Raw genomic sequence first — 57380 nt, 5'->3', positions numbered from 1 at the left:
TTTCTACCGCCTGTTTTTGGGCTGCTAGAAAGGAATCCAAATCGCGTTCATCAATGCTCTCGAGGAACAGCCAGGGATTGGCGCGCATTGTTTCCGGCTCCAGACCCCATATGTCCGCAGAATTGCCGCTGACGTAATCGAATGCCAGATCGTCTGCGCCTTCTTTGCGCGCTTGAAATACCACCGCGGGCAGATGTCGCGTGACGGCATTGAGCTTTGCCTCTGCCTCGCGCCTTTGCAAGGCCTCTCGGCGATACTTCACAAAGGCGAAAAAGAGCGCGCTGAGAATTAATGCAGCGGCCAGCCCCGCAGGCAGCAAGGTCTCCGCAACACGGCGCCAGTTGACCTTTGACGGGTCGTAGACGACTGCCGTCCAGGAATTCAGAATTTGCCGCCTTGTGGTGTCGGGAATGGCATCCAGCGTGCGATCCACCAACGGCATGAGCCACGCGTAGCGTTCCGAGACAGCGACGCTCAATGGCAAGACGGTGCCCGCTTGGCCGGCGATCTGGAGCGAAAACTGATAACGCCCTCGAATCAGCGCATCAACGACCGCCACGTTGCCTACGTAAGCATCTGCGTGGCCGTCTCGGACCAGATCCAAGCCCTCGATGGCGTTTGCGACGCCATATATGCTGGCCCCGGGAACCAAGTTGCGAAGTTTCTGCTGGGTGAGCTCCGGCGCGGCAGTCAAAATGACTTTGCCAGCCAATGCGCTGGCCATGTCCGGGCCATTAGGATGCGACCGGGTGACAAACACTTCGGGCAACATCAAATACGGTTCACTGAAGAGGAATCGACGTCCGGCCGAGTGATACGGGCTCATGAGCGGAATCAGATCGACCTCGTTTTTGAGCATGAGCGACTGCAGGTCCATCATGCTGTCCGCCTTAACGAGCTCGACCCGCATGCCCAGCGTTTCGGTCAGTATTCTTAAGTACTCTCCCGCGATTCCGCTTACTTCGTCACCGTCTAGAAACGAAAGCGGTCGCCAATCTGGTACATAGCCGACACGAATAACCGGCATGTCGCGCAGCCGGTTACGATCGGCCGCCGACAGGTGGATCGTACTATTCAGTGTCTCCAGACCATGGCTGGTGGGCTCCCTGTCCGGCTGGGAAACCCGTACCAGCACCACCGCGGCGACGGCGCAAATACTTATTATTATTGACCATAGCAGTGAACGATTCATCTACGTGGTGCAGCCGAAAAGGGGCGTGCGTGGAATACGGGTCGGATACTGCTAATGGGCTGTCACCGCCGCGTTCTAAAGTAAAGCCGTACAAATTACAAACAAAAATACCGGGGTCAAGATCGACAGCCAGCCAATCAGCTCAAGCGTGTAGCGCAGATGCGATAGCTTTCTCCTGGTCCGGTGCCGGACTGTGAAAAAATATAGCGCGGCACCGACCGCCAATATCAACAGTACGCAAAAAGCGATCGACATGATGCGGCGCTCCAGGCCTTATACCACTCATCACTGGTCATGAGAAGTCTGGCGTCCATGGGCCTTGCCCAAGGATCCATACCAAGCGACAAGGGTTTAGCCCAGCTGCTCCGCGCTCAAGCCTAAAAGCGAAGCGATGAAGATTTTTATTTCCTTGCTGACGCTGGCGAAGTTCGATTCCAAAGCGTGATAGGTGTCGACATTGATTTTTGCGCGTTTGGCCACTTCTGCTTTCGATAACCACAGATATTCTCGCCACGCTCGGGGCAGGGACCATCCATGGCGCACGGCTAAATAATGAACTTCCTTCGGAATTACTCCACCACGCGGAATGTCGCCGGGGCGAGCTCCGCGTACCAGCCTGCCAAGTTGAATTTGCGCCTTTTGTGTCAGCAAACCTTCTAGCGGTATAGGGCGTTCGGAATGGACCGACTTGGGCAAGGCGAAGTCCCCTGCTCGCAACGACGGGTATTTGCCATGGACACTACCGGGCCCAGAATGAAGGGGCGGATTCATTACTCTCATTTAGTCACCTCCGTTCGTTGAGTTCAATGGCTGAGGAAGCCACCTCTCAACGATATCCACCGCCTAGTACCCCATAGAATAGGATTTGTCTGAAAACGAACGCCCGATCGCGCGTGGAGAACGTGGCGGTGGCACTAAAAATGTTGTTGTCGCCCATACGGACGACAGACGACCACGGCGCATAACGCCGCGGGTGGGCCAGAACCCGGCTAAGCATTGCCTTTTGAGGACTGCTGTTGCATACGCAGCTGCTGATAGCGCGCGAACTTGTCGCGATATTCGCGGCTTTCGATGTCGGGCGTCTGTTCGCCGTGCCATTCGTCCGCCAAGCCAGCGGAGCGCCATGCAGCGAGATCGGCTAGCACTTCCGATCGCGTCATCGTGGACTGCGTGGGAGGCACATAAGTCTGCTCTTCGGCGTGCGCCGCAGTGCCGATAGTGAGGGTGGATAGGGTCATCGCGACGATAGCGAGTTTCTTCTTCATGGGCAATCTTGATAAAAATAGGTCTATCTTGGGTTGTTCTGCAACTAATCGCCCAGGCGCCTGTTGGTACGAACGTCTGGGCGAGGTGCCTTCGAGGATTATTTCTTCATTCCGTCTTGAGACATTGCTCCTTCTTTCTTCATCGAATCTTTGGACATTTCGCCCTTGGACATGCCGTCCTTACCCATGGTGCCCTTGGACATACCGCTTTTCGACATGCGGTCTTTGGACATGCTGGCTTTATTCATCTCGCCCTTTTTCATGCCGTCCTTTGACATGCCTGCGTGTTGAGACATGCCTTCTTTGGACATCCCGTCCTTATGCATTCCGTCGGCGGCAAACGCGCTGCCGGCGGCCATGGCCATGCACAACGAGACTGCATAAATTGCGCTTTTTTTCATGGTGAAAACTCCAGTGTGTTGCGGCGCTGCCGCGGGTTGAAAACTTGTCAGCTGCCGCCGAACCAGTTGTAGCCTTGGTCTTCCCAATACCCGCCCGGATACGTGTTGGTCACGTAAATAGCGTGGATATGCTTGGGGTTCTTGTAGCCAAGCTTGGTTGGCATGCGCAGCTTCATGGGGAATCCATATTCGCGCGGCAGAGGCTGCCCGTCATAGGTCAGGGCGAGCAAAGTCTGCGGGTGCAGGGCGGTAGGCATATCGATGCTGGTGTAATAGTCATCAGCGCACTTGAAGCCCACGTATTTGGCTTGCAGATCGGCGCCCACGGTGCGCAGAAAATCCGAGAAACGCACGCCGCCCCATTTTCCGATAGCGCTCCAGCCCTCTACGCAAATATGGCGCGTGACCTGATCTACTTGGGCCATGGCGCGCAGTTGTGCCAGTCGCCAGGGCCGTTTGTCGGCAATCAGGCCGGAAAGCTCCAGGCGATAGTCGGCCTCGTTTACCTGCGGCGCGTCCTCGATTCCGTAGTAGGCGTTAAAGGGAAACGGCCGCGTGATCATCGAGTCGGGATAGGTGGGAGCCAAGCGATTGGGATCGAAGATCCAGCCCTGCACCCGGTCATTAAAGCGGGACACGGTCACCAGAGCCTGCTCGACACTGTTTTCATCGCTCAGGCTGCAACCCGATAAGAGAGCCAGCCCACCCATGCTCAGCGTGCGTTGCAAGAAGGCGCGGCGCGTGGGTTGCTCGATGCGTCGGGACAGCAGCTTGCGCGCCTCTTTCAAGATCGCTGGGGCGTCCAGGCCGGGTGAGGTGGAGCGTTTTCGTATGCTCATTCTATGGTTCTCCTACTTACCACGGATCATGGCCGCCAGGGTGCGCGGCACCAGTGCTACCATCAGGACGTGGACCAGGATGAACGCGCTTAAAAACGCCATGGCAATGAAGTGAATGTGTCGCGCGGTCTCATAGCCACCCAGCAGCGCGCGCAGTGTGTCGAACTGCACTGATTTCCAAAGCACCAGACCAGACAGCACCAGCACGGCGATATTGAGCATGGCGAATAAATAGGCCACGCGCTGTACGGCGTTGTAATGGCGAAGGTCGACATGTGACAGTCGGCCGCGCAGCGCAGCGGTAAGGTCTATCGCGAAGGCACGAAGCGAGAGGGGGAAGAAACGGCGGACAAGACGACCGCTGCCTACATTCATGGTCAAGTAAAACAGCCCGTTGGCGGCGAGCAACCACATGCCAGCAAAATGCCACTGCAAGGCACCTCCCAACCAACCTCCCAGGGTCATGCCCCCAGCAAAGCGAAACTCGTATAACGGTGACGCGTTATAGATACGCCATCCGCTGGTGATCATGATCGATACCGCCAGCGCGTTTAGCCAGTGTGTGATGCGTAGCCAGACCGGATGAATGTTCCGCGTGCTCGCGGCCATGCCCGTCTGTGAGTAAGGATGCAGTGGAGTTGCCATGGGGGCATTTTTGCCCGCGGTTGATAGCGAAGTCCTCACGTAAATTTAAATTAAATGTGATAACTCCTCGGCCGTAATTGGCGACAATAATAGGCATCCCATTCGTGTGAATTGCCACCATAATGTCCAAGCGCATACTGATAGTCGAAGACGATGCTCACATCGCGGACCTGCTCCAACTGCACCTGCGCGACGAAGGTTATGCGGTCACGCACGCAGCCGATGGCGACGCTGGCCTGCGCCAGCTGGGATCGGGGCACTGGGATGCGCTGGTCCTGGATCTGATGTTGCCCGGTATTGATGGGCTCGAGATATGCAAGCGCGCTCGAGCCGCGGCGCGCTATACGCCCATCATTATCGCCAGTGCACGCTCCAGCGAGGTGCATCGTATTCTTGGCCTGGAACTCGGCGCTGACGACTACCTTGCCAAGCCGTTCTCGATGCTGGAGCTGGTGGCCCGCATCAAGGCGCTGCTGCGCCGGGCGAACGCGTTGGAGCGTAATGCCCGCCTGGATGCCGGTCGTCTGGAAGTGGCGGACTTATCGATCGATCCTATCGCGCGTGATGCGGTCGTCGGTGGACGACTACTTGATCTGACGCCGCGTGAATTCGATCTGCTGTATTTGTTTGCGCGGCATCCGGGCAAGGTTTTCTCGCGAATGGACCTGCTCAACCAAGTATGGGGCTATCAGCACGAAGGCTACGAGCACACCGTGAACACCCACATCAACCGGCTGCGCGCCAAGATTGAAGCATATCCATCAACGCCCAGCCGCATCCTGACAGTTTGGGGTCGCGGCTATAAATTTGCTGTACCGGACGATGGAGAATCCTGATGAAACAACTGACGTTGACTCAGCGGCTCTCGGTTGTATTCGCGCTGTTGTTGTTGGCATGCTGCGGCGCTACGGCATGGCTGTACGTGGCTGCTAATGACCGGTATCAGCAAGAGGTCGTACAACAGTTGTCGAGCGATCTGGCTCGGCACATTGCGGACAGTCGCGCGCTTATGGACGCCGAGGGATGGAAGCCGGAGTCCGTGCGCACGTTGTTCGCCCAACTAATGGCCGTCAATCCCTCTGTCGAAGTCTATCTGCTGGGCAGCGACGGCCACATTGAGGCCGAGGCAGCGCCTCTCGGGCGCATTAAACAGAGCAAAGTCGATCTGGAACCGGTGCGACGATTTCTAGACGGCGACCCCTTGCCCATCCTTGGGGTGGATCCGCGGCACTCAACGCTGCGCAAAGTGTTCAGCGCCGCGCCGATCCGTGTCGACGGACAAGATCGCGGTTATGTCTATGTCGTGCTGCAAGGAGAAGCCCATGACGCCCTGGCCGCGAAGCTGTCGGGCAGCGCCGTTCTACGCACGACGCTGCTGTCGATTTTGCTGGTTGGACTGCTGGGGTTGGCCGCCGGCTTGGTGGCGTTTGCGTTGATCACGCGGCCCTTGCGTGCACTGACGCACACGGTGCGCAATTTTGATGGCGATGGTGCCGCCGCTGCCGCGCTGTACCGGGCCGGCGATACCGAAGGGCGCGCCGATGAAATTGCAGTGCTGCGACGCGCCTTCTCACAAATGGGGCAGCGTATTGCCGAGCAGTGGCGTGAACTGACACGCCAGGACCAGCAACGGCGCGACCTGATCGCCAACATTTCGCACGATCTCCGTACGCCGCTGACGTCGCTGCACGGCTACCTGGAGACCTTGCGATTTAAAGACGATGCACTGCGCCGTGACGAGCGTCGTCGTTACCTGGATATCGCCTTGGGGCAAAGCCGCAAGGTCAGCCGCCTGGCGCAGGAACTGTTCGAACTGGCGCGTCTCGAGTCCGGCTTGGTGCAGCCGGATCTCGAGACCTTTGCGCTGCAGGAGTTGGTGCAGGATGTCATCCAGAAGTTTGAACTGGCAGCCGAAGCGCGCCGCCAGCGCTTGATTACGGAGTTTCCGCGCGATCTGCAGCCCGTGCGCGCGGATCTGGGGATGATTGAGCGGGTGCTGACCAATCTGCTCGACAATGCGATCCGGCACAGTCCTCCGGGCACCTGTATCCAGGTACGGCTGGGCAGTGCGGGCCAGGCAGTGGAAGTGCGCGTCAGTGACAATGGCCCGGGTATCCCGACGGCGCTGCGCGAGGGCTTGTTCACGCGTGCGTCGGCGCTGGGTCAGCAACAACGCGAGAGCGGTGGGCTCGGGCTGGTGATCGTGCAGCGCATCTTGCAGCTGCATCGCAGTGAGATCCGGCTGCTCGATGAACCGGGTCAGGGAGCGGTGTTCTGGTTCGCGCTACCGACGACACACTCACCGTCTTCGGCTTAGAAAGACCATCTCCCGAATGCAAAGAGGACATTGCCAGCACCCGCACCGCCAGGAATATATGTCGCGTACAACGCCGCATCTCGGTAGCCGACGGATACCAGCGGCAATACGCCGGGAAAGGGGATATAGCTGAAGATATCCTTTCGGGCCGTGAGGAACACCGTGTATCCAGCGCCCAGGCGCCAGTTATGTGGCAAGTGGGCCACCTTTAGGAAGCCGTACCCGGCAATGGGCTGCACGTTGCGATGCGAATCGAGAAACGCCATCGCGTACAGCCCCTGCCAATCACCGTCCTGATCGTAAATGCTTCGTCCGTATCCGCCGCCCCAAGCGGTTTCATTGAAGCTGCGTATCTTTTTGGCGCTATAGGCGGACCGGTTATGCCAGGCCCATCCGCTCAGGTACAGATCGTTTGAGCCTGTGGTCCAGATATGTTGGAGATGGTCCCCGGTGCGTTGTAACCAGTTAGTCGACGCGTCTTGCGCTTGGCTGGAAACTGGCATCACGGCACATGCCCAGATTAGAAATCCAATCAGTGCTTTTCTCACGAAAGGGTTCCTCAGAAAATCGATGTAAACGCGAGCTGGGCCGCCCGGTGGGCGCTCAAGCAGCCGCGCAAATGAATGGTTAGTTGCAATAGGGAATCAACCCGCCCCTCGCTGTTCAGAAGGGGATCGTTTTGACCGGGCATCATGCTCGCAGAGCATGCAGGCCAGAGGATGAGATCAGTCTCATTGGTGCCGGTGACCTGCATCTGTACCGAAGAGGCGGCGCATGCGCTGAATGGGACCAAGATGGCGCACGATAGGACGAGAGGAAAAAGTTCGATGCATGGTTTGGCCACACCGAAGCGATATCACGCCGTGAGCGTCATACCGACATCAATGCACAGTTGGGTTCGTTCAGACTTAAGAATGGCTTCAGGCGACATGGTCGCAGCGCACACTGTTCAAGTCGATGAGACTAGTCTCATTACGAAAAGGGATTCCTGTTTAGTAGGGCGCTGTTGGTCTGGGCGCCTCGATTGATCGGCCACGCTTTCGCATGCGTTGTTTATCTATATGGCTCAAAGCGAGACGAGTCTTATTGAGCACCGGCCTTGATCTGGAGAGCATGACGTCATGCTCGGGCACATTGCCCGGACATAAATTTATCTCCGTAAGGAACTGCTCATGAAACGTACGTTGTTATCTCTGGTCTTTGCCACTGCCCTTGCGGCGCCCATGTTCGCCTCGGCTGCTTCGGCGGTCCAGATGGGTGTGAAGGGAACAATTTTCCCTGGCGCTTGCGATATCTCCATGCCAGCGGGCTCGACGGTGAACATCGGGCGCTACGCGGTAGGGGCTCTAAATAAAGATAAGGCGAGGATTTATTTCGGGGGTTGGCCGCTGAACTTTCAGGTTACCTGCCAGGTGCCGACAATAATCGGTATCAAGACCATTGATGAGCGTAGTGGAACGGCCGTTACCGATGCGACTCCAGACGCGCCAGCAACTGGCTTTGGGTTGGGTAAAGCCGGTAACACCAACATAGGGATGTATCAATTTTTATTCTCTCAGGTGACGGCTGACGGAGAGAAACTACGAGCAAGAACCTTTGCCCCGGGGAAAAGCGTTCCGGAGCGCTCAACTTATGCGGTTCCTGGCGGGACAATGAAATTTTTAACAGAAGAGAGCCAAGAGCAGACCCCGCACAGGGTCTACGAAGGCCAAGTGGGAATGGCTGTGTATTTAGAAAAAGGCAGCGCATTTCATATCACCGAAGAGACGCCGATTGACGGTTTGGTCACGTTCGAGCTTGTCTACGAGTAGACGGTCCCTTGTTGTTCGTCAGCAGGGCACCACAAAGCGAGACAAATCTTATTGAGAACCCGGTTCTTTCCGCAGAGCATAACGCCATGCTCGAGGCACTGTGCCCGGACAGAAATCATCTCTCTAAGGATTGCTCCATGAATCGTACGTTGTTGACTCTACTTTGCGCTGCCGCTTCCGCGGCGCCGCTGCTCGCCTCGGCGGCTTCCTCCGTTCAGATGGACGTGAGAGGCACGATTTTCACTGGCGCCTGCGACATCTCCATGTCAAAAGGCTCGGTGATTGACGTGGGGCGTATTCCCGTAAGCCAACTGAACGCAGACAAGTCTACGAGTGTCGGTCCGGGTGGATTGCTGGGTAGAGTCGAGATTACCTGCCCGGCACCCACGATCGTTAGTATTAAGACAATCGATGAACGAAGCGGCACGGCAGCTGTGGACGACGTGTCGGTGCCTCAGATCTACTTTGGTTTGGGAAAAGCTGGTGCCGTCAACATAGGTCGGTACCACATCATGTTCTTAAACTCGCACGTCGATGGGATCGATGCCGATGTATCGCGCATTGATCCGGGCAAGGGAGTGTCGAAAAATGATCCCTACTCCGAGCCCGGCTCGAGATTTGTATATCAGACACGATCGGAGACGGCCCCAGCACCGCACAAAACGTACGACTCGACGCTCGGGGTGCATGTTTCCGTACAAAAAGCAAGCGCGCTGCATATCACCGAAGAGACACCAATTGATGGCCTGACTACGTTCGAGCTTGTCTACGAGTAGGCTTGCTTCCATTGGCGCATCGCGTGCTTGTCACGGTTGCTGTGCGTAGACCTTAAAGGCAGTTGCGTGGATCTCGGGCATAGCGATCTGCCGACGGGATGCCTCGAGAATAGGACGAGTCGGTGTCTGCGATGTGCGTCTGCAGGGCTCAAAACGAGACACGTCTTATTCGAAACGAGATCCTGTCTAGAGAAAATACTTGCATGCCGAAGTCGTTATACCGACAGGCATATTCACAAACCCTCTAGGAATTCACATGAAACGTACTTTGTTATCTCTCGCACTTGCCGCTACAGCGCTTTCGCCCATGTTGGCCACGGCGGCGTCATCGGTTCAGATGAAGGTAACTGGCACCATCTTTCCTGCCTCTTGCGAGATTACTATGCCTGGTGGCACGACGGTGGACTATGGGAAGATCGCCTCCGGCTCGTTGAGTCAGGATAAGGCGACGCTGCTTGGCGACGATGTTCGCGCGAACATTCAAGTCTCGTGCGATGCGCCGACAATGTTTGCGATAAAGCCCACTGACGCGCGCTCAGGGACTGCGATCGCGAGCACCGGAAAAGATAGCACCTACTTGTACGGATTGGGCCAGGCCGGCGGCGTCAATGTAGGCGCCTATACCGTCAGCTTTGTCAACGCGAAAGGCGATGGCAAGACGGTCAATGTCATTCGCATGGATGAATCCGGGAAAAACCCTGCCAAATTCGCGGAAGTTTTACCCAACAAATTGTCCGGGTTTGGGGACGGCAGCGGCAGCGAAGTGGTGCCACATAAGCTCGTCACTACCGACGTGAAAATGGCCACCTATGTCGAAAAAGCCAGTGCATTGCCTCTGACGGGCGATATCAAGCTTGATGGTCTGACGACCTTCGAACTTGTCTATCTGTAAGCGGGTCCCAAGGCCTTCGCGCCGCGAGGTTGCTACGGTCAACGCTCATTGAATCCGGGCAACCTCTTTCCCCTATTTCGTATCTCGATGGCCTTTATCAAGGCCGGCGGGGCCGTGCGCGCGCCAATTTCGGCTCGTTGAAAATTGTGCAACGGGCCTCCGCGAGATCGCTCTTGCAATCTGTCCCGGTTGGTCCGGGATTCGGAGACTAAAAAAATGAATACATCACGCAAATCGATACTACCACTGGCAGTACTGCAAGCGTCGATGGCCATGCTCGCCATGACGTTCGGCGCGCCGCAAGCGCAGGCCGCAGGCATGCGCCCCGAAACCTCTGTGGTCATTGTCAGCGAAGGCGCTGGCGAGGCCAGCATGACTGTTCAAAATACGGATGCTACCCCCGCGCTGCTTTACACCTCTATTCAGGGAATCCCGGAAGATGATGAAGACTTGTTGATCGTCACACCCCCCGTTGCACGGGTTGAAGGCGGGCAATCCCAACTGGTGCGCTTCATCGTGAACTCTCCAGAGCCGTTGAAAACCGAACGTCTGCGACGCGTGATCTTTGACGGCATTCCGCCTAAAGACAATAAAGCCGGCGTACGGATCAATATGAACTTTCGGCAGAACCTGCCCTTGATCGTACGACCCGCCGGCCTGGCAGTGGACCCAGAGCCGTGGAAGCGCCTGCAATGGACTTCAGACGGCAAATCGCTGACCGTAAAAAATCCGAGCTCGTACGTCGTGAGGCTAAGTCCCGGCGCTTCGTTGGAACCCTCGGGCGCGAAGTTGAATTTAGGTCGTACCTATATCCTGCCAAATCAGTCATTCAGCTATCCCTTGCCAAGCGCGCAGGGCGGACAGCCGGCGAGCGTGCGATTTACCCCCGCCACGACTTACGGTTTTTCGGGCGGCACCTATGACGCCAAGCTGACTACGTCAGCGTCCCACTGACGATAACTGACATGGGACATCTGATCGATCTGCACCCTCGAGTGCGCGCCATCAAGCCGAACGTTGGCCGTTGCAAGCAAGGCCAAACTTGGCGACGCGCGCGCGGATGTACGCTGGCGTCGTTGTCCGCGAGTCTACTGGTGTTGAGTTTCACCGCCGGCCTCGTGCACGCAACTCCCGCTACGGTGGAATTCGACTCGGACGCGCTCAAGAGCCGCGGGCTGAGCACCGAGGTAGGCGAGTACTTTAAACACGGGGCCCGATTTCGAGAGGGTGTTTCCAGTGTGACCGTGTTCGTCAACGATCGGCGCATCGGTACAGTGAAGGCGCGCTTCGATGAGCACGGAGACGTTTGCCTCGATCAGGAATTCCTGGATAGAGCAGGCCTACGCTTGCGCTCCCCCTCGTCAGCCGATAAGAACGGCACGTGTACGGAGTTTTTGAATCAGTATCCGACGACGATCATCAAGCCCAATCCTGGGCGCGATGAAGTTCGGCTGATCGTACCGACCGAGTCCATTCGATCAGAGGTTGAGCCACACCGCAGCTACGCGACAGGCGGTACGGCTGCGATGTTGAACTACGACGCCCTGGTGACTCATAGTCAATATCGGGGCGGATCTCAACAGTTTCGATACTTGCAATCCGAGGTGGGCTTGAACGCGGGCGATTGGGTGTTGCGCAGTCGCCAAAGTTATGTCGAGAGCTCGGGCCGCACGCGTTTCGACCATTTGTATGCATATGGGCAAAAGACCTTTACCGATCTGGGCCAGATTTTTCAGGCAGGCCAGATCTCCATCGCGAACTCCTTGTTTTCGAGTGACAGTATCACCGGCGTACAGTTCATGCCCGAGCAGGCGTTGCAGGAAAGCCGGCGTGCGCGGCCTTCGCTAGTCAACGGAATTGCCAATTCGCCGGCGCGCATCGAGGTGCGGCAGAACGATACGCTGATCTATTCCACCGTGGTTCCCCAGGGACCTTTTTCGCTGACGGATATCCCCGTCTTGAACCGATCGAGCGATCTGCACGTCTCCGTCATTGAAAACATTGGTGCTAGAAGAACCTTTGTCGTTCCCGCGGCCGAACTGACCTCGGGAAACCTGGGGGGTGTGCCCGGCTATTCGGTCGCACTGGGGCAGTATCGGCCCTACGGCTCAGGTTCGAACACGCGCAAGCCCTTGCTGGCTACCGGAACGGGTACATGGTCGCTGGATAACAAAACCGATATCACCGCCGGCGTCATGGCCGCGTCGGATTATTACGCTGCCGGCTTTGCAGCGAATCGCAGTCTGACGCCTGGGACGAACATCAGCGCGCGGCAGGTGGCGTCCTACGCGACAGACAAGCATGTGGGTGGCGCGCAGACGAGCGTGTCGCTCAGCACGCAAATCACGCAGAGCATCTCGGCCGGGCTGGGCGGCACCATTCAAACGTCCGGCTACCGTGATTTATCGGACGTGGTCACGGATCAGGGCCCGGGCAAATGGTATCTGTCCCGCAATCGCACGCAATTTACCGGCTCGTTGGGCTGGTCCGACGAAACTTTCGGCAGTGTGACGGGCTCGTATTCGAGATCGACGACCTTCGACGGCCGCCAAACGCAATTCATCACGGGATCTTGGACCAAAGCTTTCAAAGCCGCAACGGTATCGCTCAATCTTCAGCATAGTACGGGCGGGAGATTCGCGAGCGGCAATACCGCGTTGCTCTCTGTGAGCATTCCATTCGGTGGACGCTCGGTGCGTACGTATGTGGACCATACTGATGGACGGATCCGTACTGGCGCCGACGTTAGCGAGCAGGTCAACGACTATGTCGGCTACTCACTCGCGGTTGAACGCGACCAATCGGATAGATCCACTAATGTATCGGGCAATCTGAATCTGCTGCCGCGCTACTTCCAAGCCAACCTCGGTGTGGCCAGAAACGGCAACACCAGCACGATGTATAGCGGCCAAGTGCGTGGCGGGGTTGCGGTGCATTCTTCAGGTGTGACGCTATCGCCATATCCTATCTATGACACATTCGAGATTGCGAAAGTCGGCGACCTGTCGGGCGTGAAGATCGCCACTTCGCAAGGCCCTGTCTGGACCGATATGAAAGGGCAAGCGGTCGTTCCCAATCTGGCGCCTTTCCAAACCAGCCGCCTGCAAGTGTCGACCACGTCCCTGCCGCGAAACGTCGATTTGAACAATGGCTTTCGCGAGCTTGAGGCGGCGAGAGGAACGGTGCAGCATGTCGACTTCGATGTGATCAGCACCCGGCGCGTACTCCTGAATACGAGCATGTCCAACGGAGGCGTGCTGGCGAAAGGAACCTCGATCGTGGACGCCAAAGGGAACTTTGTGACGGCCGTACTTAACAACGGCAAGATTTTTCTTTCCGATGCCAATGCGTCGACCGCTTTGCACGCAGAGCTGTCGAACGCGAAACAGTGCGAGCTCGTATTTGATCTCGGCGCAAAGCCGAATATGGACAAGTACTTCGAAACCGCGGATGCGGTCTGCCGCTTACCCGCGCAAGGATAATGACATGAGAATCTTTCACCTTCTGACACGCGGCACGTCTCACGTAAAAGCCCGCGTACTGAAGTTCACGTTGCTGACGGTACTATGTACGACCAGCGTTGCAAGCCTGGCTCAGTCGTCGGCATGCTCGTTGGAGATCAGCGATCGGATCGTCGATTATGGGTCGATCGCTCGCGTGGAGCTGCTCAGTCGCGAGCATCAAGGCAAAGCGGCGCTTGGCGAGCGCGTAGTGACATTATGGGCTCGATGCGAGTCGCCGCAACGGATCGGACTATCCTATAACTCGGCGTCGGCCGCACCAACCGACAGCAAGGTCAACGTGAGCCTGCGCATCTTGAACGCGCAGCTGGATGGAAAGTCCATATCATTGGTGTCCAACAAGGACCCGGACAAAATTCTCACGACATTGACCGCGGGAGATCGTGTCCAGCCTCAATATCTGGAGCCCGGAAAAACCCTCAGTATTCAGCTTGAGCTCAACACTGAAGTCAGTACGGCACCGGCTCCGGGAAATCGCTCGAACAAATGGGAGGATACGTCCGTATTTCAGCTGTTTACGCCTTAGCTTGACGCAGCCGAACGCCGAAGGCTACGCGGTACTCTACCGCGTCCCGGGGCCGTCGTACTTTCGATACAACGATCAACCCTTGCTCAAGAGCGATCGCAACGTCGTGGACCAGGATAGTTCCAACACAACGCGGCTATGGCACGCGTTCGAGGGCACGCAGTCGGCTCGGCCGAGCGTGGTGGTGTAGTACTTCAAGCCGGCTTTCAGGTCTGGCGTAATGTGATAGTCAATGCCCGCGTCGAACCAGTTGTAGCTGTGTGGCGCGTCGTGGCCGGTGAAACGCGCAAGGCCGGCCGACCCGGACAGCGAACACTGCGTGTTCAGTGGTTTGTCCAGCGTTAGCTCATACACGTTTTCCTTACTATCGGCGTTGTAGTAATTGGGGGAGTGGTAATAGTTCAGTGCCGCGGTAATTCCCAAGGGCAAGTCCGTTTCCGCGCCTGCCTTGTATTCCCAATAATCCGAACTCGCCTGGTGCGTGAAGTGCACACGTAGCGCATTAAAGTCAAATCGAAATGGCCCATATGACGGACTGACGCCCACTAAGTAATCCGTCTCGGCCGTGATCGGATCGTGGGCGCCGTAATCCCGGTTCATCCAGATCGCGCCGGCATATAGCGGTCCCAGGCTGGTGACAGCCTGCGCCGTCATGCCGGGTTTTCCACGCGTTTGAGACTGCCCGCGGAACATGCTGTCGCTAGCGAAATCAGCCGCGATGGCGAGATCTGGCTTCCAGTATGACGCCGGCTGCGTGTTATCGCCTTGCGACTGGGCATGAGCGTATGATGAAACGCTTAACGCGAGTCCTGACGCCATTGCGATGTAGCTAGTGCGCATATGCAATTTCCTATGCGGGAGGGACGCCATGCCGGCGCCGAAGTCTGGCGGAGTCCTTGAGATGCGAGCTTGGTATCGTGGCGTTGAAACGCCTATGGCGCGACAGCTTTGTGAACGTGGCCACGAGTGCGCTCTCCCGGCGCGCGGATAAAGCGTCCTCCTCGCGGGCCGTAGACCGCGGCCGGTTCCGGGCATACCCAGAGCGCAAGCAGATAGAGCACCCCGCCTGTCACGAACGACACGGGCACGCTGAGATCGAGATCGCCGAACAGGCTGCCCAGCGGACCTACGAACTGCCCCGGCAGATTCACCATCGACAGACCGATAAACGCTGCAGGCAGCCACGCGCAGATCGCACGCAAGTTCCACCCATGCGTGAACCAATAATGACCGCCGCGTCCGCCACGGTTAAAGACTTGCAGATCATCAGCCAGATAAAAACCGCGTCGTTGCAGATAGCCGATCACCATGATGGCGATCCACGGGCAGCTGAAGGTGCAAATCAAGGTCGAGAACGTCGAGACGCTTTGCACCAGGTTAAAGGCAAAGCGGCCGAGAAAGATGAACCCGATCGCTAGGACGCCGATGAACACCGTCGCGCGGACGCGATCAAACACCTTGGGGAAAATGCTGGACATGTCGAGCCCGGTGCCATAGAGCGCCGTAGTGCCCGTGGACATTCCACCGATGATCGCGATCAGGCAAACCGGCAGCAGAAACCACGTGGGGGATACCGCCAAAAGGCCGCCCACATAGTCGTCGGCTTGGATGAAACTTGGTGCAGTCGTAGAGATGATCGTGGCCGTCGCCAGGCCGAAAAAGAACGGCACGAATGTCGCGATCTGCGCGGCATAGACGGAGGCCATGAGTCGCCTGCGCGGCGTGTTCTCCGGCACATAGCGCGTCCAGTCGCCCAGCGTCGAAGCAAATGACACTGGGTTGCTCATGGCCACGAGCACGGATGCGATGAAGGCGCCCCAAAAGCCCGGCGTGCCCAGCTGCAGCACACCGGCGTAATGCGTATCCAGGACATCATAAAAAGCGAAAGCGCCCAACAGGAACAACAGGCTCGCTGTCCACACGGCGATCTTGTTCACCCATAACATGAAGCGAAAACCATAGACGCACACCACGAGCACGAGGACCGCAAAGATCAGGTAAGCAGAACCCAGCGTCCAGTTATTGACCGGCAGGCCGGTCAGCGTGTGAGCACCGCCCACGAGCGCGTCGCCTGAACTCCAGACGGCCAGCGAAAAGAAAGCGATGGACGTCAACAATGCGAGAAACGAGCCCACGATCCGCCCGTGGATGCCAAAGTGCGCGCCAGAGGAAACGGGGTCGCTGGTGCCATTGCAAGGGCCAAACAGACTCATGGGCGCGAGAATGAACGTGCCGGCGAATACACCCGCCACGATCGCCCATAAGCCCGCCTGAAACGACAAGCCCAACAACACGGGAAATGCTCCCAGGACCGAGGTCGAAAACGTATTACACCCGCCAAACAGCAAGCGAAAGACGTCACGAGGACGGGCATAACGCGAAGCGTCCGGGATGCGCTCGAAGCCAAAGGTCTCGATCTGCGTGATAGGCGCTTTTTTGGGCATGGTGTCTCACTCCTGTACTAATGACTGACTTTGACGGCTTTGTGTTTGCCAGAGCGCTTTGACGTCGCGCTATTCGCAGTCGGATGCAGTCTATACGGCCGCACTGGCGCGCAGCATCGTGCATGTCAGATGTTGACGTTGCCGTCTGTCGATGTATCGCGCGAGGAGGAAGCTGCGCACCCTCGCTGCTTGCCATACGCATCTAGCAAGTCTTCGCAAAACGCCCGGACAATGGGGTTGTCGCGCTGGCTGGGTCGCGATGCCAGCTGATGCGGCACGTCGAAGCCAAACGCCGTTTCGTTAAGTACCCGGATCAGTCCGCGCTGCTCGAACGCGTGGGCATGGTGCTTGGGCAAGTAACCGATGTGCCTGCCCGACAGAATCAGTACGGTCGCCGCATCGACGTTGTCGGCAGTCGCCGTCACCTGGCGTTCGCTAATGCTGGCGATTTCTTCTGGTACAGGATATGTGCGCCACACCCACTGATGCGCGCGTAAATGCTCGATCTGGACCTGCCCGCGGTGATGAAAAAGCGGATGGCCGCGGCCACAGCAAATGACCTGGCGTTCGTCGAATAGCTTGCTGTACGCGATGCCATCGGCGCGATGGCAAAAATAGCCGATGGCCAAATCCAGTTGTTGGTTCAGAATCTGCGTTTCTAGTTCCGTCGAGGTTGCCACTCGCATATGAATCCGCACGGCTTCATCACGCTGCCGAAATGTCGCGAGCGCCTTGGCCAGACGCGCGTTTTCGTCAAGCGATGCATGGCCGATCAGACCAATCGAGAGCGTGCCAACGAGCTTGCGGTCAATGTGCTGAACTTGCGCGACGAATTGCGCGGTCTGCGCCATGAGCGCGCGCGCGAGCACGACGAAGCGTTCGCCCTTGGGTGTCAAGCGAAAACCCCCGCGACCGCGTTCGCATAACGCGAAACCGATGCGGGTCTCTAGTACGGACAGTTGCGAGCTGATGGTGGACTGGCGTGCGCCGACGGTAGCCTCGGCCGCAGTCACGCCGCGCGCATCGACGACGGCGAGGAACACGCGCACCAGGCGCAAGTCGAGATCGGACAGACTGGTCAGCATGTTGAGCAGCGCACCGCTGGCGTCTTGGCAACGGCTATAAAACGTTCGGACCTCACATCGGGAATCCCAATGCTTTGATGGCCTTGATCCATGCCCGCTTCCAGCCGCCTTGCTGATCCGCGCCGTCGAGCGCGTGGAAGGTGACCTTTGCCGCCAGCCAGCGCACTGGCTCGGGGGGGATATAGGTGGGACCCAGCCGGGATATGTCCAAGTCGCGCTCAGGGGCGTCACGGTCGAACAATAGATTCAGGCCCATCGAAGCGCCAAAACGGCTTGCCGCGACGCCGAAACCGGTATAGCCAGCGACGAATACTGCCTTACCACCGAGGTAGCGTTTGGCGAAGACCGAGCCGCGCGAGCAATAATCGATAGGGCCACTCCAGGCATGCGAGAAGCGGACATCGGACAGCTGAGGAAACGTCTTGTAGAACGCCTGTGCGAGCCGGTAGTACGTTTCCCGCCGGGCATCTTGCCGAGGATTGTTGTCGCCATCGAAGTGATAGCTCACCAGTCCGCCAAAGATGATGTTGTTGCTCTTGGTCAGACGGAAATAATTCAGCTGCGTACGCGTGTCGTAGACGCCTTGCCGGTTCTTCCAGCCGATGCGAGATAGTTGTTCGTCGGTGAGCGGCTCGGTCGCCAACACATGATCGCGCACTTGCACGACGCGCCTGTTGATATCGGAAATGCCCACCTTCGCGGTGCCGCTACCCAGTAGTATTCGGGGCGCTGTTATCGTGCCGGAAGGCGTCTTGACGCGAACGCGCTGCCCCTCATCGACAAAGGAGACAAGAGGGGTGTGCTCATAGATGCGTACCCCCAGACTGAGCGCAGCGCGCTTTAAGCCCCATGCGAGCTTGGCCGGGTGCACGATGCCGCTGCGATTGTGTGACCATAGCGCGCCCGCAAAGAGCGGAGAATTCAACTGTTCTCGCGTGGCGCGTTCATCCAGCAACTCGACGTTGTGCCCGTATTGGGTGTGCAACTCGTAATCGGCCCGCAGATGCGCGAGATGTTCCGGGTCTACCGCGACAGTCATTTCGCCGTTCCACTCGACATCGGCATCGATACCGTAGCGCTTTAGCGTTTTCTCGAAACCATCCAGATTGCGCTGCCCGAATTCCTCGAGCTTTGCGATGTCCTTGGGAAATACACGGACTGCATTGGGCAAGCCATGCATCACCGAGGTCGAAATAATGCCACCGGCCCGCCCCGAAGCACCGTGCGCAACGCGGTCGGCTTCGATGATGACCACATTGAGCTGCGGCATCTGCTCTTTGGCCTGTACCGCCGCCCACAGTCCCGTAAAGCCGCCGCCAACGATCAGAAGGTCGGCAGTGATTTCGCCTGCGAGTTTCGGTTGGGCAGGGGGCTGCTCGGGGTTGTCTAGCCAGTAGGGAGACAGCTTGGTGCGAGCCAGGGCTTCGTGCACGCTCAACGTGGCGCGCTTGGCCCGAAATTGTGGCGTCACATTGTGCGTCGCACCACCTGGCGTGTCCGGCTCAGAGCGTACCGGTTGGCGGGATAGAGTCATAGCGGTTCGAGGCGTTGAATGCGTTCGGCGAAGTCGTCGCCGCGCGGGTTTGGGTTGTACGGCGGTACCAGGTGCAGTAGAGCTTCAGCCTCACGGCATGAGCAGCACGTAGAGCTTCTTGGCGTCGGAGATCGTTTCCCAGCGTCCCGCAAAGCCTCGCGGCAGCAGGTAGCCTTGGCCCGCGGAGAACTCGATACGTCCGCCCTCGGTGTCGGTCAATGCGATCTTTCCTTCCACCAGCCATACGGCTTCATCCGCGCTCGTCTCGGGAAAGTCGAGCATGCCGACCTTGCCTTCCCACCAACCCACCACGTAGGACTTATTGGTTCCCTGAGCAATGCACCAATCGCCTTCTTCCATACCGTAGTTCAGTTTGGTGAAATCGCCCAGGTTCGGGCCCAGTACCTTGATGTCGTGGACGGTCTTGCTCATGAATCGCACTTCCTTTGTGTCGCTCGCTACTGAGGGCGAGCCACGTTAAATTCATTGTTGTGGATCAGGCATAGTGCCAGCCGCCGTGCGGGAATGTGCCCTCCCTCAAGGGGGGCAAAGGGCAATTGGGGGATGGCCTCTGCGCCGTCGCTACGCGGTCATCGGTCGTGCCCAGGCTCTGCTATGATAAGTCGCCCTTCTGAGAGGCCTGGCATGCTGATATCTATCCCGCTGCAGGAGTCGCCGAGTTTCCCGCTGTCTTTCGATAAGCTCGGCAAGGTCATCGATAGCGTGGGGACCCAGAATTTTGTGTCCTGTCTGACCGCGCTGCTGCACGATATCGTGCCCTTGAATGCGGTGCATATCGAACGATCCTGCGTAGACGCGAACCAGCCGACTGGCTTTCGCTGCGAGTGGGTCGGCAGCGGCGGTGTCGATATGGACTTCAGTTCGATTTCAAAAGCGATGACGCTTTACTACGATCGCTTTTACGCCATCGATCCGCTCTTCTCGGGTATCCGCGGCCAACTCGGTACCGTATTGGTCGTGAGGGATATCGGCGCGATTCCCGCCGGGGAGTTCCGCAAACTGCTCTTCGATGACGCGCATATCGCGCATGAGTGCGTGTTGGCGCATGGTACCCGCTACGTGCAGCATTCAATCGCGATCGAGCGTGCGTTGAACACGCCGGCGTTTACGCTGACCGAGCTCGGCCGGTTTCGCAAAGTGGGCGAATTCCTGTTTCCCTTGCTGGCATTGCATGTCTCGACCAGCGCCGCCAGACGCGTCGCCCAAACCGACGTCAGTGTGCATCCGCTGGCGCAATTCAATGCCCGTATCCAGGATGAGGGAATAGGACTGTCTCGCCGAGAGTACGAGACCTGTGTGCATCTCATCAGTGGCAAGACAGTGCCCGAGTCTGCGGGGATACTCGGCGTGCGCCCGTCGACGGCGGAATCCTATGTAAAGCGGGCATTCGCCAAGCTCGGGGTGCGGACCAAGCGCGAGCTCATCATGTGGGGAGCCATGCGCAATTAGTCAGGCCACGGACTATGTATGGTGGCGTTCACATCGATCCGCATCAATGTAAACATCCTAACCTCGCGATCCAGGCAGCTCCCCAGACGCATACGATGTGCCCCAAACACTATTCAATAGTGCAACATGATCGGAGGCTATTCCTATGCACCACCCGTTTAACCGTCCGCTTGGCGGCGATGAAATGCCGCGCTTTGGCGGCATTGCCACCATGATGCGCCTTCCTCTAGCCCATAGCGCAGAGGGCTTGGATGCCTGCTTTGTGGGCGTGCCATTGGACCTGGGGACGTCGAATCGTTCAGGTGCACGCTTTGGACCGCGCCAGATTCGTACCGAGTCCGTATTGCTGCGTCCTTACAACATGGCCACCCGGGCGGCGCCCTTCGATTCGCTACAAGTGGCCGATATCGGCGACGTTGCGATCAATCCTTACGACTTGAAAGACTCTATTCGTCTGATCGAGCAAGCGTACGACGACATTGTCGCCCACGGATGCCGCCCGATTACGCTGGGTGGGGACCATACGATTGCTTGGCCGATTCTGCGTGCTTTGCACAAGCGCTATGGCAAAGTGGCGGTCGTGCACGTCGATGCGCACGCCGATGTGAACGACACCATGTCGGGCGAAAAGATCGCGCATGGCACCCCGTTTCGCCGCGCCGTCGAGGACGGTTTGCTCGACTGCGCCAAAGTCACCCAGATCGGTCTGCGCGGCACGGGCTACCATGCCGAGGACTTCGATTGGTGCAGACAGCAAGGTTTTACGGTCGTGCAGGCCGAATCATGCTGGAACCGCTCGCTCGTGGCGCTGATGGACGCGGTGCGGATGCGTGTCGGTGACACCCCGGTGTACCTGAGTTTTGACATCGACGGCCTGGATCCCGCGTTCGCACCCGGTACCGGCACACCCGAGATTGGCGGGCTGACCGTTCATCAAGCGCTGCAGATCATCCGTGGTATGAAAGGCCTGAACATTGTTGGCGCCGATATGGTTGAAGTCTCTCCGCCGTACGATCAGGCTGGCACAACCGCGCTGGTGGCTGCGAATCTTGCGTTCGAGATGCTGTGCGTGATGCCCGGCGTTCATTACCGCTAATCCGAGATAACTCATGACGACGATATTCGAACCGCGTGCTGATGACGGCGCCTTTGTCTTGCCGGGCGCCACGATCGCCGGGGTTCCCCAACGCGCCGTCGATGTGCGCGACACTACCCCTATTTACAACGCGGCCACGGGTGTAGTGATAGGCTGGCAGGAGCACGCGAATGTCGCGCAAATCGATGACGCGGTGCGCGCCGCGCGAACCGCCTTGCCGAGATGGCGGGCCACCACGCCGGCATCGCGTGGCCAGATTCTAAAAAGGATCGCTGAACTGATCGAGCACAGTCGCGATCGGCTGGTCGGTGCCCAAATGCGTGTGAGCGGCAAGCCGCCGCTGGAGGCCGAGCAGGACGTCAGCGATGCGGTAGCCACATTCGACTACTACGCGGCGCTATGCGATGACGTCGGGCTCTTCGCGCCACAGACGGTCAGCGTGCCCGATAAGACGGTGGCGGGTCAGCGATACTATGATGCTGTGGGCGTGGCCGCGCTCATCGTTCCGTGGAATTTTCCCATGGTGACCACGGCATGGAAAATGGCGCCGGCCTTGGCGGCGGGTTGCACCGTGGTGCTCAAGCCTTCTGAGTTGACCTCGCCGGTCGAGCACATGCTGGTGGGCCTGCTCGCCGAGGCGGGCGTGCCCGACGGCGTGGTCAATATGGTCAACGGCGGTGCGGCGGTGGGAACACAGCTAATCGAGCATCCGTTGATCGATAAGGTCTCTTTCACGGGGAGCACGGAAGTCGGCAAGCGCGTGATGCGCGCGGCGGCGAACGACATGAAGCGCACGACGCTGGAACTCGGAGGTAAATCCTCGCTCATTGTGCGCGCCGATGCCGATCTCGACAGCGCCGTGTCGCTAGCGGTCAATGGGGCGTTTGGCAATGCCGGGCAGATGTGTTCGGCGACGGCACGCATTCTGGTGCAGGACCAGGTGTACAACGAATTCATAGCCAGGTTGGAGGCTGCCGTAGACGCGCTCGTGGTGGCGCCGCCCATGCGTGCGAGTGTTTCGATGGGGCCGTTGGTGTCGGCGTCTCACTTGGCGCGAGTACGCGCCATGTTGGATGCCGGGATCAGCGACGGCGCGGCGGTGGCGTTTTCCGGTCGATTAGATGAAAGCTGCGGCAAGGGTTTTTTCCTACCTCCGATGGTAGTGGCCGAACCCGATGTCGACAACGTACTCTGGACGGACGAGGTATTTGGCCCAGTCGCCTGCGTCAAGTCCTTTCACACTGACGACGAAGCCATCCAAATCGCCAACAGCACGCGCTATGGCCTGGTGGCGACCGTGCTGACGGCGGACGCCTCGGCGGCCAAGCGCTATCAATATTCGCTGCGCGCGGGGCTGGTGTGGATCAACACGCCTCAGCTCATCTTTCCGCAACTGTGTTGGGGAGGCCTCGGGCTGAGCGGCATCGGCCGGGAACTGGGCGTAGAGGGACTGCGCAGCTACCAGGAACTGCGGCACACGCTAAGCGCTATTTGATGTATTTGAAGTGCGGGGCGAGATATCGCCTCGTTGGCCTTTGTCGGCAAGACAAGGCAGAGAGAGATGGCTCCCCGAGCTGGGTTCGAACCAGCGACCTGCGGATTAACAGTCCGTCGCTCTACCGACTGAGCTATCGGGGATCATAGGTGCCTGATTCGTTTTTCAGCGTGGCGCCAAAAAACGAAGCGCAGATTCTACAAAAAAAATCGAAGTCGTGCAGGCAAAAACCGAAATTATTTTGGCAGCACGATAAAACCATTGTTGCCGGCTGGCGGTTTGGCAGGGGGTAGCAGGGTTTCTTGCGCGCCGTCTTGATCCACGGTTACCCCAGTCGGCGATATGGCGACCAGCGTCACGCCCGGGGCCAAGGTATCGTTGACGCGATATGCACGGGGCGGCTGACCGTTGACGGAAAGTACCGCTGCGCCGTGCTTTCCATTGCCGCTGGCGATCAGGCCAGACACGGTGATACGCACCCTCAACGCTTCGCCGCCGAACCAGCGCGCGACGGCGGTCGTGTCCGCGATCTCATCCGGTGTCGTTTGCAACACCGGAGGCGCGAGCCGGGGAGCGGGTGCCCATAGCAGCGAGCCCCAGACACCGACACCGATTGCGCATAGCGCCATACCCGCAAGGCGGGCCCACGCCCATCCCATTGCCGTGTTCAGACCGAAAGGCCGCAATCGGCTCATAACGTTGGAACTAGTTGCACTCAATTTTCACTTATCCAGATAGGAATGTGTCGGTATAGGGGTGCATCAGTCTTATATACTTCTTAACCGATCGATACATACAGTCATTCTAGGCCATCGTACCGGAACTTCAACGCAACCAGGCGTATTCGATGCAACACCGTCAACATCCTAAGCAGTGCCGGGCACGGAGACGCGAGACGGGGTTCTCGCTCATCGAAGTCATGATCGTGGTCGTGATCATGGGGGTGCTGGCCACGTTGATTGTGCCCAGCCTGATCGACCGTCCGGACCAGGCGCGGGTCGTGGCGGCGCGTCATGATGTGTCGGCCATTATGCAGGCGCTCAAGCTTTACCGCCTGGATCACGGCCGCTACCCCACGGCGGAGGAGGGATTTGCCGTTCTGGCGCGGCAGGGCGGGCAGGGGCGTGTGTACATGGAGCGCTTGCCTCTCGATCCCTTCGGTCACCCCTATCAGTATCTGAACCCTGGCGTCTACGGCGAAGTAGACGTGTTTTCCCTGGGCGCCGACGGCAAGCCCGGAGGCGAGGGCATCAATGCCGATATCGGCAGCTGGTAGGCGCTCGTGGCGTGCCGTTCAGCACGGGTTCTCGCTGTTAGAGATGCTGGTCACGGTCGCGGTCATCGCCATCGCGACGACCATGGTCGGCGTGAATGTCTGGCCGGACAGCGATTTGCGCGCGTTGCGGCAGGATGGCCAGCGGCTGGCGCAGCTGTTCGCGGCGGCACACGCCGAAGCCCGTCGGGACGGGGCCGAGATTCTCTGGAAGGTCGATGGGCAAGGTTACGCTTTCCTTGTCAAACCGCGACAGCGCGTTTTGCCGGCGGCTTTGCAGCGTCCCGAACCCGTAACTGCCATGCGTCCATTTGCCGACACGAGTCCGTTGCGGCCGCGTGCATGGTCCTCGCCGAATGCGGTCACGGTCGACGTAGAGCCAGCGGGCGCCATCTCATTCAACGCAGAGTGGACGTCGGGTCCGCAGGCTGTCGAGCTCTATGACGGCGCGCACCGGGTCCGTATTGAGCGCGCTGGTCCGGGCCAGTATCGGGTGCAGTCGTGAGACAACGCGCGCGGCAACAAGGGTTCAGCCTGTTGGAAGTGTTGATCGCGCTCACCATCGTCAGCGTCGCCCTGGCTGCCGCCGTCAGGGCAGTGGGAGTCGCATCCAACAATGCGCGGGGTATTCAGCAAAGCAGCCTGGGTATCCAGGCGGCCGAAAACGTCTTGAACGAGCTGCGCCTGGCGCGTGCTTTCCCCACTGCGGGGCGCGCAACGCAGCCATGTCCGCAGGGTCCGTTGAATCTGGTCTGCGAGCAGGAATACCAGAACACCGGCAACAGCCGACTCAGGCTAGTGACGGTCCGTGCACGGTTGCCCGAAGGGCCCGTGGTCGCCGAAGTGCATGGCTTGCTATCGGGGCTGCCATGAGGAAACCGCTCGCGCGTCAGGAGGGTTTTACGCTCATCGAAGTCATGGTCGCGTTAGCGCTGATGGCTCTACTCAGTGTGATCTCGTGGCGTGCTTTGGATTCGGTCGAGCGGGCCAACGGCCATCTGGTGGCCAACGCCGATGATGCCTTGGCCTTGGTGCGCATGATGGAGCAACTCGAAACCGATATCGCGCTGCACGCCGGACCTGCCATTTTGTCCTCGCATCCCGTTTGGAACCCGGCAGCCAAGAATGGCGCGCTGTTGCCACCGGGGATTCACTGGGGCGATTCGCAACTGGCTATCGTGCGATCCGCCCAGGACGGTCAGTGGCAGAGCGTGGTGTGGAAAGCGACCGACCGCTCGCTACAACGGTGGTCGGGTGTGGCTGCACGTACATTGCCGCTGCCGGCGGCTTCAAGCCGTGAATCTATGCTGGCCAGCGTGCATGATTTCTCCGCTCGCATGTGGATCCCAGGACAAGGTTGGACCGCCCCGGATCGCGCCTCGATCGCGGATCGGTCGGCCAGCGGATTAGAAATCACCATCGGACGCGAAGTGAACGGCAAGACCGAGCGCTATCGCAAAGTGATGGTCTTGCCATGATGTGGATCTCGCTGAAAACCCCGGCGCGCCGAAGCCAGCGACAGTCGCCCGCCGCAGAACGGGGCATGGCGGTCATCGCCGCGCTGGTGGTGGTGGCGGCGGCATCGGTGGCGGCCGCTGCGATTCTCGACAGGCAGGCGTTGCTGATCGACACCCTGACGGTAGAACGCGACCGCGCCGAGGCCCAGAGCGTGTTGCGTGGTGGCATTGAATGGGCACGCGTGATTTTGCACAGCGATGCTCGCGGCAGCGCCATTACGCATAGCAGTGCGATGTGGGCACAACCCATCGTGGGGCTGGACATTCAGAGCCCGGATAAGGCGCGCGCCGGGCAGTTCTCGGGCGTTATTGAAGACGAGCAGGGCAAGGTGAACCTGTGGCGGCTGGCCGCGCAGGGTACCGTGCAACGTCAGGATCTCGTCGTGTTGCAACGCGTGCTGCGCGCATTGGACTTGCCCGACTCACTGGCCCGATCGATTGCCCAGCGTGTGGCTGACGCGCAAGGCGCTGCCGGCCGGCCCGCGAGTGCGCCCGGGTTGGCGGGAATGTCGGATCTGCTTGGCATGGAAGGCATCACGCCAGACGTGCTGCGCGCGTTATCGCCGCACGTCACCATCGTTCCGGCCAGAACCGGTATCAACGTCAACACCGCCAGCGCGGTGGTGCTAAGCGCCGTTGTTCCCGGGCTCTCTCTCGCACAGGCGCGCGATCTGGTGCGCGAGCGCGACCGGGGGCAGTGGTTTACGGATAGCGAGGACTTTCTAAATCGCTTGCCTGTCGAGAACGCTGTCCCCGCGCAGCCGGTTCACGTGCGCAGCGAGTGGTTTCTCGTTTCTGGGGAAGTCATCAGTCGCGGCGTGGCGCAGTCGATGCAGGCCCTGCTTCGGCGCGAGGGCAATGCGGCGCCAGTGATTGTTTGGGTGAGAGGCTGATATCAAACCAACACTACGAATCTCTTTGCCACCTTTGGCCTCGGTGATACCGCAATCGGTGGTCGCCTTTGCGTGCTTCAGTCGCAAGGGGCAAATTCTGCGCACGGGTGAGTTGCCTGTCGAGCAGCTCGTGTCTGTTTTGTCGGTTCATCATGTCGATGCCATTCTGCATCCCGACGATGCGATTGTGATGACTTTGTCGTTGCCTCCTTTGCCGGGACGGCGGTTGACGGCCGCCGTGGTGAGTAGCGTCGAACCCCTGACGCTTAGCGATGTGTCGGAGCTCTGCATCGCACACGGCCCGCGCGCTGTCGACGGCAAGGTCTGTGTGGCCTGGGCCGAGCGTGCGCGCATCACGCGCGTGTGGCATTGTCTTGCAGACGCGGGGTTGAAGGTCGATCGGTTGGTGCCTCATGCCTTGGCATTACCCCCGGGGGATGCACAGCCCGCCCAGCCGTTGGCGTTGCCCGTCGATGAACGGTGGCAGGCTCGGCTTCCGTCCTGGTCCCTGGCGCAACCGGATTGCCGTCCGGCCAATCCGTCGCATCCTTGGCGCGCCGCCGCTTTCTGGATTGGCGCGGCTGTATTGATTTGGCTGTTGGGGTTGAACTTCTACGCGGCGAAAGTGCGTGGCGAAACACGGGCTATTCACGAGGCGATGGACGAAGCCGTACGGACGGCGTTTCCATCGATCCAAGTCGTGATCGATCCGGTGCGACAAGCTCAGAACATGCGGGATCAGCTTCGTATGAACGAGGGAGCAGCAACCAATGACGATTTCATGTCGTTATTGACCGATAGTGCAGCGGCGATGGAATTCGCAGCGGGACAGGTGGCGTCGCTACGCTACGACGCCGGCATGTTGACCGTGGTGTTGGTCGACGGCGACGCACCTCCCGTGAACGAGGCTTCGGTCAAGCAAGCCTTTGCTGCCCGAGGCCTGGAGTTGGTTCGCCGGGACAAGACACAGAACGCCTGGCAGGTCCGTCGCGCCGGCATGGCGCTACGCAGCGAGGAGCGCTCTTGAGTACGCCATTCGAATCCCCAACGTCGCATGCGCACCGACAGGGCAGACAGGTGGTTCAACGCCTGCGTCAGCAGCTCTCGGCGTGGTGGCGCGTGCGCACGCCCCGTGAACAAAGACTGCTGCGCGTCGCGCTGGCGGTGCTCATCGGCGCGCTCGTTTGGAGTTGGGCGATACAGCCAGCTTGGCGCACCATCTCGCTATCGCGCGCGGAATTGCCGCAGCTGCAGGCACAGGCGGCTCGCGTCGAAGGACTGATCCGTGAAACGCGTGCGCTCAAGAGTCAACGAACCGGCGGTGCTGACTACGCGCACCTGACCGAGGAATTGACCTCATCGCTCGGCCGCGCGGGACTCGCGCCGGTCGCGCGCGTGACCGTGGGACCTGACAGCAATGCAGGTGCGGCAACAGAATGGACCGTGACCTTCAATCAGGCTGATGTGGCGCGCGTCATGCAATGGTTGGCGGATCTGCCCCATGTGTTGCATGTTCAGCCTCAGTACGTCGAGCTGGAGCGCTCCACGATCGGCGGTCGGCAACGCGCAGGTAGCGTGAACGGGATGTTGCGCATTGCCATGCCGAAGGAGGCCTCATGATCGGTTTACGTCGAGTGTGGCTAGGGCTGGCATTAGTCGCATTGGCATTGATCAGTGCACTGATCGTCGCGCCGGCACGGTGGATCCTGTTGGCGATCCCTGTGGATGCACCGTTAAGCGTGGTGGCGGCTCGCGGCACGCTCTGGGCGGGAAGCGCCAACGTGATCATTGGGTCGGCGAGTCATCGCCGTATGCTGCCCGATCCTCTGGCGTGGGAAGTGACCTGGCTCCCCGTGCCTCGCCTGCGCGTGACGCATGCGTGGCTGGGCGGGCCCGTCGAGATCTCGCCTGGCTGGCTGGGGTTCAAGATCACGGGGCAAACATTGCAGATGCCCGCTTCCGTACTGGGCGCGGTGGATGCCCGCCTGGCGGCGATCGCCCCGGGTGGGGATCTGCGGGCGTCGTGGCCGCCGCTGACATTCGATTTTCGCGGACGGTTAACGGCTCCATCGCCATTGCACATGGATTGGCGGCAGGCGACTTCCGCGTTGAGCACGGTTCGTCCCTTGGGAAGTTATCGGCTGACTGCTACGCCTGATGACGCCGACGGAATGCGTCTGCAGTTAAAGACGCTGCAGGGCCCTTTAATGCTTGAGGGGGCGGGCAGTATGACCGCTACCACTACCCAATTCGATGGGGTTGCTCGGGTCGAGCCCAACGCCTCCTCAGATATCCGTACACGCCTGACCGACTTGCTGGCCGCCATCGGCCCTGGAAAGAATGATCAAACGCTCTTCAGCATACGCTAGCGCTTCTCTCACCGGTACCGTCATGGAACATTCTTCTGCCGCTTTGCCCACGTACACTGGTCTGCGCCTCGCTTTCATGTTGGCGATGGCAGGTGCCATCGCGGGTTGCGCCGCTCCGTCCGGCACAGTCGGTGACAAAAAGGAGACGACACCGTTAATCGTGTACACCTCGACGGGGTCGGCATGGCGGGAAGTGCCCGCTACGCCAACGGAGCCAGCGCCAAATCGCAGCCGTGCGGACACGCCGCCCAGGCGTTCCTATGAACCGGCGCCGCCACGCAGCGTACGACCGCAGGCCATGGCGCCCAGCAGCCCCGGCACAAGTGCTGGCGCGGCAGACGGCGACACCATGCTGAACTTCAATGATGTCGATTTGCAAAGCGTCATTCGAGCGCTGGCGCACTTCACCGGCCGAAACTTTGTGGTCGATCCTCGCGTCAAGGGCAAGCTGACCTTGGTGTCGGAACAGCCGGTGAATCGCGCTACGGCATACTCAATGCTATTGAGCGCGCTGCGTATGCAGGGATATTCGGTGGTGGAGTCTGACGGCGTCACGCGTGTTGTGCCGGAAGCCGAGGCCAAGGTGCAAGGCATGTCGGTGACCAGTGGCCCAACCACTGCGCCTCAGCCGCACAGTGGAGAGCTGATTACCCGCGTTTTTCAGCTGCGTTATGAAAACGCCGCCAATCTGATGCCGGTGCTGCGGCCTATGATCGCACCGAATAATGCCATCAATGTTTATCCGGCCAATAATACGTTGGTGATCACCGATTATGCCGACAACCTCAGTCGGATCGCCGATGTAATCGCCAGCATCGATACGCCCGATTCGTTCAGCACCGATATCGTGCCGGTCCAGCACGGCATTGCCTCGGATGTCGCTGCGCTGGTGTCGCAAATGCTGAATGCTCCCGGCTCGCCGCGTGGGTCTCAACCTATTAGCGTCGTGGCCGATCCGCGCAGCAACTCCATTTTGTTGCGTGCGAGTAGTCCCGAAAAATTGGCCCAGGCGCGCACGCTCATCTTTCGTATCGACAGCCCTGACACGCGCGCGGGCAATCTGCATGTGGTGTATCTGCGCAATGCCCAGGCCAGCCAGCTTGCCGAGGTGTTGCGAGGTGTCTTGAGCGGTCAGAACGCCGAGCGCGGAGCGCAGTCGGGCGAGACATCGATGAATCCGGCGACCAGCGGTTCACCGTCATCGCCCGCGCCCACGTCGATGTCGGGCCTGGACCGGAATGCCTCGCTTTCTGACTCTGGCTCGAGCCTCGCCAACATGGGCATGGAATCGTCTGTCAGTACACGGCCGGTGGCATTCACCGCTGGCGGCGCTACGGTGCAAGCCGATCCCACCACCAACACGCTGCTGATTTCCGCACCGCCGCCCCTTTACCGCAGCTTGCGCGAAGTCATCGACCAGCTCGATCAACGACGTGCGCAAGTGCTGGTGGAAAGCTTGATCGTCGAGGTGACGGACGAGAACAAGGCGATGTTTGGCGTGCAGTGGATGACTGGCGGCAACGGGCTGGGTTCGGACGGTTCGACCTTTCTGGGTGGTACCAATTGGGATGGCAGCGGTCTGAATCCGAACGGCGCGACCACGATCGATGCGCTGGCGCAGGGGCTGACGTTAGGTGTGGTCAAGGGATCGGTGAATGTGCTTGGCAAAGAGATCATGAACCTCAGTGTGCTGGCCCGCGCGTTGGAGTCCACTGGGGGTGCGAATATCCTGTCCACGCCGAACCTGTTAACGCTGGATAACGAAGCGGCCAGCATCATGGTGGGGCGCACGGTGCCCTTCGTGACGGGACGCTATACCACCTCGGGCGATGGCGCGAGCAATCCCTTCCAGACGGTGTCGCGCGAAGATGTCGGCCTCACGCTGCGCATTCGTCCACAGATCTCAGAGGGCGGCACGGTCAAGCTCGCACTCTATCAAGAGGTGAGCAGTATCGACACCGCCGCATCGACTACCGCCGGTGGGCTGGTCACCCGCAAGCGGGCGCTCGAGACGAACGTGCTGGTCGATGATAGCCAGATCATCGTGTTGGGGGGATTGATCGAGGACTCGATTGCCGATACTACCAATGCCGTGCCCATTCTGAGCAAGATTCCCCTGTTGGGCAGCCTCTTTCGCTATGAGAGCCGCAGCCGTACCAAGACCAACCTGATGGTGTTCTTGCGGCCGCATATTTTGCGCAGCTCGCAAGACAATGCCAGCATCACCCTGGATCGCTATAACCATATGCGTGCCATGCAGAATGGTCTGCCGGAGCGTTCTACGTGGTTTGCACCCAACCTGGGTTCGAGCGTGCTGCCGGAGATCACGCGCAACCCTGGTACGGGCTTGTTGGATTTGCGTAGTGAAGACGCTGCGCCCGCGACACCGCCAGCACCCGCGGTCAAGGTTCAGCCCATACCGCCTGTCAGCGCCAATGTGCCGCGCGCGGCTAACGGGAGCGAACCCCTGTGAAGCCGCGCATTCCTTATGCCTGGGCGCGGGCGCAGCGCGTGCTGCTGGAAACGTCGACGGCAGCGGGAGTTCGGCTGACGATCTCGGAACTGACGCCCGCCTGGGCGCTTGCCGAGATTCACCGTTGCCATGGTGAACTGCCTCATCAGGTGGTGGCGGACACAGAGTTGGATCTTATGCTGACGGCCGCTTATGCCAAGACGGGAGACGCAGCCGCCATCGTGGACGAGGCGGCCAGCGAAGTCGATCTGGATCGACTCATGCAGGAAATCCCCGCGGTCGAGGACCTGCTCGATTCGCAAGATGATGCGCCTATCATCCGCATGATCAATGCGCTGTTTACGCAGGCTAGCCGCGACGGTGCGAGCGATATCCACCTCGAAATTTTCGAGACCCACTCGATGGTACGGTACCGCGTTGACGGTATGTTGCGCGATATCGTCAGCCCGCAACGCGCGCTACACAATGCGCTGGTGTCGCGCATCAAGATCATGGCTCACCTCGACATCGCTGAAAAGCGATTGCCCCAGGATGGCCGTATCGCGTTACGCGTGGGCGGCCGCCCCATCGATGTACGGGTCTCGACATTGCCGACGGGGCACGGCGAGCGCGCGGTGTTGCGTTTGCTGGAAAAAGGCAAGGGTCAAAACGACCTCGATCATCTCGGCATGGCCGAGGACGTGCGTGCGCAACTCGATGCGTTGATTCATCGTCCGCATGGGATTGTGCTGGTCACGGGCCCCACAGGTAGCGGCAAGAGTACGACCCTATACGCGGCCTTAGGACGACTCGATACCAACACGACCAACATCCTCACCGTCGAGGACCCGATCGAGTATGACTTGCCCGGTGTCGGGCAGACGCAGGTCAACAGCAAGATCAACCTGAGTTTCGCCACGGCATTGCGCGCCATTCTGCGGCAGGACCCGGATGTCATCATGATCGGCGAAATCCGCGACCTGGAGACCGCGCGCATCGCGGTGCAGGCGTCGCTTACCGGGCACTTGGTGCTGGCTACCTTGCACACCAATGACGCGGTCTCCGCGGTGACACGCTTGATCGATATGGGGGTGGAGCCCTTTCTACTGGCGTCGACCCTGCAAGGCGTGCTGGCACAACGCCTCGTGCGCAAGCTTTGCCCGCAATGCAAGACGCGTTGCGATGTCACGGGTAGCTGGTTGCATCGGGGCTGCCCGGCATGCAATCACACGGGCTTCAGTGGCCGCACGGGCATACACGAGTTGTTTTGCGTGGGCGATGCGGCCCGCGCCTTGATCCATGATGGCAGCGACGAACAGGCCTTACGGCAGGCAGCGTTGCAAAGCGGCATGCGCAGCCTGCATGAAGACGGGTGGCGCTGGGTGGAGCAAGGCGTGACCACCGCGGCCGAGATCTCACGCGTGACGAATGAATCCTAATCCAGCGGTTACGAGACAGCATGCCAGCGTTCCGATATGAAGCCAGCGACGTTCAAGGACGCGTTCAGAACGGCCTCATTGAGGCGGAAAACGAACGCATGGCCAGACAGGCCTTGCGAGGGCGCGGGCTCTTGCCGCTGACCTTAAAAGCCGCGCATTCCGCAGCTTCCTCAAAGAGCGCGTTGCGTACACACCGGCGGATCAAGGACGCCGAGCTGTGCTGGATGACCCGACAGCTGGCGAGCTTGCTGGGCGCGGGACTGCCGCTGGATACCGCGCTCAGTGCCACGCTGGAACAAGCGCAAGGCCGCCATTTGACCGACGTGTTGGCCAGTGTCCGAGCCGATGTACGCTCGGGGCACCGGCTCGGGCAGGCGTTTGCCGCGCATCCGGTCGAGTTTCCCGCTATCTATCGTGCTCTCATCGATGCGGGCGAAGCATCGGGCGATTTGTCGCGGGTCATGGAGAATCTCGCCGACTATCTGGAGTCGCGCAGCAGCCTGCATAATAAGGTGCTCACGGCGTTTATCTATCCCGCCATTGTGACGCTGGTATCGATCGGGATCGTAGTGTTCTTGTTGAGTTATGTCGTCCCGCAGGTGGTGGGCGCATTCAGCCAAACGAATCAGACATTGCCTCTATTGACGCGCTTTATGCTGGCCGCGAGCGATGCCGTGCGGGAATGGGGCCCGCTGGCAGCGCTGGGCGTGGTGATCGCGCTAGGCCTGTGGCGTTGGCAGCTACGCCGGCCAAAGGTCAAGCTATCTTGGCACTCCACCATTCTGCGATTGCCCGTGGTGGGTTATTTTGTCTCTGGCGTGAACACAGCGCGCTATGCGGCGACATTGGCGATCCTGACGGGCGGTGGCGTGCCGCTATTGGCCGCGTTGGACGCCGCCGGACGCACGCTGAGCAATGCAAGGCTGCGGCTGGCCGCCGATGAGGCCGCGCAACGTGTGCGGGCAGGGAGCCCCCTGGCGGCTGCATTACAAGCGCAGGGGACGTTTCCCGCGCTCTTGACCTATCTGGTCAGCAGCGGTGAGCGCACGGGGGAGCTGCCGGCCATGTTGCAGCGTGCCTCGCAGACCTTGTCGGCACAGTTAGAGCGACGCGCGATGGCCATGACCGCGCTGCTCGAGCCATTGATGATTCTGATCATGGGCGCGATCGTGCTTGTCATCGTGCTAGCGGTGATGATGCCGATCATCGAGATCAATCAAATGAGTTTCTGAGGGAGGGTCATTGCGATGGCGACGCGCTGGGAGGTTTAGCATCGCTCACGAGGCGAAATCCCACGTGCGACATCGGGCTATAAGGGTCGGCGCCTTGGCGTGCGCTCGGCCGATACGACAGGCAGTAGTTTTCGTTGCAGAGAAAGGACCCACCGCGGATGACCCGTTTTGGCGCAGTGGCAGGGACGCCGGGATCAGACGGATCGAAGGATTGCGCGGGGCCTTTGGGGTTGTCGATGTCGGTCTTTTGGCGAGCCTGGTTAGCAAAGTAATCCGCGCGATACCAATCGGCGACCCATTGCCAGGCGTTGCCGGTCATGTCGTGTAGCCCGTAACCATTCGCGGGAAAGGTCTCCACCGACACTGTCGCGTTGGCGCCGCCCGCAGCGGGGCTGACCACGGGAAAGTGCTGTGCTTTCGCATCCCAGTAGTTCGCCATGCGTTGGCCCTCGGGTTCCAATTCATCGCCCCACACATAGGTCGCCTGTTCGAGTCCGCCGCGCGCGGCATATTCCCATTCCGCTTCGGTCGGCAGGCGTTTGCCCGCCCACTTGGCATAGGCCAATGCGTCGGCATAGCTCACTTGGACCACGGGATGGTCGCCCTTGCCGACGATGCTGCTGCCGGGCCCTTGTGGCTGGCGCCAGTTTGCACCGGGGATGTAGCGCCACCAGCTTGCATAGTTGGCCAGAGTCACGGGCGCCTGAGTCCCAACAAACACCATGGCACCAGGTACCAACACGCCCTCCGGCGGGCGCGGTGTGCCAGGCGGCAGCTGAACGCGCACCGTTTCCCAGTCAGGCACTTGCTCGGCCGTGGTGACATAGCCCGTCTCGCGCACGAACCGTGCAAACTGGTCGTTCGTCACATGCGTGACGTCCATCCAAAAACCGTTGACGCGAACGGGGTGCGCCGGACGTTCATTGGGTTGCGCAAGCTTGCTATCGCTACCCATTAAAAATCTGCCCGGCGGCACCCAGGCCATGTTTACCGGCCCGTTGTCGCCATCCCCGATGGTGATGGTATGAAGGGCAGGCACGCTGTTCTCGTCGCGGCTCCAGAGCGCCATCCCCGCCCATGCCAGTCCCGCCAGAACCACGCCCACGCCCGCCACGCAGGCAGCGCGCTTGCCTCGTTTAGTAAACGCCATACGAAGGCGGGCAGGTGGTGTTCAGGTTATTTTGGACAATCGTCTCGTCCACATGGTTGGTCAGCCCGTCGAGCATGCCATTGACGAAAAAGTCGTACACACTGGACAGGCCCCAGTTTTGCGCGATCTTGCGCCAGTTGTCCAAATCCTGCGCATTGACGACGCCATCGCGGTTGCCATCGCCCGGGCACGATGGCTCCGAGGCCAGCATGCGATCCATGGTCGCCCGCAGTTCATCGTAGATGGCCAACGTGTTGGCATCAGGATTGCTCACCAACAGATTCCGATCCGGCGTATCGAGCAGCGGCACCGGCACCGCTTGATTGATCTCATACAGCTCTTCGACCACGTCGGTCTTGCTGCCCTGTGTGCTGGGATCAAAATTCTGAGTGGTGTTGCGCACGAGTTTGTACTGGTCGTTGCGCACCGCGACGGACGTCTCCGGCATGATGTCCACCATGTCGCGCCCCGCGTTATACAGCGCGCGATTGACATCGGCGCACATCTTATAACCGGCGCCATCGTTGGGAATCACCGATGCATCGGTATAACCCGGGCCCCAGTAAACGCCCTGATTGTCTTCGCACACCCCTTTGCTCGTCGGAATCTGCGTGCAGGTGGTGTTGATCACGCACGGCGCGTTTCGGCCCCCATTGGCCTGATAGTTCACGCCGCCCATCGTGAAGTTGATATTGCGCAAGCTCGATTGCTCTGGGTTGCCCAAATAAGGCAGCAGCGCAACGGAGTCCACGGTGCGCGGTACTTCCTTATGCACATCAAGCCCGGCGATTTCACCAAAGAACTGATACAGATCCACTGCGTTGACCATGTGATCCACTTGGCGGCCCGGCTGCACGACTTGAGGGCCGGCAACGATCAGCGGATCCCACACCCCGGTTTGATATGCGGTGCCCTTGGCTTGCGATCCCACAAAAGGCAGTTTCACGGCCGATCCCAACGTGCCGTTATCGCCCACGATGACGATCACCGTGTTCGAGGCATTCGGATCGTAGATCAAGCTGCCATCCGGAGCGCGGCTCGCCAGACCGGTTTCGACCAAGATGCGGCCGAACTCCTTATCCATGGCCTCGGTCATCTGGTTCTGCAGCTGGCGACCGGTCGCGGTTGCCTGGCAGCTCCACCCATCAGACGCGAAATCCTCGGGGCCATCGACCAGCGACCCAGGGGGTTGTTGCCACGGCGTATGCGCGGCGCTGAAGCTGACCGTGGCCATCCACGGTTTGGCGCCGGACCGGGACTTGATCCATTCGATGGCGGCATCGGCTTCGGTGGTGGTGCGATACTGGCGCGAGCGTGGATCGCTCAGCGGCACTTGTTCCAGATGGTCGCCATCAATGATGACCAGCGGGGACACGTAGTAGCCGTTTTCGCGATTGAAATTCAGGTTCGACGGCGGCGTGCCGCAGGTTTCATCTGGCACAAAGATCCCGCCCGAACTCAGACACTGCAGCCCTGCGGCATCTTGGGATAAGGCGGTACGCGTGATTTCGCGGCAACTGTTGTCGGCCTGATAGCAGGCGCCAGAATCCGTGCCGCCCGCATGTTTGCCGGGAACAAATCCGCAGGAATACGTGCTCTCCGCGGCGATCCCGCCCGCCGTCGTATCGATCGACCCCGGCAAACCGCCAATCCACCCATAGAAGTAATCCCAGCCCAAGACGCTAGGCGTCATGTTTTCGGCTTCGTTATTCTCGGGCCCCGCCAAATGAAACTTGCCGAACATGCCGTTCTCATACCCGGCGCGTTTAAGCAGTTTCGGCACCGTCACGTCATAAGGCGAGACTTGTGAGTTCGCCAGATCATTCGGGCCGATGGCCTGATAGATATTGGTGCGGAACGGATAGCGCCCGACAAAAAAGGAAGCACGCCCAGGGGAGCATTCCGGCATGGACCACGCGTTATGAAACCGCAGTCCTGCATTGGCAACTGCACCGATATTGGGCAGGTCTGGCGGCGTGGCGCCACCGTATCCAAACGCGGCCATCTGGTCGATGCCGACATCGTCCATGATCATGAACAGAATGTTGGACGCCTGGGGCGGGCTCGGCGCGGGATCTGACTCATGATGGGAGCCACCGCCATCGCATCCGGCAAGAACGAGCGCAACCAACCCTGCCAGCGGCAGTGAACATAGCCTATTCTTCAACATGCCCTCTATCGGCTAGAACCGCACAATATCAGGGCCGACGCCTTGGTGCGGCGACTTCCCCTCGTTTATGTTTTGAATAAATTTGGTGCAGAAGTTTACTGGAGGGGATGCAATAAGGCACGCCAAAGAAGGTTTTTCTTGGAGGCGCCAAGCTATACGCGGTCTAGTCGCGCGCAGTCGCCCGGCATTTGAAGGCGTTGAAGGGCATTGCCTGCGCTAGCTGCCACTACGCAGCCAGCGCAGCGCCGACATCACCCCTGATTCGAAAACTCACGCATGATGCGCGCAAACTCGTCGGCCGCGTTATTGATCATGCGGATATAGCGCACGAATAAACCGCTGGGCAGTTGCGGGTCCGTTGCCGAAATCAGGAACTCGGTCGTCACAATGATGTTGTCATTGGCACTGTTGGCATGGATCTTCGCGCCCTTGCAGCGGCCATTCACCATGGAGATAGCTTGCAGAGCGGCAGCGAATTCTTCGTCGCTTTCCAATGGCCAGAAATTCGGAAACACCAGGCGCACGAAATCGGGGTCGTCGGCATCGGCGATCAGGATGTAGTTGCGGCCTTCGACCTTGAAGATCAGGTCGGCCGTCTGCGCGGAGTCATCCCATTGGGCCTGCCCACGGTTAAAGCCCTCGCTGTCGAGCAAGGTCTGGAAATACTGGGTCAAGCCCTCGGCAATACTGCGGCTCATACTGGGTGCTCCTGTGAAAAAAAGCGGGGTTCTAGAGTGTGTCTGGCTTTTCGACGGGGCGTATCACGCGAACCGCGAACATCAGCATCGCGATCAAAAATACCAGAAACAATAACTGAGAAGAGGACGCAAGCGCGCTGTCTCGCCACTGATTCAGACAGTCGGAACTGGGAGGCTGCTGCTGCACGACCTCGGTGCGAGCGCATTCCAGTGTGGTGATAGGCGTTTCGGGCGTTGCAGTATGTGCGTTCGCGTAAAGTTTGCCGCGCTCAAGCCAATACAGATAGGAGAAAGCATCCGTACCAGCCTGCAGATCGCGATGGTCCTGAATTCGCCCGCCGATCTCCAGCAGCACAAAGCTGGCCGTTACGCCCAGTGCGGCATTTCGCAGGCGCTGATGGCTTTCCAGACGGATGTGTTGCGCCTTGCTGACTTCGGCGGCGACATGGCGGCGGCGCGCGCGCACGGTGCTTTCGTAGCTGTTGACCATGTCTTTCATGGCAAAGGCGGCATCCAGCTTGCGCGCGACGCTTTCGGGCGTGAGCGCGGGCGGCTCGCCGCGGCCCAGACGTCCGATCTGCACATCCATATTGGCCTTCATCAGGTCGGCCAGCTTGCTATCGAGTACGGTCTCAATCTTGTCATTGATACTCAGCGCCACGCGTTCGGGCAGGGTCATGCGCCGGGTCGAGAACGCATAGACTGCGCCCGCCGCACTCGCCAAAGCGATGGCCAATGTCGCGCCATCCGGCAGAAAGTGCGTACGCCAGTGCGTCAGCCCTGCTAGCCAAGGCGCCAGCATGCCTGGGGTAAAGTCCAGTCCCGGGTGCAATGACAGCAGCAGCAATGCCGCGAATGCACCAAAGGCCAGCGTGTGCCCGCAGCGGGTGAGGGCAGCGATATGTTTGCTGATCCACACGGGCAAAGTGAAATTCCAGCGATACCACAGGAGGTCGCCCAGATCGCGCACAGACGATCGGCCATCCCCTTGGAGTCTGCGCCGGAGTTCGTCGGGCAAATTCTGCATTTCCGCCGGGATCACGGGCGCTGCCTCACGTACTTCGTCCAGTAGTCGCCATAACGTGCGGGTCAGGTGGGCGCGCTGCTTGGTCGACAGCGGCAGCGCGCCTATCTGACCGAACAACGCGCGCAAGTCTTCCAGTCGATTGATATACAGCGCCAGATTAGCCTTGCTGCCCGTGATTTTGGCGATCAACGCGGCACGTAGCAGGATCCCGTAACGCGCGCCCTCGGTGCAAAAGCACGGGTCAGAACTCAAGATGTCGCGCGACAAACTGGCCACTAAGGAGACGCAGTCACTGGCCTCTTTGGGCGGCGCGGACAATATCAACAACTTCAAGAGATCTTCGTTCAACGCCGAGCTGCTGGCTATCTTGAAGGAGTAGCCGGCGAGGTTGTTATCGATGTTGAAACTGTTGTAGGAATCCGCGCTTTTGAACTCGTTGAGTCCTGGGTGCTGCGTTTCTCTGGTGACACGTGGCGGAGTCGGCGCAATGGATTTGTGGCTCTCAGGCGAAGCCGGCGCGTTCAGATCCGACCGCGCGGGTCGCCGCACCACCACCCGGCCACGGGCTGCGGCGCGCGAAGGCAACAGGTTTGCCACCGCCGGCCGGTTATTCACGAGGGATGCCGCCCGAGTTGGTTTAGACCGGTTCTCTCGCTTATCGGACGGTGGTGTCGCGGCGGCTGACTCGGTAGGCTGCGCGGTCACATCGGCTGGCGTAGGCGACAAAGCCACGGCAAAGTCCATCTGCCCCGCGTTCTCACCCGTCTCAAAATAGCAATAGACGCGTTCCTGATAATGGCTATTGGACGCGACGTCCGCGTACCACGCTTGCAAGGTATCCAGCCACTGCGCGACGGCCTTCGCCTCTGTCTTGGGATGATCGCTCATGTCGACTGGGATTCGATGAACGACAATAGCGCTTCGCGATCCAGCACATGATCAGCCTGCAGCCGTTCACTGATCGCAACCAGTACACCGCGTTGCGATGCCAGCATGGATTTGGCGCGCGCATATTGCTCGGCGATCAAGGCTTGTGCCTCGGTCTCATCCGGCGAGCTCGTGTGCCAGTTCGGGTGCGAAGTACTGAATCCGTACACTCCCAACGCGGCTTCGGCGAGCCGGCGCGCGCTGGCCAGATCATTCGTCGATGTATAGCCGCCGGCACCCGTGCTGACTTCGTCTTCGCCAAACATGATCGCCTCGGCCGCGCGTCCGGCGAGCGTGACGCAGATGCGATCGAGCAATTCGCTACGCGTCAGATTGCGGTCGGCGCTCTTGATACCCACGAATCCCAGTGCGCCCTGATCGTCTGAGACGACTGAGGCGATTTGCACGTGTTCTCGCAAGCTGGGAATCAGCAACCCCAATAACGCATGGCCTGCCTCGTGATAGGCCGTGCGCGCGAGTTGCGGGCCATGCAGCGGTTTACGTGCGGCTTGAGGGGGAATGCTGAAGATTTCGTCTTGAATATCATTGACCGTGATCGCGCGATTGCCATCCATGCGTGCACGACGACGTGCGCCGCGTACCAGCAGTTCCACATCGGCGCCGGTCAATCCCAGCGAAAGCCCGGCACATCGCTCCAGGTCTTCCGATGAGATCTCATAAGCATAAGGACGCAGCTTGGCGAGATAGATCGCCTTCAATGCCGGCACGTCGGGACGACTGATGGGAATGACGCGATCCAGACGCCCCGCGCGCTTGAGCGCCGCGTCCACATTATCCGCATGATTCGTCGCGCCAATCACGATGACCTGATCGCGGTCATCAAAGCCATCGAGCTCGCTAAGCACCGCATTCAAGAACGCCGTATTCCACGATTCATTTTGTCCAGAAAACTTCTCGCGGTTGCCCAGGCTGTCGATTTCATCGATGAACAGGATGCTCGGGGCTTGCTGTCGCGCCGCGGCAAAGGTGGCCGACATCAGCTGAATGCACTCATCAAGACCATTGCCCACCATCCAATCTTTGACAGGCGCGACCGAGGTAAACGCGATACCGCATTCAAGCGCAATAGCACGAGCCAACGTTGTCTTGCCCGTGCCCGGCGGTCCGGCGAACAATGCACCGCGATCAACTTCCTTCCATTTGATCTTGCCGCGCATGGCGAGCTGCACATCGTTAAATAGCTGGCGCGCCCAGCGCTTTGCCGATTCGACACCATGCAGATCGTCCAGGCGGACGGACGCGCCGGCCGACTGCACCTGTATGCGCTGATCGCCCAATTGACGCAGTCCCGCGAGCCAGTCGTTTTGATTAGACAGCGTATTGACGCACAGCAGTTCTTGCGGCCCGATCGCGCTGGCCCAGGCCGATGACACCGCACTGACATCCACATCGGGATATCGGCTCTTTGCATACTCGATCAGACGCTCGGCATTCATCATTGGAATACTGAGATAGCCATCGCTACGCACCAGCGAGCGGAATTCGCGCGGCAGTTGATTGCGCGAGGTGCAGAACAGAATCATGCCGAACGCGCGCTGTTCGGCCATGCGGATCACCAGATCCTGGAAATTGGACGACACGCGGGTGTCGAGCTGATAGGTGTTTAACGCCGGACACAGGTTGGCCAGAGCGTTGCGCAAATTCTTCGCGTAATGCGGAAACGGGTTTTCGACAATGAATACCGGCAGCAGCGCGTTAACGCTCAGGCGTTCCTGGATCTGCTGCGCGACCGGCATGACGAAGAATTCCCACACGTCTTGCGTATTGGGATCCATAGGTTCGTGGGTGTCGTGTACCGATGCGGGATCGTCGGGTGCACGGCTCAACCCGGGCAGTGAGTTGCGGCGCAAACGCGCCAGCAGATGTTCAGAGATGGCGCGCGGCGAGCCGGGCTCGGCCACGGACGGTGCCGGGGGTGTGGGGTCGGTTGGGGTCTTGAGTGGCACGGCTGGAGGCAGTGGTGAAGCAGGGTGGTCCGAAGTCGGTACGTCCGCGCCAGACGAATCCTGGCCGGCTGGGTTTGAACTTCTGGAGACGGGAGCGGGTGCTTTTGAATCTGCCGGTTTGCCTTGCTGTGTTGGCGCAGTATTGGCCGGTGCGCTGCCAGACCGGCGCCGCGCCGCAAGCTGACGCAGCAACGCTGACTGGACTTCACTTGGTTGCCGCGCGGGCTGCGCCTGTGCCGTTCTATCGCGGGGGGAGGCGGGTGATCCGTCAAATGCGGGGGGCGCCGCCGGGCGATCGGGCACCGGTTTACCCGTCGGCTTGGCTCCCGTGCCGCGAAGCCAGTCAGTAATGCGACCCAAACAACCTCCCGTTCTGGTGATTCCTGCATCGTCGGGTCCTCAATATGAGGCTGCGATGCGTCGTCGTCGCGTAACATTCGTTACACAAGGGGGGCTATTAAACCTTAAAACCGTTATGTCGCAAAGGCTCGCTCATCAGGCGGCGCGCATGACGACTTGTACAATGGCTGCCCGCTCAACAAGGTCTAAGCATGGTTAGTCAGATACTGGAAGTAGGGTCGTGGCTGCTGGAGAATCCCGCGCGTCTGCTCGTCCTGATCTCGATGATCGTGACGTGGTGTGTGGGAGTGGCGGAATATAACGGGCGCCGCTCCGGGGGTTCGGGTTGGCTGACGCTGGCGCGTCTGGTAACTGGTGCTGTCTTTACGCTGTTTACGGCTATTGTGGCCGGGTTCTACGGCGGAGTGGGCGCTTTTTTTGGTTATCTCGCGATCCAGGTCATGGTATCCATCGTCATTCCCATTGTCTGGCTCGAAAAGATGTAGGACAGGGCATGGCGCACCGATGTCGATTCGCGGTGCGCGGGGCGGGGGGCGCTCTTATTGACGTCGCACCATCCAAACCTCACAGCTGGCTTTAAGCTGCATCCCTTTACAATCGCCGTGCCTTCGCCCGCTTAGGGCGTGTCTCTCACTGATATTGCCGAACGCCTGTAACCGCCTGGGGCATGGTGCGCTTCTTCATCGGCCGCGTCAGTCTTTCTTCATTATGGATCGATGACTTCTCTGCGACTCTTGACCGTCATTCTCGCCTGTCTGGCGATGTTGGGGCCCTTTGCGACTGACGCGTATCTGCCCTCCTTCATCAGCATCGGCAACGAGTTTTCGGCGAGTCCGTCGATGGTGCAGCAAACGCTGAGCCTGTATCTGATCGGGTTCGCGGTCATGAGTCTGTTTTGGGGGACCTTGTCTGACAGTTTCGGTCGTCGCCCCATCATTATCTTCTCGCTTGTGCTATTTGGCATCGGCTCGATCGGCTCGGCGTTCGCACCGTCATTCGGCTGGCTGTTGTTCTTTCGCGTGCTGCAAGGTTGCTCGGCCGGAGCCGGCCGAGTGGTCGGCCAGGCGCTGGTGCGTGACCGGTTCAGTGGAGCTGATGCGCAGCGGCTATTCGCGAATATCACGATGGTCTTCAGCCTCGCGCCGGCTCTTGCCCCAGTGGTCGGAGGCTATCTGGATGCGTATGCGGGGTGGCGATCCACCTTTATCCTGTTGGTCGTCTTGACCGTGGTGCTGCTCGCCGTTTGCTGGCGTCATTTGCCCGAAAGCCTGCCGCCCGAGGCGCGTCAGCCGTTGCGCCTGGGACCGATATTTCGCAACTATCTGCAGGCCTTGCGTCATCCGCAATTTCTCTTAGCCGTATTAGGCGTGGGCTTTGCGTTCTCCGGCTTTGCGCTGTATATCGCTTCGGCGGCCCGTTTCATCATGGGCATTCTGCAGCTGCCGGAGACGGCATTCGGCTGGCTGTTTATCCCCTTCATTCTCGGGATGGTGGGCGGCTCCATGCTGAATTCCAAGTTGGCGGGGCGTGTCCCGGCCAGCGCGATGATCCGGTGTGGGTTGATCGTGATGGCCTGTGGCGCGTTGTTCAACCTGGTCTACAACAGCTTTTGGCAGGCCACCGTGCCCTGGGCAGTAATGCCGATATTTGTGTACGCACTGGGGATGTCCATGGCGCTGCCGAGTATGACCGTCATGGTGCTCGGCATCTTTCCACATATGCGCGGCTTGGCATCGTCCTTGCAAAGCGCGGCCCAAATGACGATTTTCGCCACAGTATCGGGCGTCATTGCGCCCTTGCTGTTCGAGAGCGCGTTGTTACTGGCCAGCGGCATGGTGGGCAGCGCCGTGCTCTGTATCGGATTTTGGACGGCAAGCAGGCACGTGGCACATCGATCACTCGCCGCGAAGAAATAAGCAGCCGCGATCGGTATGATCGAAGCTTAAGTGCACCGCCGTGGTTCATGCGCCGCGACACCGCGTTGTGCTGGACAGTGCTATTTTTAATGCTTGAATAAAGAATTCAAATCCGCGGCCGTCGTCAACGGCGGCCCGTTTCCATAAAAAGGAGTGAGTATGGACCTGGGAATCGCAGGCAAGACGGCCTTGGTAGGGGGAGCGAGCAAAGGCCTGGGCTATGGGTGCGCGTTGGCGCTGGTGCGTGAAGGCGTCAACGTCGTCATTGTCGCCCGGGGCGCCGAGGCACTGGAGTCGGCGCGGGCTCAGCTTTTGCAGGAACGCGCCAATCCCGATTCGTTCGTGAAGGCGGTGGCCGTGGATATCACCACGCAGCAAGGCCGCGAAGCCGTATTCTCCGAGTGCCGCGACTACGACATTGTCGTCACCAATGCCGGCGGCCCGCCGCCAGGCGATTTTCGTGACTGGGACCGCGATCAATGGATCAAGGCGGTGGACGCCAACATGCTGACACCGATCGAGCTCATCAAGGCGACCGTGGACAGCATGGCAGAGCGGGGTTTCGGTCGCATCGTGAACATCACCTCCAGCGCCGTGAAGGCACCCATCGATATCCTGGGGTTATCCAATGGCGCGCGTAGCGGTTTGACCGGCTTTGTCGCTGGCGTGGCCCGCAGCGGCATCGCGGCAAAGGGCGTGACCATCAACAACCTGCTGCCCGGTTCATTCGATACCGACCGCTTGCGCTCGAACATCGCGCTGACCGCGTCGAAAACGGGCAAGGATGTCGAGGCGGTCCGCGATGCGCGCACGGCGACCATCCCGGCGCGGCGCTTGGGTAATGCCGAAGAGTTCGGCGCGATCTGCGCGTTTCTGTGCAGCGTGCAGGCGGGGTATATCACCGGGCAAAACGTGCTGGCCGATGGCGGCGCGTATCCGGGGACTTTCTAGTATCGGCTCGCTTTATTCAACGGCCAACCGCAGCGGCGCACGATTCCCATTGCGGCTGGCCGCCGGGCAGGCGACGATGCGGCCCGCGCGACTACCGGGTCAGGTCAGCGCTTTGACCTGAGCTTCCAACCGGGCTTTGAGATCGGGCGCCAACTGCAATTGGCGCGCGAGTTCATCCAGATAGGCGCGTTCCATAAAGCTCTCCTCGTCGACCACGAGCAGGCTTGCGAGATACATCTCGGCGGCCATCTCGGGGCTTTTCGCGGCGGCGGCGATCGCGGCGGGATCCAGCGGGCGGGCCAGCTCCGATTCGAGCCACTGGCGGTCGTCCGCATCGCTGGAAAGCTTGGCGAACTCGGTCTCGAGTAATTGTTTCTCTTCTGGCCCGATGTGGCCATCGGCCTTGGCGGCCGCTACCATTGCCGTGAGTACGGCCGTGCTGTGCTGTTCGAGCTGCGGCGCAGGCAGACGGGCGAACGCCTCGGGCGTGACGGGGGCGTCAGCGGCGGGGGCGTGGCCCCCGGGGGTCCCAGCTTGTTGTTTTTGCCAGTCGCCATAAGCGCGATAGGCCAGGGCGCCCAACGCTGCCAGGCCGCCATACATGGCAACTTTGCCGCCGACCTTGCGTACCTTTTTGTTGCCCAACAGCAGGCTCAGTGCACCCGCGCCCAGTGCGCCGCTACCCAGGCCAGCCAGGAACGGCGCCGCTTTACCATCGGAGGTCGCCGATTGCACGCGCGTACTTGCGTCGCGAGCGAGGCTTTGTCCGGATTGCAAAAGTTGTTCGAGTAACTGGCGGGCGCTCATCTGGCTCTCCTGGAGATTGGCACAAACTCGTCAGACCGGCACTCGCGGACGAAGTTCAGTTTCCGGTCAGCAATATAGGGGAGGGGTGTGACGGCTGAAAGCAATAAACGGCTGCCATCTGACAGCTGCCCTAGAGTGGACAGTGATCCACCCCTCGGCGCGCCATTCAGATGGCTGTCTCGTGTGGGCAATGCCGACAGGCTTATTCCATGCCTGGGGTCACCGTCGAAAACCCGGCGTCCACGTGCGTGATCTCGCCCGTGACGCCCGCGGCCAGATCCGACAGCAGGAAGGCCGCGACATTGCCGACTTCCTCGATCGTGACGTTGCGGCGCAAGGGGGCGTGCGCTTCGACGAACTTCAGGATCGACGAGAAATCCTTGATACCGCTGGCGGCCAGCGTCTTGATGGGCCCTGCGGAAATGCCGTTGGCGCGGATGCCGCGCGGGCCAAGCGCCGAAGCCAGATAGCGCACGCTGGCTTCCAGCGAGGCCTTGGCCAAGCCCATCGTGTTGTAGTTCGGCACTACGCGTTCGGCGCCCAGGTAGGTCAGCGTCAGCACCGAGGCTTTACGGCCTTCCATCAAGGGCAGCGCTGCCTTGGCCAGGGCCGGGAAGCTATACGCCGAGATGTCGTGCGCAATGCGAAACCCCTCGCGCGACAAGCCATCGAGAAAATCGCCCGCGATGGCTTCGCGAGGGGCGAAACCGATGGAGTGCACCAGCCCGTCCAGACCGTCCCAGCGTTTGCCGAGCTCGGTGATCGTGGCTTCGATCTGGCTATCTTCGGCCACATCGCAGGGCAGCACGATGTCACTGCCGAACTGAGCGGCGAATTCGCCCACGCGGTCCTTGAAGCGCTCACCCACATAGGTGAAAGCCAGTTCTGCGCCTTGCTGATGGCAGGCCTGGGCGATGCCATAGGCGATGGAACGGTTGGAAAGCACCCCGGTGACGAGGATGCGTTTGCCGGCGAGAAAGCCCATGAGTCGTGTCCTTAGAGTTCCGTACGGAAAGGCCGCTATTTTAAGCGTAACGCTTAGCCGCGCGTCCCAGTGCCCGGCACGCGCAACTGCGCGCCGACTTTGAGCTTGCTGCTCTTGAGGTTGTTCAAGGCCTTGAGCGCATCAACCGAGGTGCCATATTGTCGGGCCAGGCTCGTGAGGGTGTCGCCCGAGCGGACCTTGTGGTTGCGCACATTGGGCCGTTTGGTCGGCGTCGCACGCCCGGCCCGCGTAGCCTTGGGCATCGCGCCCACCGGCGTCTCCAGCGAGGCCAGCTGAACGCCTCCCTGCGGGGCGGCCGGAATCAGCAGGGCCGATCCGCTGGCGACCTTGGTGCGCTGGCCCACGCCGTTGGCGCTGCGCAGCGCCGTCTCTGTCACGCCAAAGCGCTTCGCGATCGCGGCATACGATTCGCCACGGCGCGGCTGATAGACCTTCCAACTGGTCAAATCGCCTTTGTAGGCTTGCAGATTGGCGTTGAATTTTTCCACCCGATCGGCCGGCAGCAGCAGCGTCGGTTGGTGCTCGGCCCGGATGACCGGCCGGTTAAACGACGGATTCAGCGCCTTGAATTCCTCTAGCGGCATTTCCGCCAGACGAGCCGCCAGCTCCAGGTCGATATCGCGCGTTTTGCGCACCATGGCGAAGTACGGCGAATTTCCCACATGGGGCAGTGCCACCGCGTACTTCTTGGGGTTGGAGATGATGTTCTTGATGGCCTGCAGCTTGGGCACGTAGTTACGTGTTTCCTCAGGCATATTCAGCGACAGATAGTCCGTCGGTAGCCCGGCCGCTTCGTTCTTGGCCACGGCGCGCTGCACGGAGCCTTCGCCCCAGTTGTAAGACGCAAGGGCCAAATACCAGTCGCCCTGCATTTCAAAAAGCTTTTCCAGATAATCCAAGGCCGCGTAGGTCGAGGCAATCGGATCGCGCCGCTCGTCGCGCCACCAGTCCTGCTTGAGGTTGAAATACTGTCCCGTCGCCGGCACAAACTGCCATAGGCCCGAAGCTTGCGAACGGGATAACGCGGTCGGGTTGTACGCGCTCTCGACGAAGGGCAACAGCGCCAGCTCGGTCGGCAGACCACGGCGGTTGATTTCTTCGACGATGAAATACAGATATTTGCCCGCGCGCTCGGCCATGCGTTGCACCGATTCCGGATGGGCGGCGTAATACGCGGTCCATTCCTCGGCAAGCTGGGTATTCAGATTGGGGATGGCGAACCCGCGGCGGATGCGGTCCCAGGCGTCCCTGGGCGGGCTGGTCAGGTCGACGGTACGGGACGTATCGGCTGCGACGTACTGTTGCTTGTTGTCGGGCGAGGTCGCCGTTGTCGCCGGATTGCGCTGGGTGCCGGCGCAGCCGGCCAGGATGGCGAGAACAACAGGTAGCAGAAGTCGTAGCAAATTCATCGGGTCATTGTCACTTGAAGTCGTTTTTCCATTCACGCAACGCGGCGAACGCGGCTACCGGCGTATCCAACGCATGCCCAGCTTGCCGAGCGGCTGCTTGAACGACAGCGCCGACATCGGTGCGCAAGAACGGATTGGTTTCCAGCTCTAGCGCCATGGTGGTGGGCACGGTGGGACGGCCTTGCTCGCGACACTGCTGGGCCCGCTGATACCACTGTTGCAAAGCCACGTTGGCAGGCTCGACTGCCAAGGCCCAACGCAAGTTGGACAACGTGTACTCGTGCGCACAGCAGACCTGCGTATCGGCGGGTAAGGGTGTGAATTTTGCCAGAGAGGCGTGCATTTGTGCGGGTGTGCCTTCAAAAAGTCGCCCGCAACCCCCGGCAAATAGGGTATCCCCGCAGAATAACACGGGAGAATCGAGTCCCTGGATCTGGCCGAAATACGCGATGTGTCCTGCGGTATGCCCGGGAACATCCAGAACTTTTAGCTCCAGCCCCATCTGCGGCAAGCTGACGCGATCGCCCTCGGCCAGCCGCACATCGCAATGCGGCAAGTGTTCACTGGCTGGACCATAGACCGTGGCCTGGCTCTGCGCGATCAGTTCCAACACCCCGCCTACATGGTCGTTGTGATGATGGGTGAGTAGAATGGCGCGCAGTTGCAGTCCGCGCTGCGCCAGGTATTCGAGCACCGGGCCGGCCTGACCCGGATCCACCACCACGGCATCATTGCCGCGCACAATCGCCCAGATATAGTTATCGGAGAAGGCGGGTAGGGGCAGCAGCGTGCCGTCGCCATCCGTCGCGGGTAAGTTTTGCATCATATGAGGACGTCGCCGTGACTGAGGAAATTCCGCCGATTGTAGAACTAGCCGAGTGGTTTCAGACACCCCCCGGGCAATATGTCCTGGCGTGGGAACGCGAGCAGTTCGACAAGATTGTCGCGGATGTCTTTGGCTATTACGCCTGGCAAGTCGGTTTGGCCGACTTCAATCTGTTGCATGACAATCGCATGCCCTTTAAAGGCTGGGTTGGCGCGCAGATGCCCTCGGATTCGCAGAGAGCGCTCTGGCAGGGATGCGTGGTGGCGCAGCCGGACGCGCTGCCCTTTGAGTCGCAGAGCGTCGACCTGCTCGTCTTGCCGCACGCCTTCGAATGCACCGACGCACCGCATGCCGTGCTGCGCGAAGCCGAGCGCGTGCTAGTCCCAGAAGGCCGCCTCGTGGTGTCCGGATTCAATCCATGGAGCCTGTGGGGCGCGCGTAACGCCACTCCAGGCATGGAGCCCTGGCTGCCCCGCCCGTTTTCATCTCAGGTATCCTTGCCACGCTTAAAGGACTGGCTCAAGCTGATGTCCTTCGATGTCGAGCCGGGCCGTTTCGGTTGTTACGCGCCGGCGTGTCGCACCGAAAAATGGTTGCAACGCTGGAGCTTCATGGAACCCTACGGACGCCGCTGGTGGTCGTTCGGCGGCGCGGTCTACGTCGTGTGCGCGGTCAAGCGCGTGGCAGGGATGCGTCTGGTCGGCGCGCCGTGGAAATCCAAAAAGCGCCGGCGACGCGCGCGCGTGGCGCCCGTAGTCGTGAACCGGCAACCCCGCCTGGACAAACCCTGAACGAGACGCTATGTCCGCGCTCGGTCTGATTCAACAGTAGGACTCATGCAAAACCATCAAGACAATCGTCCACAGGTCGAAATGTGGACGGACGGCGCCTGTAAAGGCAATCCGGGCCCGGGTGGCTGGGGCGTACTCATGCGCGCCGGCTCGCACGAAAAAACCATGCACGGCGGCGAAGCTGGCACGACCAATAACCGCATGGAGCTGCTCGCCGTGATCGAAGGCCTGCGCGCGCTCAAACGTCCGTGCGAGGTGATCATCCACACGGATTCCCAATATGTCATGAAAGGCATGACGGAATGGCTCGTCAACTGGAAGCGTCGGGGCTGGCTCACCGCGGACAAAAAGCCCGTCAAGAACGCCGAACTCTGGCAGGCGCTGGACGAGCAAGTGGGTCGTCATCAGGTCCAATGGCGCTGGGTGCGCGGGCATGCGGGCGACCCTGGGAATGAGCGCGCCGACGCGCTGGCCAATATGGGTGTAGAGAGCTTGCGCAAGGCCAGCTGAAACGCTGTGCGTGCCTTGCGAGTCGCGACAGGCCGACGCGATCCGGCACTGCGATTGAGCCGTTCGACGGCCCGCATGCCGATAACACCCCCCGGGAATTCCGGCTCAAGATCGGGGATTACCCGGATTCCTCGCCATCCGATGGAACTACTGGGACAAATTTGTGCCTAGGTGTAAACCGTGGGTGCTAAAGTGCCACCTCACCGAATTGTTCACCAACAGCGGGCCTTGGGCATCAAGGCGCCACTGGCTCAAGCTCTGATTAATTGCGCATGAAGAAAGCTGTAATGCTGACCGCTATCGCGGTCGGGCTCGCCGCGGGTGTGGCGCTAGGTTTTGTGGGCGCGCGATGGTGGCCAGCACCCGCCGGTCAGGTCGCGGCTGCTCCGGCCGCTGCCTCCGCCCCGGCGCCGGCCAAGCCCGCCGAGACCGTTCGTGTCGAGGTCGCGGAGGTCAAGCCCTTACAACTCGCGCGCGGCATTGCCGCGGTGGGCAGTTTGCGCTCGGATGAGTCCGTGGTGTTGCGTCCGGAAGTGGCAGGGCGCATTCAGTCCATCGATTTCAAGGAAGGTCAGCCGGTCGAAAAAGGCCAGGTCCTGTTCCGTCTGGATGACGCTGTCGCCCGCGCCGAACTCGACCAGGCGCGCGCCAACCTCGCGCTGGCCCAGACGCATTACCGTCGCGCCGTGGATCTGCAAGGCCGCGGCTTTGTCAGTCAGCAGGCGCGCGACGAGTCAGCCAGCAATCTCAAAATCCAACAGGCCGCCGTCGCGCTCGCGCAGGCACGTTTCGACAAAATGGTGCTACGCGCGCCCTTCGCTGGCGTGGTGGGCCTGCGCAATGTGTCGGTCGGCGATTACGTCGCCCAGGGCCAGGACCTGGTGCCGATCGAGGCCATCCATCCGCTCAAGGTCGATTTCCGGGTGCCCGAGATGTACTTCAACCAGATCCGCGTCGGCCAAGCGCTGAACCTGCGGCTCGACGCCTTGCCCGGGATGCAGCGAGAGGGCGAAGTCTATGCCGTCAGCCCGCTCGTGGAATCGGGCGGACGCTCGATCCTCATCCGTGCCGTGGTGCCCAACAGCGATGGCTTGCTGCGGCCCGGCATGTTTGCCCGCGTGCAGCTCCTGTTCGGCACGGACGAAGTGCTCGCGGTTCCCGAGGCAGCCTTGGCGCCGTCCGGGCAAGCTCAGTACGTCTATATCGTGAAAGACGGCCGTGCGCACCGAACCGAAGTCACCCTGGGCGAGCGTCGCGATGGTCAAGTCGAAATCCTGACCGGCGTGTCAGCGGGCGACAAAGTCGTGATTGCCGGCTTCCAGCGACTCGCTGATGGCGCGCCGGTTCGAATCGCACGCGATGCGTCGGCAGTGGAGCAGGCTAACCCGCAAGCGGCGAAATAATCATGGTTTTGTCCGAGGTCTGTATCAAACGGCCGGTGTTCGCATCGGTGCTCTCGCTCATCATCGTGCTCATCGGCTTGATCTCGTATTCCCGCCTGTCGGTTCGGGAGTATCCCAACATCGACGAGCCGATCGTCTCGGTCAACACCACTTACAAGGGCGCTTCGCCCGAAGTGGTCGAGTCGCAGGTGACCAAGCCGCTGGAGGATCAGCTGGCGGGTATCGAGGGCGTGAACGTCATGACCTCGCGCAGCCGCACCGAGCGCAGCCAGATCAACGTCAAGTTCGATTTATCGCGCGATCCCGATGCCGCCGCGGCCGAAGTGCGCGACAAGGTCTCGCGCGCGCGGCGGTTCCTGCCCGATGAAATCGACGAGCCCATCATCGGCAAGGTCGAGGCCGATGCCACCCCGATCATTTTCATCGCGGTGGAGTCGGGGTCCCTCTCGGTGATCGAGACCTCTGACTATATCAACCGCTATATCAAGACGCGGTTGTCGGTGTTGCCGGGCGCGGCAGAAGTCCGCGTCTATGGCGAGCGATTACCTTCCATGCGCATCTTCGTCGATCGCGCCAAGCTCGCCGGCTATAACCTCACCGTGCAGGACGTCGAGAATGCGCTGAAAAGCCAAAACGTCGAAATCCCGGCCGGCCGCATCGAATCGCGCGACCGGGAATTCACCGTGGTGTCGTCGACCGACCTGCAAACCCCCGAACAGTTCGGCAACGTCGTGGTGGCCAATGTGCAGGGCTATCCCGTGCGCATCCGCGATGTCGCCAAGGTCGAGATCGGCGCGGCCGACGACCGGATTCTTTCCCGCTTTAATGGCAGGCCAGCCATCAACATCGGCCTGACCCGCCAGTCCACCGCCAACCCGTTGGATCTGTCGCAGGCCGTGCGCGCCGAGGTCGAACGATTAAACGAAACGCTGCCAGAAGGGATGAAGCTCAACATCGCGTACGACACGTCGACGTTTATCGAGCGCTCCATCAATTCCGTCTTGCAGACCATCGTCGAGGCGATTGTTCTCGTCGTGCTGGTGATTTTCTTCTTCCTGCGCAACCTGCGCGCCAGCGTCATCCCTATCGTTACCATCCCCGTCTCGCTCATCGGCGCTTGCGCGTTGATGTACATGTTTGGGTTCTCGGTCAATACGCTGACTCTGCTGGCCATGGTGCTGGCTATTGGTCTGGTGGTGGACGATGCCATCGTGGTGCTTGAAAACATCTATCGGCACATCGAGGACGGCATGCCGCCCCGGCAGGCGGCGCTGCAGGGGTCCCAGGAAATCGGCTTTGCCGTCGTGGCGATGACCCTCACGCTGGTCACTGTGTATGCGCCGCTGGCATTCGCCACTGGCCGTACCGGCAAACTCTTTATCGAGTTCGCCTTGACACTGGCGGGCGCCGTGCTCGTGTCCGGCTTCGTGGCGTTGACGCTCACGCCCATGATGTGTTCCATCCTGCTGCGTCACGAGCCCCGCCATAATCGGTTCTACAACCTCATCGAAGGCTGGCTCAACGGCATGGGTAATGGCTACCGGCGCGCCTTGCGCTGGTCACTCAAGCACCGCGCGGTCATCGTGGTGGTGGGGCTGTTATTCGCGGGTGCCAGCGGCGTGCTGTTCTCGGTGGTCAAAAGCGAACTCGCGCCGATCGAGGATCGTGGCGTGATCTTCGGCATCGTGTCCTCGCCAGAGGGTTCGACGGTCAACTACATGCTCGATAGCATGAAAGAGATCGAGGAGCACTACGCCAAGATTGACGACGCGGGCTCTTATCAAGTCTCGATCGGGTTTCCGACCGTGACCGACGGCACGGCGATCCTGCGGCTCAAACCCTGGGAAGAGCGCGATCGCAAACAACAAGATATCGCTCGCGAACTGCAGCCGAAATTCGCCGCGATCCCGGGCGTGAAAGCCTTCCCGAGCAATCCACCATCCTTGGGCCAGTCAGCGCGCTCCAAGCCCATCGAGTTCGTCATCATGAGCCAGTCCTCGTATCCCGAGCTTTCGCGGCTGGTGAACATCTACATGGACGCGCTGCGCGACTACCCCGGTCTGGTGAACCTGGACTCTGACCTACGCCTGAACACCCCCGAGCTGCGCGTACAGGTCGATCGCGACAAGATGGCGGACGTGGGCGCGGGGGTCGATGTGGTGGGACGCACCCTGGAATCCATGCTGGGCGGCCGTCAAGTCACCCGCTACAAGGACGAGGGCGAGCAGTACGACGTGATCGTTCAGGTGCAACCGCGTGATCGCAGCAACCCGACTGATATCTCCGGCATCTACGTGCGGACCCGGGACAACTCGATGGTGCAGCTGGATAACCTGCTGTCGGTACACGAAAGCGTGTCGCCGCAGTCGCTGAATCACTTCAACCGTCTGCGCGCCGTCAAGGTCGAGGCCGCAGTGGCGCCGGGTTATGCGCTGGGCGAAGTGCTCGAGCATATGCAGCAGGTTGCGCGCGAGGTCTTGCCGCCCACGATTCAGACGGATTTGGACGGTCAGTCGCGCGAGTTCCGCGACTCCTCGGGCAGTATCTACCTGGTTTTCGCCATGGCCCTGGCGTTCATTTATCTGGTGATGGCGGCGCAATTCGAGAGCTGGCGCAATCCGTTCATCATCATGCTGTCCGTGCCGTTGTCGATGACGGGGGCGTTGCTGGCTCTATGGCTCAGTGGTGGGACGTTATCGATCTATAGCCAGATCGGGCTCATCACCCTGGTGGGCCTCATCACCAAGCACGGCATTTTGATCGTCGAATTCGCCAATCAGTTGCGCGATGAAGGTCACGAGCTGTTCGAGGCCGTGGTAGAGGCGAGCGTGATGCGCTTGCGTCCGATTTTGATGACGACGGGCGCCATGGTTCTGGGCACGCTGCCGCTGGCAGTCTCATCGGGTGCGGGCGCCGAGTCGCGTCAGCAGATCGGCTGGGTGCTGGTGGGTGGGCTGATGTTGGGGACGGTGCTGACCCTGTTTGTGGTCCCTGTCGCCTACACCCTGATCGCCAAAGTACGCAAGCCACAGCAAACCGTCGACACGTCTCACGTGTAGTTTTTGCGAGGGCTCAGCAGGCCCTCGGTCTCGTAGTGTTATGGGAAATGCACCGGGATAGTGTTCCGGCCGTTGGGCCGCCGACATGGGTATTCCCTGGCCCGCAGGGCCATGCAGGCGCCGGTTCGATGCGCGGGTGCCCGTGCGAACCTACGGCTTAGACTCGTCGCTGGGCGTGTTCACCAGTTCATCGTCCTCCGGCGTGATAATGCCGGGATTGCCGGGTTCCGTGAGCACACGGCCATCACGCGGTTGCCCCGCGACGACCGGCGTGTCCTCCGGCATGGGCATTTTGCCCGTGCCGAGCATTTCCTCCTCGGCGGCGGAGCGGTGCTGATCGCCCTTGGGGCTGGCAATCGGGTTATCTAATGGGGTAGGGCTCATGGTGACCTCCTGCGAGATGGTGAGCGGGGAAAACCCCTCACCTTTCACGGGTCATAGTAGAAGCCGCCGCCGCCACGCGTCGTGACGGCGTGTGTCCGTTGAAAAAGGCTGTTGCTAGGGGCGCTCTTCGGCGACGTGGTGCGACAGGCAGGATGGCGCCAGGCTAGGTACACTACTGTCTTTCCTGGTCGATCCGTTATGAACAATACGGTGCGCCGCTGCCGTCACCGCCGCTGTCTCGCCAGACCGGACCAACCGCGGTTGGCCAGCGCACAGACATAGCCGCTTAGCGGTTGGGGCGCGCGCCGTGCCACGGATCTTCCACGCATACCATCCGTTACGAATCTGCCCTCATGCGCCAAATCATTTTTGATACTGAAACCACCGGACTTGACCCCGCGCAGGGCCACCGCATCATCGAAATCGGCTGCGTTGAAGTCGTCAATCGCGTCGTCACGGGCAATAACCTTCACCTGTACCTGAATCCCGATCGCGACAGCGATCCCGAAGCACTTGCCGTACACGGGCTGACGACCGAGTTCCTGGCTGATAAGCCGCGATTCCCGGAAATCGCACAGGAATTCCTCGACTTTATCCGTGGCGCCGAGCTCATCGCCCATAACGCCGCGTTCGATGTGAAATTCTTCAACGCTGAGTTGGCGCGCATTGGCGCGGGCACGCTGTCGGAGCACTGTGCCACGATCACCGACTCGCTGTTGCACGCGCGTACGCTATATCCGGGCAAGCGCAATTCGCTGGACGCGCTGTGCGACCGCTTGGGCATCTCCAACGCCCATCGCACGCTGCACGGCGCGTTGCTGGACTCGCAACTGCTGGCCGAGGTGTGGCTGGCCATGACGCGTGGCCAGGACGCCCTGCTGATCGAGGTGGATGACACCTCGGGCACCGGTGCCGCCGGCGTGTCGCTACAGGCCTTCGATGGTTCCGTCCTGCCGGTGCTACGTGCCAGCGGCGACGAACTCACGGCCCATGACGAATATCTGGCCGCGCTCGACAAGGCCGTAGGCGGCGCCTGCGTCTGGCGCTCGCTCGAAACACCGGCTGAAGCCACCGCCGAAGCATAGCTTGCACGCTGAAACTTCGTGTGCTAGAATTCCGCTTCTTTGGGTGGTTAGCTCAGTGGTAGAGCACTGCCTTCACACGGCAGGGGTCACAAGTTCGAACCTTGTACCACCCACCAGGATACCCAGAGAACAAAAGGCTTAGCGTAATTCGCTAGGCCTTTTGTTTTTTGGCGCTCAATATACCCGCCCGGGGGCTTGGCCAATGAGTCACGGCGGGGCTTGCGCTGGTCGTGGGCCGAGACGGGCCCCAAGCGGACGGCGCGAGCGTACAGGCCTCTGCCTCGTGAGTTTGCTTCTTCCTTTCTTGGTAAAGTCGAGAGTGGGCAAACCGCCATGTGCAGAGATGGGCTCTACCCCATAAACGGGGGATGAGCATTCATCAGACCCGGTTAATCACACGGTTCCAACCGCACTGAGCCAAGACTCTCATGCGGTAATTCTCAAAATTTC

53 protein-coding genes and 2 tRNA genes (1 of these 55 running past the window's edge) are annotated in these 57380 nt (G+C 60.2%); 31 read left to right on the top strand and 24 right to left on the bottom strand.

The genetic code is table 11. From position 1 onward, the window contains the following. The 6 genes from GOQ25_RS13415 to GOQ25_RS13390 all read right to left on the bottom strand — a co-directional run. Positions 1 to 1192: the 5' portion of an ATP-binding protein gene (locus GOQ25_RS13415; RefSeq protein ID WP_160350987.1), read on the bottom strand. The gene continues 1949 nt to the left of window position 1, outside the view; the window shows 1192 of its 3141 coding nt (coding positions 1–1192); the start codon lies at positions 1190 to 1192; its stop codon lies beyond the left edge, outside the window. A gap of 351 nt (positions 1193 to 1543) precedes the next feature. Beyond that, complete coding sequence (locus GOQ25_RS13410) at positions 1544 to 1843, bottom strand: helix-turn-helix transcriptional regulator (RefSeq protein ID WP_160350986.1); 300 nt, start codon at positions 1841 to 1843, stop codon at positions 1544 to 1546. Between the two features lie 338 nt (positions 1844 to 2181). Next, the gene (locus GOQ25_RS13405; RefSeq protein WP_160350985.1) at positions 2182 to 2457 is read right to left on the bottom strand and encodes a DUF4148 domain-containing protein; all 276 of its coding nucleotides are present in this window, start codon (positions 2455 to 2457) and stop codon (positions 2182 to 2184) included. Between the two features lie 98 nt (positions 2458 to 2555). Next, a complete protein-coding gene (locus GOQ25_RS13400) occupies positions 2556 to 2858 on the bottom strand; it encodes a pentapeptide MXKDX repeat protein (protein WP_160350984.1) in 303 nt (100 codons plus the stop codon). A gap of 47 nt (positions 2859 to 2905) precedes the next feature. Then, positions 2906 to 3697: a molybdopterin-dependent oxidoreductase gene (locus GOQ25_RS13395; protein ID WP_160350983.1), complete on the bottom strand. Its 792-nt coding sequence runs from the start codon at positions 3695 to 3697 to the stop codon at positions 2906 to 2908. A 12-nt stretch (positions 3698 to 3709) separates the two neighbouring features. Next, entirely contained in the window at positions 3710 to 4342 is a 633-nt protein-coding gene (locus GOQ25_RS13390) for a cytochrome b/b6 domain-containing protein (protein WP_160350982.1), read from the bottom strand. Between the two features lie 122 nt (positions 4343 to 4464). On the opposite strand from GOQ25_RS13390, the gene GOQ25_RS13385 reads away from it, so the two are divergent. Beyond that, positions 4465 to 5178 carry a response regulator transcription factor gene (locus GOQ25_RS13385; protein WP_160350981.1) on the top strand — a complete coding sequence of 238 codons (714 nt, stop codon included), beginning with the start codon at positions 4465 to 4467 and terminating at the stop codon, positions 5176 to 5178. Further along, positions 5178 to 6659 carry a HAMP domain-containing sensor histidine kinase gene (locus GOQ25_RS13380; protein ID WP_160350980.1) on the top strand — a complete coding sequence of 494 codons (1482 nt, stop codon included), beginning with the start codon at positions 5178 to 5180 and terminating at the stop codon, positions 6657 to 6659. Before GOQ25_RS13385 ends, GOQ25_RS13380 begins: the two co-directional genes overlap by 1 nt. Here GOQ25_RS13380 and pagP read toward each other — a convergent pair. Continuing rightward, on the bottom strand, positions 6656 to 7162 hold the full coding sequence (gene pagP / locus GOQ25_RS13375; protein WP_160351004.1) for a lipid IV(A) palmitoyltransferase PagP: 507 nt from the start codon (positions 7160 to 7162) through the stop codon (positions 6656 to 6658). The two genes, GOQ25_RS13380 and pagP, sit on opposite strands and share 4 nt — an antisense overlap. 669 nt (positions 7163 to 7831) lie before the next feature. On the opposite strand from pagP, the gene GOQ25_RS13370 reads away from it, so the two are divergent. From GOQ25_RS13370 to GOQ25_RS13345, 6 genes are all read left to right on the top strand, one after another. Beyond that, complete coding sequence (locus GOQ25_RS13370; protein ID WP_160350979.1) at positions 7832 to 8470, top strand: DUF1120 domain-containing protein; 639 nt, start codon at positions 7832 to 7834, stop codon at positions 8468 to 8470. Positions 8471 to 8607: 137 nt separating this feature from the next. Then, positions 8608 to 9246: a DUF1120 domain-containing protein gene (locus tag GOQ25_RS13365; RefSeq protein WP_160350978.1), complete on the top strand. Its 639-nt coding sequence runs from the start codon at positions 8608 to 8610 to the stop codon at positions 9244 to 9246. 256 nt (positions 9247 to 9502) lie between these two features. Beyond that, complete coding sequence (locus GOQ25_RS13360; RefSeq protein WP_160350977.1) at positions 9503 to 10138, top strand: DUF1120 domain-containing protein; 636 nt, start codon at positions 9503 to 9505, stop codon at positions 10136 to 10138. 216 nt (positions 10139 to 10354) lie between these two features. After that, positions 10355 to 11092, top strand: a complete 738-nt coding sequence (locus tag GOQ25_RS13355; protein WP_202109451.1) for a fimbria/pilus chaperone family protein — start codon at positions 10355 to 10357, stop codon at positions 11090 to 11092. Between the two features lie 11 nt (positions 11093 to 11103). Beyond that, entirely contained in the window at positions 11104 to 13620 is a 2517-nt protein-coding gene (locus tag GOQ25_RS13350) for a fimbria/pilus outer membrane usher protein (protein ID WP_160350976.1), read from the top strand. Positions 13621 to 13624: 4 nt separating this feature from the next. Further along, positions 13625 to 14185: a DUF1120 domain-containing protein gene (locus GOQ25_RS13345; RefSeq protein WP_160350975.1), complete on the top strand. Its 561-nt coding sequence runs from the start codon at positions 13625 to 13627 to the stop codon at positions 14183 to 14185. A gap of 75 nt (positions 14186 to 14260) precedes the next feature. Here GOQ25_RS13345 and GOQ25_RS13340 read toward each other — a convergent pair whose 3' ends face one another. The 5 genes from GOQ25_RS13340 to GOQ25_RS13320 all read right to left on the bottom strand — a co-directional run bounded on the left by GOQ25_RS13340 (position 14261) and on the right by GOQ25_RS13320 (position 19680). Next, on the bottom strand, positions 14261 to 15004 hold the full coding sequence (locus GOQ25_RS13340; RefSeq protein ID WP_236844573.1) for a TorF family putative porin: 744 nt from the start codon (positions 15002 to 15004) through the stop codon (positions 14261 to 14263). Positions 15005 to 15117: 113 nt separating this feature from the next. Next, positions 15118 to 16629 (bottom strand): cytosine permease, encoded by a 1512-nt coding sequence (locus tag GOQ25_RS13335; protein WP_160350973.1) that lies wholly within the window; start codon positions 16627 to 16629, stop codon positions 15118 to 15120. Between the two features lie 125 nt (positions 16630 to 16754). Next, positions 16755 to 17714 (bottom strand): LysR family transcriptional regulator, encoded by a 960-nt coding sequence (locus GOQ25_RS13330; RefSeq protein ID WP_160350972.1) that lies wholly within the window; start codon positions 17712 to 17714, stop codon positions 16755 to 16757. 52 nt (positions 17715 to 17766) lie between these two features. Then, entirely contained in the window at positions 17767 to 19248 is a 1482-nt protein-coding gene (locus GOQ25_RS13325) for an FAD-binding oxidoreductase (protein ID WP_160350971.1), read from the bottom strand. A gap of 90 nt (positions 19249 to 19338) precedes the next feature. After that, positions 19339 to 19680 (bottom strand): cupin domain-containing protein, encoded by a 342-nt coding sequence (locus tag GOQ25_RS13320; RefSeq protein WP_160350970.1) that lies wholly within the window; start codon positions 19678 to 19680, stop codon positions 19339 to 19341. Positions 19681 to 19893: 213 nt separating this feature from the next. On the opposite strand from GOQ25_RS13320, the gene GOQ25_RS13315 reads away from it, so the two are divergent. The 3 genes from GOQ25_RS13315 to GOQ25_RS13305 all read left to right on the top strand — a co-directional run bounded on the left by GOQ25_RS13315 (position 19894) and on the right by GOQ25_RS13305 (position 23309). Continuing rightward, on the top strand, positions 19894 to 20718 hold the full coding sequence (locus GOQ25_RS13315) for a helix-turn-helix transcriptional regulator (protein ID WP_160350969.1): 825 nt from the start codon (positions 19894 to 19896) through the stop codon (positions 20716 to 20718). Between the two features lie 145 nt (positions 20719 to 20863). After that, a complete protein-coding gene (speB, locus tag GOQ25_RS13310) occupies positions 20864 to 21814 on the top strand; it encodes an agmatinase (protein ID WP_160350968.1) in 951 nt (316 codons plus the stop codon). Positions 21815 to 21827: 13 nt separating this feature from the next. After that, positions 21828 to 23309: an aldehyde dehydrogenase family protein gene (locus GOQ25_RS13305; RefSeq protein WP_160350967.1), complete on the top strand. Its 1482-nt coding sequence runs from the start codon at positions 21828 to 21830 to the stop codon at positions 23307 to 23309. Positions 23310 to 23376: 67 nt separating this feature from the next. Here the strand turns inward: GOQ25_RS13305 and GOQ25_RS13300 are convergent. Continuing rightward, a tRNA-Asn gene (locus GOQ25_RS13300) sits at positions 23377 to 23452 on the bottom strand. 93 nt (positions 23453 to 23545) lie between these two features. Continuing rightward, entirely contained in the window at positions 23546 to 23938 is a 393-nt protein-coding gene (locus GOQ25_RS13295) for a type II secretion system protein N (protein WP_160350966.1), read from the bottom strand. Positions 23939 to 24156: 218 nt separating this feature from the next. Here GOQ25_RS13295 and gspG point away from each other — a divergent pair, with 218 nt between their 5' ends. The 11 genes from gspG to gspF are packed head-to-tail and all read left to right on the top strand — an operon-like array spanning position 24157 to position 34484. Next, complete coding sequence (gene gspG / locus GOQ25_RS13290) at positions 24157 to 24585, top strand: type II secretion system major pseudopilin GspG (RefSeq protein WP_160350965.1); 429 nt, start codon at positions 24157 to 24159, stop codon at positions 24583 to 24585. Continuing rightward, positions 24563 to 25087, top strand: a complete 525-nt coding sequence (locus GOQ25_RS13285; RefSeq protein WP_160350964.1) for a GspH/FimT family pseudopilin — start codon at positions 24563 to 24565, stop codon at positions 25085 to 25087. The genes gspG and GOQ25_RS13285 overlap by 23 nt, the downstream gene beginning before the upstream one ends. After that, a complete protein-coding gene (gspI, locus tag GOQ25_RS13280) occupies positions 25084 to 25455 on the top strand; it encodes a type II secretion system minor pseudopilin GspI (protein WP_160350963.1) in 372 nt (123 codons plus the stop codon). The genes GOQ25_RS13285 and gspI overlap by 4 nt, the downstream gene beginning before the upstream one ends. Beyond that, entirely contained in the window at positions 25452 to 26060 is a 609-nt protein-coding gene (locus GOQ25_RS13275; RefSeq protein WP_160350962.1) for a type II secretion system protein J, read from the top strand. The genes gspI and GOQ25_RS13275 overlap by 4 nt, the downstream gene beginning before the upstream one ends. After that, a complete protein-coding gene (gspK, locus tag GOQ25_RS13270; RefSeq protein ID WP_160350961.1) occupies positions 26057 to 26992 on the top strand; it encodes a type II secretion system minor pseudopilin GspK in 936 nt (311 codons plus the stop codon). Before GOQ25_RS13275 ends, gspK begins: the two co-directional genes overlap by 4 nt. A gap of 25 nt (positions 26993 to 27017) precedes the next feature. Then, positions 27018 to 28019, top strand: coding sequence for a type II secretion system protein GspL (gene gspL / locus GOQ25_RS13265; protein WP_160350960.1), 1002 nt, complete (start codon positions 27018 to 27020; stop codon positions 28017 to 28019). Then, positions 28016 to 28612, top strand: a complete 597-nt coding sequence (gspM, locus tag GOQ25_RS13260) for a type II secretion system protein GspM (protein WP_160350959.1) — start codon at positions 28016 to 28018, stop codon at positions 28610 to 28612. The genes gspL and gspM overlap by 4 nt, the downstream gene beginning before the upstream one ends. Beyond that, the gene (gspN, locus tag GOQ25_RS13255) at positions 28609 to 29361 is read left to right on the top strand and encodes a type II secretion system protein N (protein WP_160350958.1); all 753 of its coding nucleotides are present in this window, start codon (positions 28609 to 28611) and stop codon (positions 29359 to 29361) included. Before gspM ends, gspN begins: the two co-directional genes overlap by 4 nt. Positions 29362 to 29383: 22 nt before the next feature. After that, entirely contained in the window at positions 29384 to 31834 is a 2451-nt protein-coding gene (gspD, locus tag GOQ25_RS13250) for a type II secretion system secretin GspD (RefSeq protein ID WP_160350957.1), read from the top strand. Further along, positions 31831 to 33252 carry a type II secretion system ATPase GspE gene (gspE, locus tag GOQ25_RS13245; protein WP_160350956.1) on the top strand — a complete coding sequence of 474 codons (1422 nt, stop codon included), beginning with the start codon at positions 31831 to 31833 and terminating at the stop codon, positions 33250 to 33252. The genes gspD and gspE overlap by 4 nt, the downstream gene beginning before the upstream one ends. A gap of 20 nt (positions 33253 to 33272) precedes the next feature. Continuing rightward, positions 33273 to 34484 (top strand): type II secretion system inner membrane protein GspF, encoded by a 1212-nt coding sequence (gene gspF / locus GOQ25_RS13240; RefSeq protein ID WP_160350955.1) that lies wholly within the window; start codon positions 33273 to 33275, stop codon positions 34482 to 34484. A 7-nt stretch (positions 34485 to 34491) separates the two neighbouring features. Here the strand turns inward: gspF and GOQ25_RS13235 are convergent, their stop codons facing one another. The 5 genes from GOQ25_RS13235 to GOQ25_RS19775 all read right to left on the bottom strand — a co-directional run bounded on the left by GOQ25_RS13235 (position 34492) and on the right by GOQ25_RS19775 (position 42423). After that, complete coding sequence (locus tag GOQ25_RS13235) at positions 34492 to 35634, bottom strand: formylglycine-generating enzyme family protein (RefSeq protein WP_160350954.1); 1143 nt, start codon at positions 35632 to 35634, stop codon at positions 34492 to 34494. Then, the gene (locus GOQ25_RS13230) at positions 35621 to 37804 is read right to left on the bottom strand and encodes a sulfatase (protein WP_160350953.1); all 2184 of its coding nucleotides are present in this window, start codon (positions 37802 to 37804) and stop codon (positions 35621 to 35623) included. Before GOQ25_RS13230 ends, GOQ25_RS13235 begins: the two co-directional genes overlap by 14 nt. A 251-nt stretch (positions 37805 to 38055) precedes the next feature. After that, complete coding sequence (locus GOQ25_RS13225) at positions 38056 to 38502, bottom strand: hypothetical protein (RefSeq protein ID WP_160350952.1); 447 nt, start codon at positions 38500 to 38502, stop codon at positions 38056 to 38058. A 31-nt stretch (positions 38503 to 38533) separates the two neighbouring features. Continuing rightward, the gene (locus GOQ25_RS13220; RefSeq protein ID WP_160350951.1) at positions 38534 to 40417 is read right to left on the bottom strand and encodes a hypothetical protein; all 1884 of its coding nucleotides are present in this window, start codon (positions 40415 to 40417) and stop codon (positions 38534 to 38536) included. Then, positions 40414 to 42423 carry an AAA family ATPase gene (locus GOQ25_RS19775; protein ID WP_160350950.1) on the bottom strand — a complete coding sequence of 670 codons (2010 nt, stop codon included), beginning with the start codon at positions 42421 to 42423 and terminating at the stop codon, positions 40414 to 40416. The genes GOQ25_RS13220 and GOQ25_RS19775 overlap by 4 nt, the downstream gene beginning before the upstream one ends. 551 nt (positions 42424 to 42974) lie before the next feature. Here GOQ25_RS19775 and GOQ25_RS13210 point away from each other — a divergent pair. The 3 genes from GOQ25_RS13210 to GOQ25_RS13200 all read left to right on the top strand — a co-directional run bounded on the left by GOQ25_RS13210 (position 42975) and on the right by GOQ25_RS13200 (position 45650). Next, positions 42975 to 43268 (top strand): hypothetical protein, encoded by a 294-nt coding sequence (locus GOQ25_RS13210; RefSeq protein ID WP_202109450.1) that lies wholly within the window; start codon positions 42975 to 42977, stop codon positions 43266 to 43268. Positions 43269 to 43499: 231 nt separating this feature from the next. Further along, a complete protein-coding gene (locus tag GOQ25_RS13205; RefSeq protein WP_160350949.1) occupies positions 43500 to 44699 on the top strand; it encodes a multidrug effflux MFS transporter in 1200 nt (399 codons plus the stop codon). A gap of 159 nt (positions 44700 to 44858) precedes the next feature. Next, positions 44859 to 45650: an SDR family oxidoreductase gene (locus tag GOQ25_RS13200; protein WP_160350948.1), complete on the top strand. Its 792-nt coding sequence runs from the start codon at positions 44859 to 44861 to the stop codon at positions 45648 to 45650. A gap of 99 nt (positions 45651 to 45749) precedes the next feature. On the opposite strand, the gene GOQ25_RS13195 is transcribed toward GOQ25_RS13200, so the two are convergent. From GOQ25_RS13195 to gloB, 4 genes are all read right to left on the bottom strand, one after another. Further along, positions 45750 to 46457 (bottom strand): tellurite resistance TerB family protein, encoded by a 708-nt coding sequence (locus GOQ25_RS13195; protein WP_160350947.1) that lies wholly within the window; start codon positions 46455 to 46457, stop codon positions 45750 to 45752. A 202-nt stretch (positions 46458 to 46659) separates the two neighbouring features. Beyond that, positions 46660 to 47442 (bottom strand): enoyl-ACP reductase FabI, encoded by a 783-nt coding sequence (fabI, locus tag GOQ25_RS13190; RefSeq protein WP_160350946.1) that lies wholly within the window; start codon positions 47440 to 47442, stop codon positions 46660 to 46662. Between the two features lie 53 nt (positions 47443 to 47495). Further along, positions 47496 to 48872, bottom strand: a complete 1377-nt coding sequence (locus tag GOQ25_RS13185; RefSeq protein WP_160350945.1) for a transglycosylase SLT domain-containing protein — start codon at positions 48870 to 48872, stop codon at positions 47496 to 47498. Positions 48873 to 48882: 10 nt separating this feature from the next. Beyond that, complete coding sequence (gene gloB / locus GOQ25_RS13180; RefSeq protein ID WP_202109456.1) at positions 48883 to 49695, bottom strand: hydroxyacylglutathione hydrolase; 813 nt, start codon at positions 49693 to 49695, stop codon at positions 48883 to 48885. 17 nt (positions 49696 to 49712) lie between these two features. On the opposite strand from gloB, the gene GOQ25_RS13175 reads away from it, so the two are divergent. From GOQ25_RS13175 to GOQ25_RS13160, 4 genes are all read left to right on the top strand, one after another. Then, positions 49713 to 50489, top strand: coding sequence for a methyltransferase domain-containing protein (locus GOQ25_RS13175; protein WP_160350943.1), 777 nt, complete (start codon positions 49713 to 49715; stop codon positions 50487 to 50489). 45 nt (positions 50490 to 50534) lie between these two features. After that, a complete protein-coding gene (gene rnhA, locus GOQ25_RS13170) occupies positions 50535 to 50999 on the top strand; it encodes a ribonuclease HI (protein ID WP_160350942.1) in 465 nt (154 codons plus the stop codon). Between the two features lie 272 nt (positions 51000 to 51271). Further along, positions 51272 to 52402 (top strand): efflux RND transporter periplasmic adaptor subunit, encoded by a 1131-nt coding sequence (locus GOQ25_RS13165; RefSeq protein ID WP_160350941.1) that lies wholly within the window; start codon positions 51272 to 51274, stop codon positions 52400 to 52402. A 2-nt stretch (positions 52403 to 52404) separates the two neighbouring features. Next, positions 52405 to 55461, top strand: a complete 3057-nt coding sequence (locus GOQ25_RS13160) for an efflux RND transporter permease subunit (protein ID WP_160350940.1) — start codon at positions 52405 to 52407, stop codon at positions 55459 to 55461. A 150-nt stretch (positions 55462 to 55611) separates the two neighbouring features. Here GOQ25_RS13160 and GOQ25_RS19395 read toward each other — a convergent pair whose 3' ends face one another. Then, the gene (locus GOQ25_RS19395) at positions 55612 to 55845 is read right to left on the bottom strand and encodes a hypothetical protein (protein ID WP_202109463.1); all 234 of its coding nucleotides are present in this window, start codon (positions 55843 to 55845) and stop codon (positions 55612 to 55614) included. A gap of 353 nt (positions 55846 to 56198) precedes the next feature. Here GOQ25_RS19395 and dnaQ point away from each other — a divergent pair, with 353 nt between their 5' ends. Beyond that, positions 56199 to 56930, top strand: coding sequence for a DNA polymerase III subunit epsilon (gene dnaQ / locus GOQ25_RS13155; protein ID WP_160350939.1), 732 nt, complete (start codon positions 56199 to 56201; stop codon positions 56928 to 56930). Between the two features lie 41 nt (positions 56931 to 56971). Continuing rightward, a tRNA-Val gene (locus tag GOQ25_RS13150) sits at positions 56972 to 57046 on the top strand. Positions 57047 to 57380: the final 334 nt, after the last annotated feature.

Origin of the sequence: Bordetella sp. 15P40C-2, assembly GCF_009763235.1 — a bacterium.
Taxonomy (GTDB): domain Bacteria; phylum Pseudomonadota; class Gammaproteobacteria; order Burkholderiales; family Burkholderiaceae_B; genus Bordetella_A.
The sequence above is the reverse complement of the archived record's forward strand: the minus strand, read 5'-3'. Positions and strand labels throughout refer to the sequence as shown.

Bases quoted from the DNA above. Each gene is read 5' to 3' on its own strand.
- GOQ25_RS13405 (WP_160350985.1), bottom strand. From the start codon at position 2,457: ATGAAGAAGAAACTCGCTATCGTCGCGATGACCCTATCCACCCTCACT.
- GOQ25_RS13400 (WP_160350984.1), bottom strand. From the start codon at position 2,858: ATGAAAAAAAGCGCAATTTATGCAGTCTCGTTGTGCATGGCCATGGCC.
- GOQ25_RS13395 (WP_160350983.1), bottom strand. From the start codon at position 3,697: ATGAGCATACGAAAACGCTCCACCTCACCCGGCCTGGACGCCCCAGCG.
- GOQ25_RS13390 (WP_160350982.1), bottom strand. From the start codon at position 4,342: ATGGCAACTCCACTGCATCCTTACTCACAGACGGGCATGGCCGCGAGC.
- GOQ25_RS13385 (WP_160350981.1), top strand. From the start codon at position 4,465: ATGTCCAAGCGCATACTGATAGTCGAAGACGATGCTCACATCGCGGAC.
- GOQ25_RS13380 (WP_160350980.1), top strand. From the start codon at position 5,178: ATGAAACAACTGACGTTGACTCAGCGGCTCTCGGTTGTATTCGCGCTG.
- pagP (WP_160351004.1), bottom strand. From the start codon at position 7,162: ATGCCAGTTTCCAGCCAAGCGCAAGACGCGTCGACTAACTGGTTACAA.
- GOQ25_RS13370 (WP_160350979.1), top strand. From the start codon at position 7,832: ATGAAACGTACGTTGTTATCTCTGGTCTTTGCCACTGCCCTTGCGGCG.
- GOQ25_RS13365 (WP_160350978.1), top strand. From the start codon at position 8,608: ATGAATCGTACGTTGTTGACTCTACTTTGCGCTGCCGCTTCCGCGGCG.
- GOQ25_RS13360 (WP_160350977.1), top strand. From the start codon at position 9,503: ATGAAACGTACTTTGTTATCTCTCGCACTTGCCGCTACAGCGCTTTCG.
- GOQ25_RS13355 (WP_202109451.1), top strand. From the start codon at position 10,355: ATGAATACATCACGCAAATCGATACTACCACTGGCAGTACTGCAAGCG.
- GOQ25_RS13350 (WP_160350976.1), top strand. From the start codon at position 11,104: ATGGGACATCTGATCGATCTGCACCCTCGAGTGCGCGCCATCAAGCCG.
- GOQ25_RS13345 (WP_160350975.1), top strand. From the start codon at position 13,625: ATGAGAATCTTTCACCTTCTGACACGCGGCACGTCTCACGTAAAAGCC.
- GOQ25_RS13340 (WP_236844573.1), bottom strand. From the start codon at position 15,004: ATGGCGTCAGGACTCGCGTTAAGCGTTTCATCATACGCTCATGCCCAG.
- GOQ25_RS13335 (WP_160350973.1), bottom strand. From the start codon at position 16,629: ATGCCCAAAAAAGCGCCTATCACGCAGATCGAGACCTTTGGCTTCGAG.
- GOQ25_RS13330 (WP_160350972.1), bottom strand. From the start codon at position 17,714: ATGCTGACCAGTCTGTCCGATCTCGACTTGCGCCTGGTGCGCGTGTTC.
- GOQ25_RS13325 (WP_160350971.1), bottom strand. From the start codon at position 19,248: ATGACTCTATCCCGCCAACCGGTACGCTCTGAGCCGGACACGCCAGGT.
- GOQ25_RS13320 (WP_160350970.1), bottom strand. From the start codon at position 19,680: ATGAGCAAGACCGTCCACGACATCAAGGTACTGGGCCCGAACCTGGGC.
- GOQ25_RS13315 (WP_160350969.1), top strand. From the start codon at position 19,894: ATGCTGATATCTATCCCGCTGCAGGAGTCGCCGAGTTTCCCGCTGTCT.
- speB (WP_160350968.1), top strand. From the start codon at position 20,864: ATGCACCACCCGTTTAACCGTCCGCTTGGCGGCGATGAAATGCCGCGC.
- GOQ25_RS13305 (WP_160350967.1), top strand. From the start codon at position 21,828: ATGACGACGATATTCGAACCGCGTGCTGATGACGGCGCCTTTGTCTTG.
- GOQ25_RS13295 (WP_160350966.1), bottom strand. From the start codon at position 23,938: ATGGCGCTATGCGCAATCGGTGTCGGTGTCTGGGGCTCGCTGCTATGG.
- gspG (WP_160350965.1), top strand. From the start codon at position 24,157: ATGCAACACCGTCAACATCCTAAGCAGTGCCGGGCACGGAGACGCGAG.
- GOQ25_RS13285 (WP_160350964.1), top strand. From the start codon at position 24,563: ATGCCGATATCGGCAGCTGGTAGGCGCTCGTGGCGTGCCGTTCAGCAC.
- GOQ25_RS13275 (WP_160350962.1), top strand. From the start codon at position 25,452: ATGAGGAAACCGCTCGCGCGTCAGGAGGGTTTTACGCTCATCGAAGTC.
- gspK (WP_160350961.1), top strand. From the start codon at position 26,057: ATGATGTGGATCTCGCTGAAAACCCCGGCGCGCCGAAGCCAGCGACAG.
- gspN (WP_160350958.1), top strand. From the start codon at position 28,609: ATGATCGGTTTACGTCGAGTGTGGCTAGGGCTGGCATTAGTCGCATTG.
- gspD (WP_160350957.1), top strand. From the start codon at position 29,384: ATGGAACATTCTTCTGCCGCTTTGCCCACGTACACTGGTCTGCGCCTC.
- gspF (WP_160350955.1), top strand. From the start codon at position 33,273: ATGCCAGCGTTCCGATATGAAGCCAGCGACGTTCAAGGACGCGTTCAG.
- GOQ25_RS13235 (WP_160350954.1), bottom strand. From the start codon at position 35,634: ATGGCGTTTACTAAACGAGGCAAGCGCGCTGCCTGCGTGGCGGGCGTG.
- GOQ25_RS13230 (WP_160350953.1), bottom strand. From the start codon at position 37,804: ATGTTGAAGAATAGGCTATGTTCACTGCCGCTGGCAGGGTTGGTTGCG.
- GOQ25_RS13225 (WP_160350952.1), bottom strand. From the start codon at position 38,502: ATGAGCCGCAGTATTGCCGAGGGCTTGACCCAGTATTTCCAGACCTTG.
- GOQ25_RS13220 (WP_160350951.1), bottom strand. From the start codon at position 40,417: ATGAGCGATCATCCCAAGACAGAGGCGAAGGCCGTCGCGCAGTGGCTG.
- GOQ25_RS13210 (WP_202109450.1), top strand. From the start codon at position 42,975: ATGGTTAGTCAGATACTGGAAGTAGGGTCGTGGCTGCTGGAGAATCCC.
- GOQ25_RS13205 (WP_160350949.1), top strand. From the start codon at position 43,500: ATGACTTCTCTGCGACTCTTGACCGTCATTCTCGCCTGTCTGGCGATG.
- GOQ25_RS13200 (WP_160350948.1), top strand. From the start codon at position 44,859: ATGGACCTGGGAATCGCAGGCAAGACGGCCTTGGTAGGGGGAGCGAGC.
- GOQ25_RS13195 (WP_160350947.1), bottom strand. From the start codon at position 46,457: ATGAGCGCCCGCCAGTTACTCGAACAACTTTTGCAATCCGGACAAAGC.
- fabI (WP_160350946.1), bottom strand. From the start codon at position 47,442: ATGGGCTTTCTCGCCGGCAAACGCATCCTCGTCACCGGGGTGCTTTCC.
- GOQ25_RS13185 (WP_160350945.1), bottom strand. From the start codon at position 48,872: ATGAATTTGCTACGACTTCTGCTACCTGTTGTTCTCGCCATCCTGGCC.
- gloB (WP_202109456.1), bottom strand. From the start codon at position 49,695: ATGCAAAACTTACCCGCGACGGATGGCGACGGCACGCTGCTGCCCCTA.
- rnhA (WP_160350942.1), top strand. From the start codon at position 50,535: ATGCAAAACCATCAAGACAATCGTCCACAGGTCGAAATGTGGACGGAC.
- GOQ25_RS13165 (WP_160350941.1), top strand. From the start codon at position 51,272: ATGAAGAAAGCTGTAATGCTGACCGCTATCGCGGTCGGGCTCGCCGCG.
- GOQ25_RS13160 (WP_160350940.1), top strand. From the start codon at position 52,405: ATGGTTTTGTCCGAGGTCTGTATCAAACGGCCGGTGTTCGCATCGGTG.
- GOQ25_RS19395 (WP_202109463.1), bottom strand. From the start codon at position 55,845: ATGAGCCCTACCCCATTAGATAACCCGATTGCCAGCCCCAAGGGCGAT.
- dnaQ (WP_160350939.1), top strand. From the start codon at position 56,199: ATGCGCCAAATCATTTTTGATACTGAAACCACCGGACTTGACCCCGCG.